This is a genomic window from Leptolyngbya sp. FACHB-261 (genome assembly GCF_014696065.1).
GTDB lineage: Bacteria > Cyanobacteriota > Cyanobacteriia > FACHB-261 > FACHB-261 > FACHB-261.
Genome location: NZ_JACJPL010000022.1, coordinates 57,672 through 115,342, shown reverse-complemented (window position 1 = coordinate 115,342; position 57,671 = coordinate 57,672). Strand labels below are relative to the sequence as shown.

Below are 57,671 nucleotides of genomic sequence, written 5' to 3'. Positions count from 1 at the left end.
GCAATGCTTTGACTGCTGCTTGGACTCGGTCATCCACAGAGAGCTTGTTCATGATGCTGCGCACATGGGTTTTGATCGTGTTTTGGCTTAAGGTCAGAGCATCGGCAATCTCCTGGTTGCTCATACCTTCCACCACTAACCTCAGCACTTCCAGTTCACGAATAGAGAGCGTACCAAAAACTTGAGTATTGCCTTTGCCAGGCGGTTTGAGCCGGTCGAAAACCTGACGAGCCACCAACGGATCCAGGTAGCCGGTTCCAGCCAGGGCAGCCTCAATTGCAAACAGCACAGTGTCTGGGCTAGAGCCTTTGACGCAATAGGCATCGGCGCCACTGGCGAGAGCTGCAATCACTTCAGTGCCATTGGTGTAAGACGTCAGCATGATCACGCGGGTCTGAGGTCGGCTGCGCTTGATCTGGACAGTCGCCTCAATGCCGTCCATGCGAGGCATGGCGATATCCATGAGCACGACATCAGGCTGCAACCGCTTAGCAGCCAACACCCCAGCAACCCCATCTGCCGCTGAGCCAACGATCTCTAGGTCCGGTAGCATTCCCAGGGCTACTTCTAGACCCGCTTGCATCATCGGGTCATCCTCGACAATGAGCACAGTTGTCGCCCCATTGGGTTCAGAGTTGCTCATAGCTGCTTATGATTCACGGTAGATACACGGTTTTATTCTGAACCGCAGTGGGCGTTCGTGGGGGTATCCCCAACAAAATGCACAAACAAAATGCAAGTAGTTCAGTATCAAGCGCTGAGGGCGCTGAATGTTTACGACGGGCCTGATTTGAGCCGCCTAGCGACCCAAATGGCAGCAGGGCGTTACTTCTGTTACGACTCTCCAGATTCATCGAGATTTGAGCCAGAACAACCTGAGTCAGGCCAAGCTCAGGTTGTTCTAGCTAGGGCAGAACAGCCTAAGGAGCGAGTCAGTGACCAGCCAGAGAATGTGCAGGCCAAACTAATTCGACTGGTTGAGGACAACTATCCAGGTTGGCTCGATCCTCAAGACGAAACTCAGGTGCAGCCTGCCGCCAATGCCTATCAGCCAGCCGAGCTTAACCTTGAGCAGATTCAGGCTCGACTGCCCCAAGTGATTCAATTTGCGCTTCAGGCTTCTGCCCAAGCGAACTATTATCTTTGGGGCGGTACAGTGGGGCCGAACTACGATTGCTCCGGTCTGATGCAGGCAGCATTTCAGTCCGCTGGGATTTGGTTACCCCGCGATGCTTATCAGCAGGAAGCCTTTGTCAAACCCGTTGCTCTAGCTGAGCTACAGCCTGGGGATCTAGTATTTTTTGGACCTGCCGACTATCGAGCGACCCATGTGGGCTTGGTGCTGGGCGAGGGTCGCTATCTACACAGTTCCGGCGTTGATCAGGGTCGCAATGGCATTGGCGTTGATCACTTGTCGGCAACTGTTAATGACCCCGTTAGCCTGCGTTACTTTGCTCAGTTCCGAGGTGGTGGACGGGTAATCAGCAGCTATTGTCCCTAGGGTCGTTATCCCGAGCCCCGTCTACAGAGCCATATATGCCATCTATAAAAGTAGCGCCTGTAGTGATCTGTAAACCAAGCTCAAGCTTCGTGAACAACTTTGGTGGCAACCTAGTAGTTTCTGAGTGGAACGCACTACGATCGAGGAGTTCGAGGGGCTCAGTGTGGCGTTGATCTTCGCACCAAAACACCTCAAAATCATCTTGGCAAAATCATTCCTTGGAGTTTCATGGCAGCTGCTCACGAAGTCAAACGCTACCTTGCTCACTGGTTGCAGTTGGGCAAGTCAATCGTCATTCAGGAGAGCGACCAGCGGCTAGCGCCGAGCCGGATTTTGCAAGGCAATGGTTATACTCCTGAGTTTGAAGCTCTGTGGGAGCGAGTGAGCGACCCTCAAACAGGAGACTGTTATCTAGAAGGAACTGAGCAGACAATCCAGACGTTGCTAACTGAGCAGTGGGCGATTGAGGGTTGCGCCCGTTGCTCGGTTCTAGTGCCCGTTTGCACCTCTGGTCAGACGCAGGGGCTGAGCTGCGTTTGTGAGGGCATGGCTAATTGGCCCAATTCCGAGACTTTGCCACCCCGTGACCCAGTCGATAGCAATGCAAGGCTCGAACAGCTACGCGACCGCCTCGGCTCGATTAGTGCCATAACTCGTGCTTTAACCTCTGAGTAAAGCCCTTGAAAGGTCGGGCGAGAGAGCGAGTGAGAAGCCGAGTTTGGGAGGTAAATTAACCTTCCGCTCAGCTCTCGGCTTAGCTCCTATAGCTGTGGAAAACTTTTTGTCTGACCGTACAGATTGAGAAATGTGGTCGGGCTTCCCAGTCAGTTGATCAGGCTGCTAAGCAGGTCTTGCTCTGCGGCTTAACCCCGTTATCCACTATGACTAAGCTGCCTGCTGGGTCACTCTGAGCAATGCCTGAAAACTTGACCGGCAAAAGCTTTTAGTAGTTTTGGACCTACTGTATTGGTAGCAGTTAACTGCCCAATTCTTCAGCTAGCACATGAGGATTTGAAGTCCTTGATCTGCGAGCGAAGCTCCGCCAATCAACTGGCAATTTCGGCTCAACTTTTTCCACAGCAGGGCAAACAGCTTGTGGAAAACTCACTCTCGACTATCACGAAGATTCCAGTTTGCTTACCAAGATTTAACCTTCAAGCAGGAGGATCTAGGGGTGTCGTTTACCGTGGTAGTGAGGCTAGCAATGCATCGGTTACTTACCCTAGTTGGACTCACAGGACTGTTAGCAATTGCTTGGGCGATTTCCGGTCAGCAAGTTCAAGGTCAGGCTCAAGCTAACCTTGGAGAGCCCACAATTTTAGGTCGCTATAGTCTTAATCCTGTTGCGCTGAAAGCGGCTCAAGAGCGGGCTTGGCCTGGTCAAGTTCGCGATGACCGGGGACTACAGCTGGGAGGGCTATTTTCGGGCTTGCATCACATGAGTGGCGATCCGGAAAATACGTTTTATGCCGTCGCCGATCGTGGACCGAATGGTCAGGTTCGCGTAGGCGAGGATCGTCGCCGCACCTTTCCAGTACCAGAATATAGCCCAGTCATCTATAAGCTACGCACCGTGGGCGATCAGTTACAAATCATTGGCCAAACCATAATTCGCACTCGCAGCGGTCAGCCGGTTACCGGTATTTCCAATACTGAAGCGGATGAAACTCCTTACAGCTTTGATGGCCAAACCCGTTTAGCCTTAAATCCCAATGGTTTAGACATTGAAGGACTGGCCCGCGCTCAAGATGGCAGCTTTTGGGTTTGTGATGAGTACAGCCCCAGTCTGGCTCAGATTGCTCCTAATGGTACGGTCTTATATCGCCTGGTACCTGGAGGACTAACCTTAACTGCGGATACTGATGTCCGTGCGGTTCTGCCCGCTATCTACAGTAAGCGTCGGGGCAATCGCGGCTTTGAGGGCTTAACCTTAAGCCGAGATGGTTCGCGTATCTTTGCGGTGTTGCAAAGCCCTCTCGATTTTCCAACTAAAGATATTGGTCGGGCTTCTCGCATGATCCGACTGCTTGTAGTTGATACCCGCTCTCTTAGGCCAGTGGCGGAATATGTTTATGTGGCTGAGCCATCAAGGACGTTTCGGGAAGCCGATCAAGGCGAAATGAAGCTGAGCGATGTGGCCTTTGTGAATCCAACCACACTCCTGGTTGATGAGCGCACCGATAAAGTCGCCCACATCTATCAAATCGATCTCAGCCGAGCCACTAATATTTTGGGCAGCCGTTGGAGTGATCTGCAAAATACTGGCAATTCGCTGGAGGCGCTCACGCCTGCGCAACTTGCGGAAAATAACATCACGCCCGTCGGCAAGACGCTGCTAGTAGACCTCAGCAAGCTGCCAAATATGCCTGACAAAATCGAAGGGTTGACGGTGGTTGATGCCAACACGATTGCGGTGGGCAATGACAACGACTTTGGCTTTGATCGTTTCACCCCTCAAGGCCGTGCGGTTAATAACAGCCTCTCCAACCTATTACTAACGATCCGTCTGCCCCGTGCCTTACCCTTAGCCCGCTAAAGCTCAATCTCAAGCCCCTCCAGGTCCATCACCTGCCCAAGCCTGGTGGTGGAACTCAGGCAGCTAGGCGGGCGTCTGGGGAGCTTGGGTCGGGAAAGCCTGGTTCAGGTTCAAGACTTGGATCCTCAAAACTTGGCTAAAGGCTGACCCTTCCCGCGATCTTTGTCTTCGGCTTATGGGATCGGTCCAGCTCCCTGGCGCTCACTCTCTCTGTGCAACCGTGAAACCCTTAGATCTCTGCCACCAACCGCTTCGTGCGGCTGTTCTGCTCGCTACTTTGTCTCTGGGCATGGGTCTAGTCCTGCCCCAAGCGGTTCTCGCCACTCCTCACTCGTTACCAGTGCTCGAATTGACTCAAGCCCAACCAGACCCAGCACTGCCACCAGCCCTGCTGAGGCGAGTACAGCAAGATCTGTCAAATCGGGTGGGCATCCCAGCTACTCAACTGCGGGTAATTGCAGCCAGTCGGCAAACTTGGACAGATGGCTGTTTGGGGCTTGGCACTCTTGAACAACTGTGTTTGCAGGCGTTAGTTGAGGGTTGGCGCATCACTCTGTCTGATGGGCGTCAGGCTTGGACCTACCGCACCAATGCCGATGGACAGGTGTTGCAACTAGAACCTCCCACTACCAGCCAGTTGCCTTCCCCTAGCGCCACCCCTTCTCCCAATCCGGTACAACAGCCACCCGCGCAAAGGCCCCCACAAAGCCCCACAGGACAAAGGCCCCAACCGGAACCTGCGCCTGCACTAGCAGAGGGAGAAGTGTTTCAAGCGATTAGCAGTGGTGGTTTTGCTGGGCAGACCTACAAGACGACCCTAATGCGCGACGGAAGAGTAATCCGGGTGCTGGTGAGCTCCAGTGGTGCAGCAGCTCAACCGCGGACCCATCGTGTCTCTCGTCGTCAGGTCCAGGCGTTTCAGCGTCTGCTCGCCCAACAGCGCTTTGACAGCTACAAGGGCCAGAATTACACTGCACCTCCTGGGGCAGCTGACTTTATCAATGTGACCTTAGTGAGCCGCGCTGGCAGCATGGGCTACGTTGATATGGGGCAGGACCAACTGCCTCAACCCCTGCAAACCGTGATTCGGGCTTGGAATCAAATTAGCAGCCCCTCCCAGAGGAATTGAGGCTAGGTTTGCCTTGGCTTATTGGCTCTGGTTGAGATTAATCCTGCTGACTAGCTAGGCTGATAGCCGGCAGGATCGATCTCAGCCTTGCTGAGTCAGCGTTCTCAGCCTTGCTGAGTCAGCGTTGATTAGTTTGCAGAAGCACCTGGTTGAGCTTGCCGCTGCGGTAGCCTTCCAAATCCAGAGTGACATAGGTAAAACCGTAATCCTGGAAGGCCGCTACCAAGGTTGGCAATTCTGTGGTGAGCACAAACTCTTTGATCTGCTCAGCGGGTAGTTCGATGCGGGCAGTGTCGCCTTCAGAGCGCACCCGCAAATTTTTTAAGCCCAGGTTGCGCAGGTAGCGCTCACCGCGACCAACCCGTTGCAGCTTGGCAACGGTAATCTCCTCGCCATAGGGAAAGCGGGAACTCAGACAAGGTTGGGCAGGTTTATCCCACCAAGGCAAGTTGAGCCTGCGGGCGAGTTCACGCACCTCGACTTTGGTGACTCCCACTTCAGCCAAGGGCGAACGTGCACCTCGCTCTTTGGCAGCCTGAATGCCGGGCCGGTAATCGCTCAGGTCATCGGCGTTGACGCCATCTACAACATAGGCGTAGCCGCGCTCTAAGGCTAAAGGCTTGAGTGTGTCGTGTAACTCGCTTTTGCAGAAATAACAGCGATTGACTGGGTTTTCTCGATAGTTTGGGTTGTCCATCTCATGCGTCTGGACAACTTCATGAGTGATGCCGATTTCAGCCGCCTGAACCCGTGCGTCTTCCAGATCTTCAGGGAGTAGGGAGGGCGATTCGGCAGTGACTGCTAAAGCTCGGTCGCCTAGAACGTCGTAGGCAATTTTGGCCACCAGAGTGCTATCGATGCCCCCAGAGTAGGCAATCAGAGCCCGCTCCATCTCGGCAAACAGGATTCTGAGTTGCTCTAGTTTCTGCAACAACATGGTTCTGTAAACAGCCAATAACGACATCGAACGGCCCAAGGTAAAATACCTTGAACCAACTCTCTTAAAGGATAGCCAATTTTAAGTTTTTTAAGCGCTGCGAATTAACTCACAACCCTTGCGAGAAGAAGCTCTGTAATAAATATAGAGTCTTTAAAGGTAACAACCACCTGTTTAAGCCCTCTAACTTAGGTTAGAGAAAGTTATATCATGGAGCAGATTTTGCTTTATTTTAGCGTTTGAGCTTGGACTTTTGTAGGGCTCTAAGCCTCTCGCAGAGTGATGATTTATGAGTCAGGCTACCTCCGTGACCGGGGCTGGTGCCCATTCTGCCTCTACACCTAACCAAGGTAAGCTGAGCCACGATATCTTCATTTCCTACTCGCGCAGAGACAGCAACTTTGTGCGCAAGCTGTATGGAGCGCTCTGCGAGTTGAATCACTCTGTCTGGGTGGACTGGCAGGAAATTCTCCCGGCTGAGGAGTGGTGGAAGGCGATCGAGTCTGCGATTGAGTCTGCCAATACCTTTGTCTTTGTCATTAGCCTGACTTCGATTCGTTCTGACATCTGTCGTCGAGAGATTGAGCATGCTATCCACCACAACAAACGTCTGATTCCGGTCGTACTGCATGAGCCAGTGGAGCCACAGGATCGCGAGGCGATACACACGGCTGTCTCTGTTCACAATTGGATCTTTTTCCGCCAGGAAGAGGAATTTGCGCGGAATTTGCAACGCCTGGTTCAGGCCGTTAACACAGACCTCAAGTACGTTCGGGCCCACACTCGCTTTCTAATGCGGGCGCTAGAGTGGGATAGGGCCGGACGTGATCGCAGCTTCTTGCTTCGAGGCAAAGACTTAAAAGCGGCAGAAGAGTGGCTGGCTCAAGGGACAGGGCAGCAGCCTCCCGTGGCCCCTTTGCATACGCCGTACATCATCAGCAGTCGTAGGGCGCAAACCCAACAGCAGCGACTTACTTTAGGCGCTGTCTGTATAGCTCTGGTGGGGCTAACGGTGCTAGCTGCTGTAGCCGTTGCCCAGAAACAGACCGCCGATGAGCAGCGCCAGGAGGCCCTTAACCAGCGTCAAGAAGCAATTACCCAACGCCAACGCGCAGAGAGACAACGAGAGCGAGCGGAGCAAGGCGAGCGAACCGCTGAGGAGGCTAAGCGGACCGCCGAAGCTGCGCAAAAAGCCGAAGCAGAACGTCGCAAGGAAGCTGAAGCCGCCCGAACAGCAGAAGCTGCGCAAAGGGCCAGGGCAGAGGCAGCCCAAAAAGCCGAGGCTGAACGCCGAAGGGAAGCCGAAGTTGCCCGCCAGGAAGCTCAGCAACGGCTAATCCAAGCGTTCGTCTCAGAATCTGAGGCTCGATTTTTGGCTGATGAGGGCTTGGAGTCTCTCATTACTGCGGTTAAGGCGGGTCAACTGTTTAGATCTCTGCATTCAGGGAAGGCGACAACGGGGCAGGCTACAACTCAAACTCAAATTGCTGCCAGCTTGCAGCAAAGCCTCTATGCCTCTCAAGAGCGCAATCGTTTAGTGGGGCACAGCGATAAAGTCACCAGCGTCAGCTTCAGTCCAGACGGCCAAATTCTAGTTTCGGGCAGTGCCGACCGAACTCTGAAGCTCTGGCGTCTAGATGGTCGCCTGCTGCGAACGCTTGACGAGCCTCAAACTCGGATCAGTAGCGTTGTCTTTAGCCCCGACGGTCAGGTGTTCGCCTCCAGCACCGACCGAGTGCTCAAGGTCTGGAGCCGAGACGGTAGGCTGCTGCGAACTCTGCCAACCAATCATGGCAACACCATCACCGCGATTCGCTTCAGTCCTGATGGTCGCACTCTGGCCTCTGCTAGCCGGGATGCAACCGTCAAGCTTTGGAGTTTAGATGGTCGCTTGCTCAGAACGTTGAGTGGTCACCAGGGTTTTGTCCAGGCGATTAGTTTCAGCCCGGATGGCAGAACCTTAGCCTCAGCCAGTCAAGACAAAACCGTTAAGCTTTGGAATGTTGTCGATGGGGCAGTACGCCAAACCTTAGCGGGCAAGGACGGCATGAACTGTGTCAGTTTCAGCCCAGATGGACGCAGTGTGGCAACTGGGGGCGAAGATGACGCTATTCAGTTGTGGCAGGTTGCTAATGGCCAATTAATTAAAACCTTGTCTGGCTCACCCAGCCGAGTAGCCGGATCAAATAGCCGTGATCTAGCAGGTATTACGAACCTTCAATTCAGCCGTAATGGTAAGGCTCTAGTTTCCAGCCGTTCGGATGGCCTGCTCCAAACTTGGAACATCGAAACGGGACGCTTCAGATTGCTCAGTGGAACTGGCGCGGCGGTTGCTAGTTTGAGCTTGAGCCCAGATGGCCGAACCTTGGCCTCTGCTGGAGCAGATAAGCTCGTTCACCTGTGGAACTTAGCTCCGGGTTTTAGTGCTTCTGATACCCTATATAGCGCCAGCTTCAGTCCTAATGGGCAGTGGTTTGCGACAGCGGGTGAGGACCAAGGGATTCAGATTTGGCGCACGGAAGGTAATGCTCAATTGCCTGCGAAGGTACTGCCAGGGGATGACCCACTATACGGCTTGAGCTTCAGTCCTGATGGTCGGTTCCTCGCTTCTGGTGGCGATGACAACCTCGTTAAACTCTGGGATATTCAGCGAGGCTGGGCGCCGCGTTCTCTGAAGGGAGAGGGGCATGGCGACGGGATCCGCAGTATCAGCTTTAGCCCTGATGGTCGCCTACTTGCTTCTGCCAGTTTGGACGAAACGATCAAGCTTTGGGACATCCGACAGGGTCGCCTGCTGAGAATTCTACAGCACAGTGACTATGTGCGCAGTGTTAGTTTCAGCCCTGATGGCCAGATGTTAGCTTCTAGTGGTGATGACAAGACAATAAAGCTCTGGCGAGTGGCTAATGGCACTTTGCTTAAGACGCTTAATGGACACAGTTCATCAGTTGCCGCAGTTAGTTTCAGCCCCGATGGTCGGCTCCTAGCTTCTGCTAGTGAGGATAACACAGTGAAGCTCTGGCGCGTAGCTGATGGTCAACGGCTGCATACGATCACGGGTCACGATGGCGGTGTTAAAAGCGTCAGTTTTAGCCCTGATGGTCGAGTTTTGGCCTCTAGCAGTGCAGATGGGACCGTTAAACTTTGGAACGTGAGCGATGGCAGTTTGCTGAATACTCTAGTTGGGCATTTTAACGATGTGCGTAGGGTCGTGTTCAGCCCAAATGGCAGGTTCCTTCTGAGTGTTAGCGACAACCCCACAACAAATTCGGCAAACCCAACTGTAATCCTGTGGAACCTTGGTTTGAACGATTTGATCGCACGAGGCTGCGAGCGCTTACATGATTATTTGAAAACAAATCCGAATGTGAACGCACAGGATCGTCGAATCTGCCTTCCTTAAACTGATACATCACTCCTAAAATCGAAAAGTTGTGCGAATTGTGGCGACAAAAATATCGTTGTTGTCAGGAATGTGGCCCGGATCGCTAACGTAGAAGAAGCCTGGGGTAATCGAAATATTATCGTTCACCTGAAGGCGGTAGAACAACTCGTAATGAATACCACTGCCCTCATCCGCCCGTTCAATTGCAAGACCAGCAACCAGCTTGGGCGGTTGACCCACTAACAGGGCTAATAGATCGCCTTCTCTACCAAATGGGTCGAAAAAACCCAGAGAAAACTGATAGGTCGTTGTGGCCATAATTGCATCCGACTCTAGAGAGTTAGTGATGATTAACCCTCCCCAAGCACTTAGGGTGAAGCTAGGCGACAATCGCCACTGCAAAGTACCATTGAATGCATGAATTTTCGCTGGTTCACCAATGCCACCAGAGGTGTCGGCATTAAAGCTACCTGTATAAGTATCCAGCCGACCATCATCGGCGAAAGCATTAACGTATGCCAAACCTATGTTTAAATTGCGACTGGGCCGCAAAAGAAACTGAATGCCCAAAGCACTGTGGTCAGCACTGAATAGACCATCCGCCGCATCACTAGAATTGCGGCTACCGTAGGCAAATTGCAAGCGAATTTTACCATTAATAAACCAGTCAAAGCCCAAGCCAGCATCCAAGCTGCCAATTTTGAAAATTGGGCTAAATTCACCAAATTGGGAAATAGCTCCCCGACCAGAATCAGAATAAGGTGAATTGGGCGAGAGGATACTACTCAGGCTAAATCCAGCAGGAATAATTGAGAAGACAATTCGATCATTAAAGGCTGAAAATCGATACTCTACAGCATCCAGAACAACTCGGCTACCTTTAGCACCAACAGCCTGGTCATCTATATCACGATATGATGTATCGCCCTGGTACGACAGCAGAGCCATGTTGGTATTGAGAGAGCCAGGACTAGCAAAGCCATCATCACTAAAGTTGCCTGCAACTAGGCCAATTCGCAGCAAATCTCGATTGGAAAAAGCAGTTGTAAATTGCAGGCGGGATAAGTAGTTTAGAACTGTATTGGAATCCCCCTGCCCAGGTGGACCGCCACCGCCTGCAACTGACAGACCAAAAATCGCCTCGCCGCCCAAAACGGTTGTTGTCGAAAATTGGTTGGCTGCTAACTCAGTATTACGAGCCTCAAGGCTATCAATCTGACCGCGCAAGGTTGCTAGCTCGCTGGCAAAATTCTCTTGCAACTTCTGCAGAGTTTCTAAATCTGCGCGATTAACCGGATTTGAACTACCTGTTGCCAGGAGTGCGCTCACTTTAGCTAGGGTTGCATTTAATCCAGCCGCAAACTCATAGCGACTGATGACTCGATTGCCCCGAAAATTGCCATCGGGATAACCTGAAATTACACCGTAGCGCTCTGTTAATGATTGCAGGGCTTGAAATGCCCAATCAGTTGGATCTACATCAGATAATTGGGAAACGGAAGTGATTTGTGCTGCTTGCTCAGCATCAATTGGAACAATTTGATCTCCCTCTGCACTATAGACGTTGAATAGCCTTGCATCAGAATTCGGAGTGTCTGAGCCCAACACCTCAGAAGAAATTTGAATAGCGGCTCCTTCAGGTAAGCCTACACCTTCAATTAAACTGGGGGGTTGAACCTCACCAGATAACGTTGAAGTAAATGAAGTTGACTGTGGCCAATCAACTTGTTCAGCCCCAGCTTTAGAAGCTATTGAGAAGCATGCCAAAGCTCCAGACAAGAGCGCAAATATACAGGTATTCACTGAGGTATTCATTGAGGTACTCGTGGGTGTCTTCCCACTGGGTAATTAAAATCCGTGCATCTAAAAGTACAGCCTCCACTGTGAGGCTAGCGATCAGGTGAGCGAGTTCTGCCAGTTCTAATACGCCCAGGAAATGGCCCACTGGGAATATTTGGCTCTTCCCCGTTTAGATCGAAGACTTCAATCCGGGTCGCTGTTCCATCCTCGTTGATGATCGTGCCAGACCCTCGCCTACCGCTGAGGCCAAGGGAACTCTCTCGACCTGTTACCCCATCGATTTGTAGGGTGCCATTATCAAAATTCACGACCAAGTTGTTGGTAATTCCATCATTGCCTACAAATCTACCGGTTCTCTCTGTATCTCTGTAGAACCTGCCAGGCCGATCGTTAAATTCCTCTCTACGTGGGCTCCTTCCCTGCCGATAGGAATTATCGTCATCGGCAAAAGGCTCTCCGCCAGTTAAAGCTTCAGCACGAAAACTTTGAATTTCTGCTGCTCTGACGGTTTCAGTCCGAACGGCATTGAGTGTGGCCTGAATCTGCGGAGCCTCCTGAGCAACTTGTCCTCCCTGTCCTGGCCCCAGCACTGCTGCTAGTTCGTTGGTTTGATAAAAACTCTCCAGGTCAAATTCCCGAACTGGTCCAACGGCGCCACCAGTCACAGCAACCGTCTGACCAGCTTGCAGCGCTACTCTAGCTTCTCCTGCTTGGTTAGAAACGCTAATATCTCCCGGTGTCAAGGCAAAAACGCGAGCTTGCTTAGCTGCTGGATCGTACTGCACAAACACCGCTGCTTTGCGGCGTGCACTAGACAGGACAGTAGCTGCTTCCTGTTTGTTCAATGTCCTAGCAGAGGGTAGAGCTTCTGCTCGAATTTCGATTTGGCTACCGGGGGTTTCGACCCTGGTCACCACACTGCCATCAATGCTGAGAACCACTGACATGCCGCGATTGAGTTTGAAGATCGTCTCGGGGGCTGTTGTTCTATCCTTGAGTTGAAAACTGCGCAATCCCCGCTCAAATCGAAAAACGGAATCAGGGCCAATAATCGCCAAAGATCCTTCATTGAACAGCAAACTGGCTTTAGCATTCCTTCCCGTTTGTAAGGAGTCTAGGGGAGCAAAATCATCGAGTAGCTGAGCTGGACGCGATACCCTTTGCCTCCGAGGGGTCAATTCAACATTTAGGAGAAGCGTGCAAACCTTGGCATAAATTAGGCGGTCTTCTCGCTGGTCGGGGGCCGCTAGTGAGCAAGTTCGTGCCCGAGCGGGCTGTGCTTGTTGTGCCAGAATTGGTGACACTCCAGCAAGTGTCGATAAACCACCAGCAAATAATCCTAAACTAAGGAGCCATCCCTGCTGCACCACTAGAGCCTCACTGGTTAGGAGCTAGGCCCTAGTGTACAACGTGTATCTAATAAACTTGCAGGCTGTTTGGATTTTGCATGCTGGCTTTAAGCTAGATCTAGCTCACTAAATTCTGAGGCTTTAGAGCGTGAGGCTTTACCGATTTGGGCTTTACCAGCTTAGGCTTTGCTATCAAACTAGCAAAGCCTAAAGGTATTGTGACAACTCTTCTATGTCTCTCTAATTACCGTTTGCACAGCAAGAAGCTACTAGTAGCTATTAGTAGTAGTTAAAGCAGCCCCGTTTAGTAAAACTACCCCGTCCGGCTGAGCCTACAAACTGGTCGCCATCGATAACAAGCTGGCCTCGGGAGAGAACTTGCGTTGGCACTCCCTGCACTTCTCGGCCTTCGTAAGGGTTATAGTCAACGCGCATGTGGTGAGTGCTGGCCGAAATCGTTTTGCGGGCCTCGGGGTCGAATACCACCAAATCGGCATCAGAGCCAACAGCAATCGTGCCCTTACGCGGCCATAGACCAAAAATGCGCGCTGGGGTCGTAGAAGTAAGTTCGACAAAGCGATTGAGGCTGAACTTGCCGGTGCGCACGCCACCGTCGTAAATCAAGCTCATTCGAGTTTCCACACCAGGTGCACCATTCGGGATCTTGCTGAAATTATCTAGACCCAATTCTTTCTGACGGGGTAAACCCTGAAAGCCTTCTTTCATACAAAAAGGACAGTGATCGGTGGAGATTACTTGCAAATCGTTGTACTGCAAACCGCGCCACAAATGCGCCTGATGATGGCAAGGACGCAAGGGTGGTGACATCACATATTTAGCCCCATCAAAGCCAGGTTCCTCGTAGTTGTCGTAGGACAAAAATAAATATTGGGGGCAAGTTTCGGCGTGGGCTGGGATGCCTAAATCGCGGGCTTCAGTTACAGCCTGCAACGCTTCTAGAGCAGAAAGATGCACTATGTAGACTGGAGTACGGGCCAACTCTGCCAGTCTAATGGCTCGGTGTGTGGCTTCGCCTTCCATCGAAGAAGGTCGGGTGAGGGCATGATATTTCGGAGCTGTATTACCGGCAGCTAAAGCTTGCTCAACCAGAACATCGATCACAATGCCATTCTCAGCGTGCATACAAATGAGGCCACCGTTTTCGCCTGCCCGTTGCATGACTCGAAAAATCTCACCATCATCTAGATAGAACACACCGGGATAGGCCATAAATAGCTTGAAACTGGTGACCCCTTCCTGCTCAATTAACGCATCCATTTCGCTGAGAATGCCGGGGTTTACCTCGGTCATAATCATGTGGAAGCTGTAATCAACACAGGCTTTGCCCTCAGCTTTCTTGTGCCAGGTCTCTAGCCCTTGTCGTAGCGTCTGTCCTCGATATTGCACAGCGAAATCGATGATGTGAGTGGTGCCGCCAAAGGCTGCTGCACGGGTGCCAGTTGCAAAATCATCAGAGGCAAACGTACCGCCAAAGGGCAATTCCATGTGTGTATGAACATCAATGCCACCAGGAATGACCAATTTGTCTGTGGCATCAACTACCGTGTCAGCTTGAACTTGACTGAGATCCGCTCCAATCAAGGTAATTTGCTCACGTTCAATAAAAATGTCAGCCCGATAATCGTCGCTAGCAGTGATGATGCGACCATTTTTGATGAGAACACTCACACGAACAAACTCCTTTGTTCTGATATCAATTCTGGTTTGATTGAGCAATCGGGCGAACCAGATTTGAGAATCCTACAGCGGCTTGTCAGGAATCAGACCTGAGTAAAGAAAATCTACCGATGGGATAGGCAGTTGTAATAGGCAGCTGAGTTTTGTCAGGTATTGCTTCGCTTCAGAACACCTCAAAACGTTTGCCCAAGCTCAGGTTTTACTCTGAGTTACCGCGTTAAACTGTTGGCTCTGAACATTGCTAGCGCTGAAACTTCCATGAAGATTGATCGGCGAACCTTCGCCGTTGCTTTGGCAGGCTTTTGCACCTTTCTTGATCTCTACGCGCCTCAGTCGCTGCTGCCTCTGTTCACTCAGGTCTTTCAGGCAAGCGAAGGCGAGGTGAGCCTGATGATCAGCGCGACCACGATCGCTGTGGCCATCGCCGCGCCCTTAGTAGGTCTGTTCGCTGATACTTTGGGGCGCAAACGCGTGATTACAGCTGCCATTCTAGTTCTGGCTGTGCCAACGCTGCTGGCTGCCACGGCCTCAGGACTGCCAGAGCTGATTGGCTGGCGCTTCGCTCAGGGGCTGGCAATGCCTGGTATCTTCGCGGTGACAATTGCTTACATCACCGAGGAATGGGCGGGGTTGGGAGTTGGCTCGGTAATGGCTACCTATGTGACCGGCAACGTGATTGGTGGCTTTTCAGGCCGCTTCCTTGCAGGGGTGGTTGCCGCTCATTGGGGTTGGCGCTGGGTGTTTGTGATGCTGGGTTGCTTAAATTTCCTGGGAGGCTTAGCTGTTTGGGCCTGGTTGCCAGCCTCTCGCCGGTTTGTGCGCCAGAAAAATGTATTGGCGTCACTACGAGCAATGTCAGCTCATTTGCGCAATCCGCGTTTGATTGCTGCCTACACGGCTGGATTTAATGTGCTGTTTGCGATTGTTGCTGTCTTTACCTATGTTAATTTCTACCTGGCTGCACCACCGTTGGCTTGGGAACAGTAGCACTCGGCTCAATTTTTTGCGTTTACCTACTCGGTGTGATTGTGACGCCAATTGCAGGTAAGTGGATCGACCGCTTCGGCTATCGGTTAGCCTCTACTGCCGCAACGGCTACCGGCTGTTTAGGCATTTTGCTGACCCTATGGCTGACACTCTGGTTAGTGATTATTGGTCTAGCAATCTTTGCAACGGGTATCTTTATCTGTCAGTCTGCTGCAACTAGCTATGTAGGGGTTGCAGCTGGCTACGCTCGATCTTCTGCGGCTGGGCTTTATTTGACCTTCTACTACATCGGCGGCAGTGTTGGGGCAATAGTACCGGGTCTTTTTTGGTCGGCAGGCGGTTGGCCTGCTTGTGTCGCCTTAGTTGTGTTTGTGCAATTGCTAACGGTTGGTCTGATACTGGCTTTTTGGAGCAAGTAACTCAGAGCCTTTTTACTTTGAACTGTGGCTAGAAAAAACTGTGATTGGAAACGGCCTTAAGGTTAATCTAAAAACGTACAATGTCCTGCGAACATTTTCAGCTTAGGCCAATTGCTGATGGTTTCTGGTATTTGGATTTGCTATAGCGTTAAGAAGACAACTGCTGTCTAAAAGCTGCTAGCTAGATTCGAGCCAGAAGAAGTTGCAACAGACTGGGAGCCTACACCTCGGTACTGTGTGCCTACAGAAAATTTGTAGGTTAAAGGCAGGGTGAAACGTTGTGCTCTCAGGGCTGCACCTCGATACTGACCAACGGTCTGACCTGAGGTCACCTTAACGGCAGAGGTAGCGGAGTTATAAGCAATGCCACGGTAAGAGAGTTGCATAATTTTAGTCTCCAGGTTGAGTAAGGTGGATGATTGGGGCTCGTGGAGCAGTCGTTGCTGGTGTTTAGCTCGTTCGATTGGATCGTTGGCTTTGGGATTAAAGAGCTCTCTTCTCGATTGCCCTCTGTTGATCTATAGGGTTAGGTCCAGCCAGTTATGCAGACGATATAGGTTGACGATATAGATTAAGGATGCTGCGGAGCAGTTGTGGCGGATTTGCACCAAACTTAAGTAATGCTTAAGCTGACGCAGTTAGGCTGATAGGTACTGGCGAAAGGAAGCCCAGTTGAAGCCTTAAAATAAGGTGGCTCTTGGTTTAGGCAGCATCAATTTGCCCTGCTGGCAAGTCGGAGCCTGAAGGTCTATTGGGTCAAGCCGTAAGCTTAAGCTATAAGCCTAATTGACATCGTCAATGTCGTAAGTGGCTTTGACGACTACCCTGACTGCAAATTAAGGAACTGCAACCAGAGGTAACTTAAGCCTGCTGAATCAGACCTGTATCGTAACCGTTGGCTTTAGGGCTAGCAGAGGCAGTTAACAAGTGGTCACGTACCTGAGTCGGAATCGCGGCTTGCAGGTTACGTACGCTGTATTGAGCATCAGAAGGACCAATCACATCAGCCGAAGCGGTCAAGAGATGGTCTCTCAGTTGTTGGGGAATCTCAGCTGTCTCAAACCGCTGGCGCAGCTTGTCAGGAATCGCAGCTTGCAGGTTACGCACGCTGTATTGAGCATCAGAAGGACCAGTGATGTCAGCGGAGGCGGTCAGGAGGTGGTCCCGCAGCTGCTGAGGAATCTCGGCAGTCAACATATGGTCGCGGACTTGAGCGGGAATGGCAGCAGTTTCGAAGTGCTCGCGGACCTTCTGGGGAATGCCATTGGCTTGAGCAGTGGAGGCTAGACCAAGGGTGAAGAGGGCGACTAGAGCAGTGTTGCGAAGGGTAGTTTTCATGTTCTTTCCTCAGACTGTTTGGACTCGAACTCTCGATGTCCTTAATGTAGACCTAAACAGTTTGAGTGTCAACAGTCTGAGCAAAAGAATCTTAGAGGAGTGCTGGTAAGAGGTGGAAAGCCCTCTGGTATGGAGTTACCGAGATGGAACTATGGAGAAGACTAGCGGGCAGACAGCGCTCAACGCCACGGCAGGCACCGGTCTAGGGCGGACTGCACTACCTGACAAGGGGTACTTGCTGAGGCCCTAGTTTTAATCTGCGCACTTTGCATTGATACTCTGTCTTTATATCTGGGAACTTATTGCCGATAGCAGAATCAGAGAAAGGGCTTCATGTAGGTATGAAGCCCTTTCTCACAGTTACGAAATCTTTGTTGTAAAAATGATCTGGGTTGAAGTTACTGGGACTGAGATATCAATTTGATCGGCGACAAGAATGTCCCTTGACAGTTGATCTCGCCTCGATTTCAAGTACCTACTTTGAGCTGGTGAGGGCAGCCAATTGATGATTCTTCTAGCCAAGGTTTTAACTCTGGCATTATACTATTTTAATCTAAAATTAACCTATGAGGTGTGTTCATGGTATTGAGCGAAATTTACAAAGCTATTGCGACTCTTAATATTCTAGTGTTTTCAATTCTCTTTGTAATGGTTCCAAGTTTGGCAGGAGAGTTTATTGGGGAAGATCGGTTCATGGAAAACCTTTCAGCAACTCTATTTTTCACTGGCTTCCTAGCAGGAGCCATCATGATTGCCCGATCTCGAAAAATTCGTCACCGGTTTTATTTTGCAATTCCAGTAATCAGCTTGATCGGCCTTCTTGATGAGCTGAGCTTTGGCGAACGTCTATTCAAGCTTCATATTCCTAAGATTTATGGTTTTAAGATCGACTCATTTCATGGACTGCTTGATTCAGTCGATCACCTACTGCATCATTCAATTAGGCATAGTAATTATCTCCTGTTTTTCTCACTCGTGATTATTCTTTGTGCCCTAGGGGTTGGGCTCGTTAGATTAATCAAGAGGTATTACCCCTCTGTGCGTTCTGGCATGGCCTTACAGGCTTTACAAGACTATCCTCCGCTTAAATTCTTGGCGACTGCTCTAGCTTTCGTGTTTATCGCTACCTTGATTGATTTTGGTCTCTTAGGTCCGCATGATTTCCCTCCCTTGATGTTTGTCGAAGAGTTATTTGAAATGAACGCCGCTCTATCCTTGCAATTTGCCTGTCTAGCCTTAAAGGACTATTGAACTAGTGAACCTCTTCTGAGCTTCCTCAGACTCAATTCAGCAACTTCCCAATCTTCTCGGCTAACCTAGTATCGTTCACTGCCCTGCATCTCAGACACTTAAAATGCTCCTGCCTAAGCATCTCGATGGATCAATCCTGATATTTCGTTTTCCAGCCACTTCTTTACGAGCTATTCTCTGCGCGCATGCCCTAAATTCCCACAGGAGTTTTCGTTCCTGTGGGATGAACCAATCTATGGTTGTTACGAGCTAGTTAGGGCAGCAGGCTAGCTCTAGACAACGGTTTCCTCCAATAGGGCGCTAACGGGTTGCCGGGCTGGAATTAAGGGATCAAAGCCTAATTGCTCGCTGATCCGGTCTCGCACTAAGACTCGATATTCAAAGAAATGCTCGCCAGCCGCACACAGGCCCAAATACAGCCCTAACAACTGTGGCTTCAAGCGTAGGAGCAACCAAAGCTGTTGCCAAAATTGAGCCCGCAATTCAGAACGGCGCAGTCCCTGATGCCAGAAAAGCTGGGCTACCAGACGCAGCCCCTTGTCCAAGGGAAAGTAACCAGACTGCTTGCGGTTGGGAGGAACAGTGATGCTGAGACATTGCTGCAAGCACCGACGCAGATAATTCTGGGGCTCATACATCGACCAAATTGCCTGCACATATTCCCTAGCGATTTGGTCAATCGGACGCGTGGGTGTGAAATTCATTAGAGAATTTTGGTCCCCTTCTAAAGGTTGGGCTTGAGCCAATCGCCCCTCTTGCTGCAAGCGTTGCCACAGAGCAGTGTTAGGCAAAGCTTGCAGGATACCCAGCATCGGCTGAGGAATGTTAGTTTCTTCAACAAAGGCTTGAATCCGCTCGCCTGCTCCTGGACGTTCGCTGTCGAAGCCGATGATAAACCCGGAATAGATCAACAAACCTGCCTGGTTAATCTTCTGGCAAGCTTCAACTAAAGGCTTACGAGTGTTTTGGAATTTCTGCGTAACTTCAAGGCTGTCTTGATCTGGCGTTTCGATGCCCAAGAACACACCAAAAAAGCCAGCTTGAGACATCAGCTCTAGCAGTTCATCATCTTCTGCAAGGTTGACCGAAGCCTCAGTTAAGAAGGTGAACGGATAATTATGGCTCTGCATCCAGGGAATCAGCTCGCGCAGCATCCGTTTGACATTGCGCTGATTGCCAATAAAGTTGTCATCAATAATGGCAACAGGTCCTCGCCAGCCCAAGTCATAAAGCCGTTGGAGTTCTGCCAAGGTTTGGGCCGGTTCTTTGGTACGCGGTTTGCGACCGTAGAGGGTAATAATGTCACAGAACTCGCAATTAAAGGGACAGCCGCGCGAGAACTGAATGGCCATCATAAAATAATCCTGCCGCTGGAGCAGATCAAATCGCGGCAGCGGACTCAGAGTAATATCTGGCTTCTCGGTTGAGCGAAAAGTGCCTTGGCTTTCGCCTTGCGCCAACGCCTCTAGAAACTTCGGAACGGTGAGTTCGCCTTCATCCAGAATCAAGTAGTGAGCGCCTGAATCTAGTGCCTCTTCAGGCGTAGAAGTTGGATAGGGACCACCCACAGCCACTTTCTTGCCTAACTGCACTGCCTTTTGAATCAGCGTGTGGAAGTCTTGCTTTTGGGCCAGCATGGCAGAGAGGATGACAATATCGCACCACTGCCAGTCCTCCTCAGTTTCTAAACTGACATTGCGGTCATAAAAGCGAATTTGCCAATCTTCAGGTAACAAAGGAGCAACGGTAATTAGACCCAGAGGCGGAATAAAGGCCTTGAGTCCTGCCATCTCCATAAAGCGGTCATAGGACCAAAAGGTTTGTGGAAAACGGGGATAGAGGAGAAGTGCTTTCATGGAAATCTGCTATAAACGGCTAGATTGGCATCCCCCCAACTGAGCTTGTCCAGACCTGTGAAGTAATCTGAAACAAACTGAACCCAAAACTCAGACATTTTGCATTAGACAGCATGAGTCAAAGGTTTTGGGTTAGTAGGATTCTAGTCATCCAGCTCTGAGTTTCAATCAGTGCTTACTTAAAGAGTTGTTGACTTAATGAGGAGGCTCAGCAATGCTCAACACAGGTTGTCTTAATAAATCCCTGCATTGAGTTGCTTGATTTGAGTCTCTGGACCTCTGAGTCTCTAGTCTCTAGATAGGCCCTTAGAGCAAAGCCGCTTGCTTTTCAGCCTGGGGAGCTTTGACTTTTACTTTGACCTGGCCCTCAGCATCCACATCAACCACGACTGTGTCTGCTGTTTTGATGACACCAGAAAGGATCGCCTCTGCCAAACTGTCTTCTAATAAACGGGTGATGGCTCGACGCAGCGGTCTCGCTCCATAACTGGGGTTATACCCAGTTTCGACTAAATGGTCTTTGAAGCGTTCAGTGACCTCTAGGCTAATCTCTTGCTCGACCAAGCGCTCAATGACTTCCCGTAGTAAGATATCGGCAATTTGCTTCACTTCGTCTCGGGTTAGGGGACGGAAGACAATACTCTCATCGAGACGGTTGAGGAATTCTGGACGAAAATAGTCCTTTAGTTCCGCGTTCACGCTTTGCAGAATGCGCTTGTACTGCCCCTCAGCTTGGTTTTCATCGACTGCGAAACCGAGGCCACTGCCCCCTTTCTCAATCGCCTTAGAACCAATGTTGGAGGTCATAATCAACATGGTGTTCTTGAAGTCCACCGTGCGTCCCTTAGCATCGGTCAGGCGACCGTCCTCGAGGATTTGCAGCAGCAGGTTAAACACATCGGGGTGGGCTTTCTCAATCTCGTCGAATAGCACTACCGTATAGGGCTTACGGCGAACCGCTTCGGTCAGCTGACCGCCTTCGTTGTAGCCTACATAGCCCGGTGGGGAACCAATCAGTTTGGCAACGGTGTGGCGCTCCATAAATTCCGACATATCTAGGCGGACCATGGCTTCTTCGGAGCCGAAGCAGTAGGCCGCCAAGGATTTAGTCAGCTCAGTCTTGCCAACGCCTGTGGGACCGGAAAACAGAAAACTAGCAATCGGCCGGTTAGGGTTTTTGAGACCAACCCTTGATCGCCGAAGGGCACGGGCAACTGCCTGAACCGCTGCTTGTTGTCCAATTAGCCGTTGATGCAGATTGTCTTCTAGATTCAGCAGTTGCTCAGACTCAGATTCTGTAAGCTTACTGACCGGCACACCCGTCCAAGCTGCCACAATCTGGGCGATGTCCTCTACACCCACAATCGGGGCTACGGCGGCAGTCACCGTCTCTGATTTTGACTGCTGATCTTTAGCCTGTGTCCCCAGTTCAGTTTGGATTGCTAGTTCACGCTCCAGGAGGGTTCTAGCTTGCACAAAATTCTGGGAGCGAGCCGCATCCTCCTTGTCTCGCACCACTTGTCGCAGTTCCTGACTCAGCTTGGAGACAGAGGATGGCGCCGAGTTGAGAATGTGAACCCGAGACCCCGCTTCATCGATCAGGTCAATGGCTTTGTCTGGCAGAAAGCGGTCGGAGATATAGCGGTCTGACAATTCGGCTGCAGCCACTAGGGCGCTATCAGCGATCCGCAGCCGATGGTGCTGCTCATAGCGCTCTCGCAGGCCATGCAAGATCTCAATTGTTTCGGCAACACTGGGTTCACCAATCATCACCGGCTGGAAGCGCCGCTCTAGCGCCGCATCTCGCTCGATGTACTGGCGGTATTCGTCGAGAGTGGTTGCGCCAATGCATTGCAACTCACCCCGAGCCAGCGCAGGCTTGAGCAGGTTGGCCGCGTCCAAAGACCCTTCCACTGCTCCTGCCCCAACTAGCGTATGTAATTCGTCAATCACCAGAATTACATCACCAGCGTCACGAATCTGCGTCACGATCGTCTTGAGTCGCTCTTCAAAATCGCCCCGGTACTTGGTGCCTGCCAACAGTGAACCTATAGACAGCGCGATCACTCGCTTGTCTGCCAGAACCTCAGGCACGTCCCGATTGGCGATCCGTTGGGCCAGTCCTTCAGCCAGGGCTGTTTTACCCACCCCTGGTTCCCCAATGAGCACTGGGTTGTTCTTGGTACGGCGGCCCAGAATCTGGATCATGCGTTCCACTTCTCGGGCACGGCCTACCACAGGGTCAAGTTTGCCCAGGGCAGCCATCTCGGTTAAATTGACCCCAAACTGGTCGAGCATAGAGCTTTTTTTAGGTTTTTGCCGACCGCTAGCTAGGCTCAGCGGGGCCTTTTCAATAGCCTGAAATACCTGAGCCCGGACCTGCCAGGGGTCCGCGCCCAAGCTCTCGATGACTTTCGCGGCAACCCCTTCCCCACCATTCACTAGGCTCAAAAGCAGGTGTTCGGTGCCCACGTAATCGTGGCCCAACTGACGGGACTCTTCTAGAGCCTGCTCCAGAACATGTCGGCTACGGGGCGTGAACGCAATTTCGGACTTAATAACGCCAGTGCCCCGACCCACGATTTTCTCGACCTCCCGTCGAGCTTTGGGCAAATCAATGTCTAAAGACTTCAAAACCTGGGCAGCAACCCCTGTCCCCTCACTAATTAAGCCCACTAGAAGTTGCTCGGTGCCTACAAAGTTGTGTCCTAGGCTTCGAGATTCTTCCTGGGCTAACATAATCGCCCTAACAGCTTTTTCTGTGAAATGTTCAAACATATAGTGCTTGCTCTAAATTGATTAAACCTAAACCGCGTCAGAACTCACGGAAATGGGTTTCTGAGTTGAATAATCGAGTGAACTGCCAGATTACTCGATCAATTTACTCGGTCAACCGATTTAAATTCGGCAGTCCTGGTTAGTAAAGCTGGTGGTTAAAGTAATTGCCGTCACCACCACCAAAGCTGCCAGTCGCACCCCGAAAATCTTGATGATGATCTTTTTTGACCCTGAGATAGCGTCCCACCACCTTAAAGCCATCAAGCGCATCAATCGCTGCCTCTGCTTCAGTGTCCACCTTCATGTCGACCAGAGCAAAGCCACAGCTGCGGCCTGTGCTGCGTTCTGTGGGGAGCTGCACCAGCAGAACCTCCCCATATTCAGAAAATAATTTATTCAAATCAAAGATAGTGATTTCACTGGGAAGATTGCCAACATAAATGCTCATAAAACCTACCTCTAATCCAAAGGGTTAGGAGCTAGATCGGAGAAGGGTTGAGCAACTGTTGTAGTTGACCAAGTCTTTGACCGACTTAAGTCTTGCACTCAATATAACTTATTTAAAGGAAACTGCTCTATTTTTAAAGATGTGACACTCTTGCCAAGATTTAGGATTTCTCAGCGTTGCAGCTCTCGATCTTGATTAGAAGTCGCCGTTTGAATCAAGAAAGCTAAGCTACTTTGCCCTTTGTCAACTACCCAAATAAGTATCAGGGCTGAGTAGAGGTTTCTACACTGCTTGAATATTCAGAGCTTGAAGATCCGGACAGGGATTCAAGACCAGCATTCTCGGCGTTGATACGGCCCAAGCCAGCCCAGTCATTTTCGCCATAGCCTTTGGCAACCGCTGAGAGAAAATGGTCCCTTATCAAGCTCGCTACCGGCATAGGCACGGCTACTGCCTCAGCGGCTTCAAGCACCAACCCTACATCCTTGAGTCCTAGCTTGAGTTTGAACCCTGCTGGTTCGTATCGTTCTTCTGCAATGAGAGTGCCGTAGTTCTGGTAGAGCGGCGATTTGAATAAGGCTGTGTTGATGATTTCCAGGAATTGTTGAGGGGGCACGCCGGACTTTTGCACCAGCACAAAGGCTTCACTGAGGCTCTCTAAAACTGAGGCAATCAGAAAATTGCCGCTCAGTTTCACCACGTTGGCTGCCCAGGGTTCCTCTCCTACTGTGAAAACGCCCTGACCAATGGCATCAAACAAGGGGCGACAACGGTCGATTGCTTCAGAGTTGCCTGAAGCCACAACCCAGAGCTTAGCCGCTGTTGCTGCTTCGGGACGGCCAAACACGGGAGCGGCCAGGTAAACTTGCCCGACTGCGGCATGGGCTTCGGCCAAGCGTTGGGAGAGGGCGAGGCTAATCGTACTCATGGAGACATGCACGGCTTGGGGTTTGAGGGTGCTTAGGACGCCTGGCGTTTCTTCTGTCCCCCAAATCACAGCTTCGACGGCTGTGTCATTCGCCAGCATGGTGACGACTACCTCTGCCTCCCGCGCGGCTTCAGCAGGAGAAGCCACCACCCGAGCGCCTGCAGATTGCAAGGGGTCAGCAGCGCTACGGGTGCGGTTATAGGCTGTCAGTTCATGCCCAGCGGTCAAAAGGTTTTGCGCCATCGCCCCACCCATGCTGCCAAGCCCGATGAATCCCACTTTCATCTGCCTGTTCTCCCTGTCTGCACTGATGCAGCCTTGTTATCGGTTAGTTCAAAGCGTTCGGCATCAGTGTACTCTACCTGTCTTAGAACACCTGTCTTAGAAGGCTCATCTTAGAACGCTCCATTTGGAAATGTCGTTAGGATAATTGCTTCAGTCGTTCGTGAAAAACTAGAAATCGTGGCCTAGGCTAGATTTCTGGATTTGTTCTTGGGACTTTCGGGTATACAACCAAGCCCAGCCAATCAAGACGGCTTGCATGGGAAGCCTTGCCCAGTAAAGGAACTGATTTTGGGGAATTCCTTCGATTGGAATGTTGTTAATTGTCATGTTGATGTTAGCTGGGAAAACAGCAATGAACAGCGCAATTAATCCCCAGGCAGCCGCACGACTGACCGGTGGAATTAGTAGTCCAATTGCACCCAAAATTTCGAAGAAACCGCTGATATAGACCAGGGCTAAAGGATGGGGGAGGAAACCTGGAACGATGCGGACGAAAGGCTCCGATTTAGCAAAGTGCAGCGTTCCTATGATGATTAGTGCTACCGAAAGAATGACTCGGAAGATCTCTTGATATCGATTGCCAAGGTTAAGGGGTTGTGCCATTTTTGCCTGAGCAGCTAACTAGAACTAGTTTTATTGTCTGGTCTAGGCAACCTTTCTCCCTCACCCTTCTGGCGAGCTGTGCACCCCTACTCCAAGTTAAAAAGTACTGCTCCAGGATTGCTATAAGTTCAAAGCTGAGCGCCAACGCTGTCGCCGGATTGCTTACACATTCCTCATGCCCAACTGCCTTGCCAATCTCCTCTACCGAAGGGAGGGTGCTTGCAGAGCCAGTTTGCCCGAATCTCTTCGAAGTGTCTTTCAAGAGATTAGAGGCTGGGTATGCGCATCCTCACGCTCAATATTCAGAACTACCAAGATGAGGTTGCTCCTTGGCACGAACGGCGGGAACGCATCTGTCGGCTGATTAAATCACTCAATCCCGATGTCATTGCCTTGCAAGCAGTGCGCCACGACCCAGCAGTCGAACCTGTACACCAGGCTGAGCAACTTCAGCAACAACTAACCGACTACCCCCACAGCTTCTGGCAGGGCACTACACCGCACTCAACGAGTAGTTGGGATGGCTCGCAGTTTTGTCGCGGCTGCCTTTTGCCGATTCACCCAAAGTGTTTTTGCTAGCGGCTGATACTACGGGAACGGATCCTACAGTGCGGCTAGTAATGCATACTGCCCTCGAACAGGCCGGTGGTTTGCTGCATCTGTTCAATGCTCACTTCAGCTACAGCCAACCTGCGTTTGCTGCCAATATTGCTGAGGCGTTGCCTTTTTTGGCGTCTTTTTCGGGGCCAAAGCTGCTAGTGGGAGACTTCAACGCCACACCGGACGCTGAACCCTTGCAGAACTTGCGAGATGCTGGTTGGCAGGACCAGTGGCAGCGCTTTTACGCCGATGAACCTGGCTATACGTTTCAGTCCTTCCAGCCTCAGATTCGGATTGATTACGTGTGGGCAGATGCAACAGTCGAGCCTTGGGTGAAGGCCCTAGAACGGGTCGCGGATGGTGGGGTAAATGACCAGGTTTCCGATCACTTCGGTCTGTTGGTGACGCTGGATTTAAGTTGAAAGAATTTGAATATTTATCTTCAAGCGGAAACAGGAATTTCAGCTTGAGTTCGTGAAGTAGAAGTGCTAGCAGTAGTGTTTCAAGCGGCTCAATAGTGGATCTTCTTGATGCAAATGATGTGTTGGCAACAAAACAAGAGAAAGCTTCCAAATCCCCTTAAAATTTTATGTTTTCTTCAATACTTTCTATTCCTTTTGGCTGACGAGGCTTCCTGATTTGGCTGGGACTCTAGGGAAGGGTTAAGAGTAAGCGGAACCCAAACCGAATCGAAGAGGGGTGCAGGTCGATGAATTTCCTCAAGCTCATAGCAGACCTGGGCCAGCTCAGAGCCGAAGTCTATAGAGAAATGGAGCTGCAATCAGAAATTGCGGAGTTGAGAGCCCGCTTAAATAAAACTGCCGAGGATGCTAGATTCTTGCGAGCAGACATTTCAAGAACGAAGACTAACTTAGATAAAACGTTGGCAAAAAGTAAGCATCTCAATAGTAAAATTCAAAACATAGTTTAATTTTGAACTGGCTGAAAGCAGCGTGCTCCAATTCTGAAGCGACCGATGTTTCTGAGCCCTAGTTCCAAAGCGTAGATTGAAATGACATGATGCCTTCTCATACAATCTAGCTGAATTCCATCAAATAAGTTTAGGGCCTACCGTGTAGGCCCTAAGCCTAAGACTGTGGTTCATTGAGCTGTTTAAGCTCTTCAAAAATTTTGTTAAATGCTTGCCGAGTGGCTTCGAGTTCTTGTCGAGTCTGTTTGAGATCAGAGCGCATCGTACCAAGTTCGCCTCGGGTTTGTTGAAGCTCCTGCTTCATGTCCTGAAGATCCTGGCTGATGTCACTGTAGTTGCCCACTGATCGAGGCGGAACGGATTGAGGTTCCTCTTTGCTGCCAAGGTTACCAGAGGCGTCGGCACCGGTTAGTGACTGGTCTTCGTGTGGTGCCATCTCAACACTCCTCATCAGGTGCTCCTCGCTTGGGTTCTCAGGAAGCCAAGCAGTTGCAGCAATAGCCTTGTATATGTAGTTTAAAATACATTTTGTTACATAACATACCTCTTTCAGTAGAAGCGCTACTGAGCAGATTATTGTTGCTGCATCTGTTGCCGGGATAGGGCTGAGAGAGGCAATGGGTAGGGCAATTGCTTCTGGAAAAATGGGAGATCTCCAGCACAATGATCCCAGGTCAGTATTTATTGAGAAGTCCTACTGTGAACAAAAATTGCTAATGCCGTTACAGAGCAAGATCAATCTGATCGATTCAAAACCTGGGCAAGGATTTTTTGCGGCACCAGCTGGCTCTGTCTTTACTTATAAAAATTGCCCATGCTGTAGGGTTCTTTGACCAGACGCATTTTTCAACGCGTTTCGACGCGCCTTCGACATGGCTCCAAAAGCATTTGCTCGTTGCCTTTAATCAGTGTCATTGATCGGTGTCACTGGTTAAAGGCACTGATCAATGACACTGATCAATGCTTCTAAATTGAGCAAGAACACTTTTAAATTGAGCAAGAACTTTCAAGACATATCGGAAGGTTTCCTGGGATGATGCATTTGTGGGCCAGCAATAGAGACGACGAAAGCCGCAAGTAACAAGATCCAAACGACCTAGAAGAGTCTATCTATGAACCTTGGTAATCTATTTAGCTGGATCCAGTCAGCCAGTTCAAATAAAAGTGCCTCACGCCGTCGTCTTCTCAAAACGATGGGAATCAGTAGTGCAGCCCTTGGCGCAAGTGCGTTGGGAGCAACCGTGAACTCTTCAGTCGCAAGAGCTACGGATTCAACCCCAGAACCAGTGGCGCAGGCAGCGAGTGCTACAGTTGCTCAAAATCAAGGTCAGCCAACCAGGAACAACAAACCTCTGAGTGGCCAAGTGGCAATCGTAACGGGTGCAGCTAGAGGTATCGGACGGGCGGTTGCTGTGCGACTTGCCAAAGAAGGAGCTGATGTTGCCATCTGCGATATTGCTGGCCAAATCACCTCGGTTCCCTATCCACTGGCAAAGTCTCAAGACATGGCAGAAACTATCCGCTTAGTTGAAGCCCAAGGGGTACGAGCCTTATCAGTACAGGCAGATGTTCGCAGCCGACAACAAATGGAAAATGTTGTTAAACGAACGATTGATGGCTTCGGTAAAGTAGATATTCTCGTTGCCAATGCTGGAGTCCTCACGTTTGGATGGCTGCATGAGATGTCAGATGCAGAATGGGATGATGTGATTGCTGTTAACTTGAGCGGTGTTGCGAAATCCATGCAAGCTGTCATCCCCCACATGCGGGAACGGCGTTATGGTCGAATTGTCGTAATTAACTCCTGCAATAGCCGATTTGGCTCTGCTCAGTCTGCTAGTTACAATGCCTCCAAGTGGGGCGTGCTAGGACTGGTTAAATGTGCAGCCGTTGAGTATGCCAAGGAAGGAATTACGGTGAATGCAATCAATCCAACCGGTGTTCGCACTCCGATGATTATTAATGAGGCAACATTGACCTGGGCTGATCCTAAGAATCCCAGTCCGGCTGCAATTGACAACTACCTACGAAATAGCCTCAACGCTCAGGACGTGGGCTTAATTGAACCAGAAGATGTTGCCGCAGGCGTTCCTTTCTTTTGCTCGCCAGACGCTTACCGAGTTACGGGTGAAGCAATGGATATTGCAGCAGGGGCTAACGTCCGGTGGAACTCCTAAGAACTCACAAACCGCAGCATAACTAACCTGTTGGGGTGAGCTGCCAAAGATCCTGATATGGAAGTAGAGGCTACTGGCAGCTACTCAACAGAATTATTGTAGGGCGAGGTCTTCTCGCCCTATAGAAATACAGAAGATGACAGCTCTAATCTTTGCGGCTTAGGCTAGCTGGTTTGGTTAGCGTCAAGGAAAAAGACGCGAGGGCCGTTGTAGATCTCCCAGCCAGGATGGTCGGATTCTGCTTGCCATTTGAATTTGCCTGGTGTGTTAATACCACCGTTGCTGAGTTTGATGGCGCAATGGCCGAGGTGATAGAAAGTACCCCCTACAGGTACGCAGCCGAAAGTAGTCCACATTGTATGAATGCTCCAAACTGTGGGGAAGAAGGGGGGTCAGTGTAAAGGCACTGCCCCCGGCTGTCCTTCGCCGCAATCCTTTTGGCTGCACAGACCTAAAGGTGAGAAGGGTTAGGGAGTGTTAAACTTCCCTCTAGCCTTCGGGCTGGGTTGCTCAGCTTGAGGGTTAGCTGCCTAGGGATGTCAGTATCATCCCTAGACGGTGCTTGTCGCGTCGGACTGGGTTCAAAGAATAGAAGAACAGGACGACTCTTGCAAGTGCTTTTGACTACTTTTTTAGAAACTTCTTTTGGGGTCTGAAGCACTGCTCAAACTAACCAGTGCCGATTTTTGCCTTACTGCTTAGGCAGATGCAGGGTAAAGCGGCTGCCCTTACCCAACTGCGATTGCAGTATAATCTTGCCGCCCTGTAACTGAGCCAAGTGCTGTGATAAAGCCAGGCCCAAGCCTGTCCCTTCGTACGGTCGGTTTAGCCCCTGGTTCAACTGCTGAAACGGTTGAAATAGAGTTGCTTGATCTGTCTCAGCAATGCCAATTCCAGTATCAAGCACACTAAAGTCAATGGTCGTTGTAGTTTGGTCAACTTGCAGGGTCACTGCGCCAGTTTCAGTAAACTTGATTGCATTTGCCAGCAAATTGACCAGGATTTGTCGCAAGCGGCGTCGGTCAGCCACACAGGTAGTCAGTTCCGGGGCAATGTCAGAGACCAGCGTTAGACCTTTACTTTGAGCACGCTCCTCCATTAAAGACAAGCAGCTTTGACAGACCTCTTGAATTGACAGAGTTTCTAAAACTAGATCTTCTCGGCCGATTTCGATACTTGACAAGTCCAACAGGTCGTTGATCAATTCCAGCAAATGTTCGCCAGAAGCAAGAACCGTTTCGAGGTAGCGTTGTTGTCGCTCGTTGAGCGGACCAAAAACCTGTTGCAACAAGACACGCGAGAATCCCAAAATACTGGTTAAGGGTGTGCGCAACTCATGGCTTGTATTAGTGAGGAACTCACTTTTGGCACGATTAGCCACTTCTGAAACCAGTTTCTCTTGCTCTAATTCCTGCGTCCGTTCTTGCACTAGCTGCTCAAGACACTCGTAGCTTTGGGCGTTGTAGAGGGCAATGGCTGCTTGGTCGGCAATTTCTTCTAATAAATCAACCTCGTCTTGGCTAAAACTGCGTTCCGTTATGGTGGTGTGCAGTGACAGACTACCAAAGAACTCGTCCCGAATAAAAATAGGCACCCGTAGAATCGAACGAATTTTTGCCTGTTCAATCAGTAACGAACGAGCGGGAGAATGCGGAATGGCCGCATAATTACGAGCTTGAAAGGGTCGACGTTGCCTCAAGTCAGAATCTGGATCAGGCTGATCTAGCCACTCAGCGAGGGAGCATTCAAAACCCAAAACCGAGACGACCTCAGCATTAGCTCGCCACTCGTTGACTACGCGAATCTGCTCGTCCCCCAAGCGATAAAGCATCACTCGCTCGACGTCAAAGTTCTCCCCCGTCAGCCGGACAATCTCCTGCAAAATATGGTTTGGATCTAGACTGGAATTTAAAGCTTGACTGATTCTGTTGAGCAGTTGTGCCCTTTGCATTTGCGACTGAATCAGTTTAAGGGCCTGCATTCGGCGGGTTATAGTCGCGCCTAATAGTAGAGCCGTCTGCGAGAGAGCTAGCATGCAGAACTGAAATCCAGCCATCTCCAACCCCAATCTAGGCGGTTCAGTTTGTGATGCCTCAACCAGGGCTGCACCCGAATTGAGAACCAGGATTACTGCGGTAGCAGCCGGTAAGCCGTAGGCTACAGTAATCCAGATCATTGGCAGAAAGCTGATGTATAAGAAGTTTGAGTAGCCACTGAACCGGGTGCCAAAGGCAATCCAGGTGCCGAGTAATACGCCGAGTCCCTGGGCCAACCGTTCCAAAGCCAACGGCACTGAGGGGCGGCGTAAATTCAAAAGCCAACGCCAGAATCCCTGCTGCCTTACAAAGTTGGCCCAAGGCCAAACACAAACCAATAAAAAAGGCGCTAGAGAGGCAACACCAACGCTCTCCCCCACCCAAAAATGCAGCGTCTGTACTCCCCAATTTGACCAGGGAATAACATCAGCCAGAGCAAAGGTCGTGAGGCTCAATATCGCCAGCAGCAGTGGCGCACCCAAAGTTGCCCAAAGGACAAACCAAATCACGTCGCGCAGGCGTCTCAAATGGGGGTCAATACGTAGATGGCGCAATAGGTAAACGCTAACACCGCCGTAGATCAAAGTGACTAGCAACCCATAAACCAGCACAATGAGCGGCGGTAAATCCATCGGTGGCAACAACCAACCATCGATGAGAATAGGGACAATCAAGGCAGGTAGATAGCGTAGACCAAAGACAAAGAGCAACACAAAGTGGAGAGCAGACGCCGGGTAGAAGAGCACAACCTCAGGTGCCGTCTCATACATCAGAGTTGCTTGGTCCAATATCAACCAACTTAAGGTGTAAATTCCTACAATCAGGAGCGGATGCCAGTACAACTCTCCTCTTAAATTCAAGTTGAACATAACTGGAGTCTAGATGGGTAGAATGCACCCCTTTAGGGTAGTTGGCTGAGCCTAAAACATTGAGAGTATTACTATTTTCTTCAAGTTTTTAATCAGTGTAATATTGCGCCACTACCAATTCTGAAGCATTGAGCCTAGGTGGGAGCCTCTCAATTACTTAAAGCCAATATCATTGCTAGAACGAGATGTTCAAAGCCTTGTCCCTAGTTCAATTCAGACACAGTTTATTTTCAGAGTCGAAAAATTCTAAGCAGAATAAAGAGCGACTAGTGTAACTACTAACCGCTCTCAGGGTTCATCTAACCTCAATCATTATCTAGTCTGGCAATACTGGCTTTGACTTATGCACTGGACGCTTACGCTCACTGCGCCGCGTGCCTCCTGCCAGCTTATATTCATAGCTGTCCTTGCCATATTTAGAAGCAACCCCCGTTAGCATATCGGAGGTCATGTGTTTCAAACGCTTTTCTTCTTCTACTAACTCAGCTTGGGCGACGTCAATTTGAGCCAGCAAGCTGTTGTAAGCCTTTAGTCTGGTACGAATTTGCTCAATGCTTGTCGTAAAACTCCCCAACGTCAATGATTTTTCAAGCTCCAGCTCTTCACTGATCATCTTCAAGCCAGCCACACGGTGTTCTGCCAACTGTAATTTTGGTCATATTGTGGGATTTACCAAGGCAGAGACTAGGATTGGCAGAGTTTAATGGGACAAAACCAGAGCAAGCTTTTCTGAAGGTAAATTTTATGACTATGCTATGTTGGCCAACAACGCTGAGAGGACTTAAAAAACTGAACACTCCTGTGCCTGTCCCTAAGGGGCAGCCGCCTTGAACCATAAAGTTAGGAATCACTCAATGGAAGGCTAGCCCGTTATAAAAGCCTTTCTCAGAGAGATCGACAAACTATTGAGCGAAAAATGATAGGACCGCCTCGACCACCGTTACCGCCTGACGGTCCCCCAGCAGGCACGTACTTTTCCCGACGAAAGGCAACTAGCCCATCACCACCATTCCCTGCCTGTACCTGAACTTCTGCCTGATCAATAAATTGCATGGTGCAAAACGAAAGCATTCACTCTTCTTCATAGGCTTTTCACCGTAGGCAATGGCAGCAAATGCCAGAGCAACCTTTTTAGATGTAGACCTTATATGGGTGTGGCGTGCCATGGGACTGCGGCAAACTCAGCTGAACAGGGGCTAAGAGCTAGACCTCACTTCATAAGAAGCATGAGTTTTCTGTAAAGCATCCGAAATCTTGGAAACCACGTTGTATGTTGAAATTCGCCCCAAGACTGATCGGTTCTACTCGATCCCACCGTTGCAGGAGCTTCACTAATGAACTATTTCTCAACTGTTATCTCATTATTGCGCGACCGCAAAGAATTTTTGGCGGAAATTTATGACGGTGTGGGGCTAAAAACCAAAATGGCGGCGCTCCTTATTTCCAGTTCATGCTTCTTCGCCATTTATGGAGCAATTATTGGCTCCTATCATAGCCTGCCTCAAGCTGCTTCTTCTGCTATCAAGTTACCCGCTTTATACCTGATTACCTTAGTCATCTGTTTGCCAACGCTGTACATTTTTAATGTGCTCTTTGGCTCTAAACAGACGATTGGGCAACATTTCACGTATTTACTCACAGCCGTCTCAGTGATTGCAATCTTGCTGTGCGGCTTTGCTCCCGTCACCTTGTTTTTCTTGATTACTGTTAATGACTACTCATTTTTCTTGTTGCTTAATGTGGCAACCTTTGCCCTTACAGGTATTATTGGCGTTGCCTTCCTCTATCAGGTAATGAAGCCTATTTCTGATAATGATGGCGATCAGGGCGTTAAAGTTCGCAAAAGTATTCTCCGCTTTTGGCTAATACTCTATGGCTTCGTTGGCAGCCAACTCGGCTGGACATTGCGTCCTTTCTTCGGTTCACAAGGACAGTTTGAGCTTTTTCGTCCTAGAGAAGGAAGCTTCTTTTCAGGTGTCTGGAATGCGCTCCTTAGCCTTTTTTTCTAACGTGAGTGGCTAACATGAACCCTGAATTAAAGCAACTGACGATCGCAGCGAAAGAGCTAGAGCATCTGACTGGCTTGGAAGTGACAGAGCTATTTATTGGGGGAATAGTCGGTGGTGCTTATCGCCCCGGTCTTTTCAAAACTTGGCAACGCTTCCTTTCCTTTTGCCTAACGCAACTCTTTATCTTCGTTTTAATCTTCATTTTTACGCTGCCGATCGGTCTTCTTCTGGTACGGAATCACGCTAATTCTGTGAATGATTTGTCAACCATCACTTGGTTTTTGCAAGTTAGCTTTAGCATCAGTACAGTGGCGATCGTAGGCTGGAACGTAACGATGGCACTCAAAAGTAAAGCGCTCAAACCGCTTGCCCACTTACTAGACGAAGTTGATAAATATAACGAGGTTGTGCAAGCAGTGGCGATCGTTGAACGACTAGACGCGATCAGCAGCTCGCAGACGCACAAGATGGATCGTCAGCAGGTGATCGAAGCGCTAACGATCGCCAGAAACAGTCTAGTTTGTGGCTTAATGACCGAGAAAATCCTGCGACAAAATCGTGGTTTTTTGGCTCGACGTGCTGATCTTCTAATGAACATTGAGACTAACTTGACTACTTTAAAAACAATGGAAGTAACTAGTCAGGCAAGTGAATATATCGATTTACTGAACGAAGCCTTGCAAATTGGCATCAGCGTTCATCAAGAAGTGCAACAATTCTCTCAACCGTAGATGTTGAAAAAACTGCTGCACATCGTTTGAGTAAAGCTAAAACGGGTAAAACTGCTACTTTTCGAGCTTTACTGAGAGAATTTTGTCGCCTTATCCCCCTTGAGCCCCCGGCCCGCTAGCTGAGAGGCAGCTCAAACCTCCAAATGGGCTCTCAGACCAAATGCTTGCCCGCCAACATTTAGTTACACCGCCCTCAAACTAAATGTTGGCCCGTCAACACCAAATGTCCACCCGCCAACGGCAAACCATAGCCCCCTGAAACCCAATGTTGGCCCGCTAACTTAAAATGCCAGATGGCCAACGGCAAATGTTGCTGCCCCCAACTCAATGCTGAGGCTAGTCAAGCAGATGAGATAACAGTCAAAAACTGGGGATGAGGAGCAGTTGGTTAAGAGCTGCTGTAACGGCTCAGAAGCGCAAAACCCCAGCCTAAAATCTGCCAGAATTTAGATCTGTGTCGGAGTGCGCCAGTGACGATTCTTAACCAGCTGATCGAGGTTGAAACCGAGCAGGGAATCAACATCTATAACATTACCCCTCAGATTGAGGCGCTGATTGCCTCAACCTCGATTCAGAACGGCCAGGTTCTCGTATTCTCTCGTCACACCACTACCGCCTTAGCAATCAATGAAAACGAAGAGAGATTACTGGAAGATGTCAAAGTATTTTTGAGAAAACTAGCACCCGAATCAGAACGCTATTTGCACAACGACCTGCACTTACGAGTTGTACCTGAAGACGAACCGATGAACGCCCATTCTCACCTCATGGCTATGATGCTCAGCACCAGTGAAGTGATTCCAATTGTGGATGGCAAGCTAGCCCTAGGAACTTACCAATCGGTTCTATTCTTCGAGTTGGATGGTCCTCGCAAGAGAACTGTGTTTTGCCAAATCTCAGGCGAGAATATTGTCTTGAGCCGACATTGATCAAGTGTTCGATCTGCTCTTAGACTTGCTTCTCGAAACTAGCTCTCTGGCTCAGTTTGAATGATGATTTCCAAGCTGTCCTCATCGACTTCTACATACAAAATATTGGGACGGCAACAGACCTGGCAATCCTCAACATAAGACTGAGTTCGCCCCGAGGAGAGATCAATAAAAACAACGCTCGGCTCCCCACAGTAGGCGCAGTAAAACTCAGTGGTATCTTGCATTGTTTTCCAAGTTTTTCAAAACTTTCTTGAGCTGCAACTCTCTTAAAGCTGAGCTTAGGGCTGGTTCAAGTTGTCCATCCACTGCCACCAGCGATTGAGTGGGAAGTACATCACCGGTGCCCACAGGCTGCTGAGAATCGCCGATGAGAGCGCGACCTGCTGATGGTAAGTCCAGATTTCGGCCAGGCTCCGTTCCCCGCTGAAACTAAACTGAACCGCCATCACCGTCTCGGCAACGACTGCCATACCAAACACAATCAGCGCAACCGAAATAAAGTCCTCCTGCAAAAACCGCTGCTTTTGCAATCGAGAGGTCAGTAGTCCAACCAGTGCCAAACCTAGAGCATGGGTCGGCTCAGCCATAGTCAGCCCATCTTGAAGAAAGCCCAAGACAACTCCGGCTGCTGCTGACTCAACCATCGGGCGCTTGAGACTCCAGGCAACCACCCAAATTAGCAACCAGTTGGGACCAATGCCAGCCAGCTCCATCCCTGGCAAGCGCAGATGCAACACCAGGAGACACAGCAGCACACTAGCCGCCGACACCAGCGCATTGAGGCAGTAGCGCCCCCCAGGGGAAAGCTGCTCAATGCGCTGGTGTATGGGAAAAGGGGCAGGTCGGGCCATAGTTCTGATTTTCTGGGTTGAGACAGGAGCTAGGAACACGAATGAACTATGTTACTGCCCTTAGCTACCGCCCTTGAGGCCGACCGGGATAAACAATCACCCACTCCAGATAGCTAATAGGTACTGACAACTCGATTTGGGCCTCAGGCGCTGGACTTTTTTCCAAATTCAGCGTTTCCACCCGACCTACCGCAATCCCAGAGGGAAAGAGGCTGCTCAAGGATGAGGTCATGACCACATCGCCGCGCCGCACATCTGGGTCCTTATCGAAGAACTCGATCACAGCCCGATTACCCGCTTTGCCCCGCAGCACCCCCATATGACGGCTGCGAGTGATCACAACACCAACCTGGCTGGAGGGATCGCTAATCAGCAAAACGCGGCTAGTGCTGGGCGACACAGAAGTGACCCGTCCCACCAGACCTCCTGGTCCCACCACTACACTCCCAGGCCGAATGCCTTCCTGTTGACCACGGCCCAGGGTGATCTGTTGCCACCAGTGATCTGCACTGCGACCAATAACTGGCGCTGCAATCCCTGCACCTGAGCGCAAAGGTTTGTAGTCCAGCAGTCCTTGCAGCGACTCATTCTGACGCTCTAACTCGGTCAAACGAAATTGAAGCTCTCGAACTCGGGCATCAGTTAAACGATCGGTTTGCGTGTAAGTCATCCCAAGAGGCTGACTTATCACTTGATAAAGCTCCATTACCAGAGCTCCGTGGGTTTGCCGGATGGCCCACGCCACACTCAAACTAGCAGCTGCTAGCGCAAGAGCTAAACTGTTGCGGCCCCACCAGCGACGCAGAGATTGCATGCACTCCCAGCCCGTTGGGCTGTCTCCTCACTACTCCATGTTTACAGATTTCTGCAGAAGCTCACAGGGTTTCAGTCGCATTTATCAACTTTTTTAAAAGCGCAATCTATCAATAGAGTGATCCCCACGAATCAGGACGATTCTGATGAGGTAATGTTGACATTTGACAGCTCTCAGTCTTGGCTCACGACACCTCAACCGAGGCTGGGGCTTGAGCTGAAGCTTGAACTGGAGTCTGCCAGGTCGTCAGACCAGAATGCCAGGAGTCGGCAAAGATACTTTCGACAGCTCTAGTGACCTGCGCCAAATCATCATCCAAGAGTGGCGGCCAAGTTTGAGCTGGATATCGCTGCTGCAACTGTAGCGATGGTTCGGTTGCCAGAGTATGAAGAGCCATAACCAACAGTCGATCCAGGTGCGTTTGTCCCCGTAACCCCTCAAACACAACCTTCAGCGCTAGCAAAATTGAGGTCATCTGGCCAGGGAGCGGCGGTAAGCCGCGACGAATCCGGCTCAAGAGCATTTGATGATCCTGTAGGCCACTGCCATTCAATGGTGCACAGGCAGCCTGACGGATTAAGAATGCTCTGGCAGTATCAAAATTCATGGCGTCTGCTTTTCACTACTTGTGTATACGCAAGTGTTGTTGCAAGACATTCAGCCGCGAACAAGACCAGTAATCGATATGGGAGCAAATGAGGCCCTGAACGTCGAGCTGCAACTCACTCCAACCCCGGACTGCAATGGCCGGTCGCCAAGGCAGAGGCGCTAACCAACTCAAAGTCCACTCGGTACGGATCTGAGCTCCTGTTTGTTGAATGTCGTGTAGCTCGATGCGCGGTTGCTTGAACCAGAAACCGATGAATTGAATCATCTGGCGGTAGCGCTCTCGTCCTCTGAACTGGGTGAGTGGGTCCTTAAACAGCACATCCTCGGCGTAGCACTCATAGTGCTGATCAGCGGGGAAGCGACGATAGTCCTCACGCAAAATCTCAATTAGGTCCATCAGTTCAATCCCATATCAGTCCCGCAAAACTCGATAGTGAAGCAGCAATTCTTGGCCCATCGGTTGTTCTAAGGTTTGGCTAGAGGCTTGGCTGGAAGGTTGGCTCAGTCCGCCCAGAAGTTCAACGCTGAGCAGTTCTAATCTCGGGGCTTGTGCCGCACCGAAGCCAAAGCCTGCCACGGGAGTGGGAGCCATTGCGCCCCCGAGCAGCAGCGGGCAAACTGTGAGCCAAAGCTCATCGATTAGGTCTTCGACCAACAGAGAAAAGACCAGAATGCCCCCGCCCAAAACAACCAGTCGTCGGAGGCCAAGTTGGTACAACTCCTCTAAGGCCACAGTGAAATTCAAGTGATCGGCTCTCTGCAGCAACAGCCGCTCAAACTGAGCTTGACCTTGCCAATTTTTTGCCCCAGCTTCAGTAGTTAGTAACCAGCGGGGTACAGGCTGCCGAAAGAAACGCCAACTGCGGTCCAGATTGCCGGAGCCGGAGCAGGCAATTTGGACGGGCTGTGGTGAGCGCCCTTGGGCTCGACGCAGTTCCAGAAGCTTTGGGTCACGAACCGAAAGCGTAGTGCCGTAGGCCCGCAGCGTTCCGGCACCAATCAGGACTGCGTCCGCTTGCGCCACTTGCGCCTCTAAGTGAGCTAGATCGGCTGCCGATGAGAAGCGAGCAGCCTCACCAGCAGCAGCCGACAATTTACCATCGGCACTCATGGCTAGAACCAGCGTCGTGTGGGGCCGCACTAGCCGCCAGGCACATCCAACCAGAGTTCGTCAGTTGGATCATCTTCCAGACCCATGCCCTCGTGAACCGTTTTCACCCACTTCAGGCGCTTAGGCCGCACTGACATCCGAGCCGTGGTACTGGCCATCACGGGTAGCCAGTGGAGCATGTAGACTGTACCGCGCAGAGTCTGCATCAGGGCAGTTGGCACAGAGCGGTTAGCAATAGGCTGAGTTGCTTTTTGAATGCGGCGCAGACCGATAAACATACCTACCAGGGACAGGATAAAGCCCAGAGACTCAGCAGGCCCCAGCAGAGGCGGACGGTTGCGCACGACAGCTAGCAGCGTGTCGGGCACCATTGCTGTGGGCAGAAGGTACTGAGTCACCAAAAACATGAGCAGGTCGACGGTCTTCCGAGGCCCTAACTGCCCTGACATGATCAGGCGCCAGTAGTCGAGATATCGTTGATAACCACCTTCAGCCCAACGGCTACGCTGGTGCCAGAGCGCTAGTGCCCGAGTTACCCCTTCTTCCGATACCGCTGGATTGAGCAGAAAATCAACATCCCATTTGGCTAGGTGCAACCGCAGGGTCAGGTCTAGATCATCGGTGATTGTCTCTTCGTTCCAGCCGCCGCAGTCTTCCAGGGCCTGGCGACGCACAAATTGACCATTGCCACGCAACTCCCCTAACCCGCCGGACCAGATCCGTCGCTCCTGGAAGAAGCCGTCCAATGCCATCTCAGCCTGCTGCCCCCGCGTCCAGAAGTTGGTGTCCGCGTTCACGATACTTTTGCGCACTTGTACCGCACCCACTTGAGGCCGGTTGAACAGGGGTAGGGTACGCTGCAGCAGATCCTCAGATACCTGAGCATCGGCGTCAAAGACCGCAACAATATCGCCCCGGCACAGAGGCAAGACTTGATTGAGTGCGCCTGACTTGCCCCCCCGAGCTTCTACTGCCGAACGGTGCAGTACCTTCAGTTGGTCATATTCCTGAGCCAAGCGGTCTAGAACTTGCGGGGTGCGATCCGAACTGTTGTCATTAATCACCCAAAGCTCGTAACGATGGGCTGGGTAGTCCAACTCGCACAAACGCTTAACCAGCGAGCCGATAACCGCTTCTTCATCCTTAGCTGCAACTAAGAGCGAGACGAAAGGCCAGGTATCAGGATCATCCGGTAGAGGCGATGGCCGCAGTAGGGGACGTACCAGCCATAGCCGCACTGAGTAGGCTGTCATCATCGCCGTGAGGCTCAATACGAACCAGTAGCCCCAAGACAGCAGATGGAGCAGACCTACCGCTCCCCAAACAGTTAGAAGCGCAAAGGCAGCCTTAAAGCGGCGGCGCTCTGTCCCACTTTCAAAGTCCAGCTCGGACGATTCACGAACAGACGCGTAGTCAGCAGCCTTATCGGGCCAGGCATTCTCCGGCATAGGTTCCCTGATTCAACCACCAGTAACGGCTTAGGCCTTACTCAAACCATGGGAACTCACAACACCAGATGGTCAACCCCACCGAGGGAGGGCTTGCCTCGAAGCTAACGGTAACGCTCGACCCACATCACCCTTAAGGCTGATGTAGATTCTGGATGTCGTTGCCCCCGGCTTCGTAAAGGCCAGTGCAGCCTCATTGTAGCCAACGTTGCCAAACTCCCCAGTATTCTGGGATCACTTGCGGGATCATTAGCATTGCACTTCACTTACCCTGACCGGGCATTGAGGAGTAGAGTTCGGCCAAACTGCCTCAACAAACACTTCGACCAACACCTCAATCACTGTTTCAAGCTAAGAACTGTTTCAAGCTAAGCCTTTCAAGCTGAGCCTGTGATCTGAGCTACAGACTGGGAGGTCTCAGATCTGTACTGAATGGGATTAGCCCTGGCCTAAGCTGAAGAGCTTTCGAGCTTAGTGTTAGGGCGTAACCTTAAAGATGTGGACCCCGTTCTGTTCCCTCTCGTACTCACTGGGTGGTTTCGTTGGGGCAGCCTCATTGAAGACATCCCACGTGGGACAGAGGAGTTCTGCCAGGAAGAACGGGAATCCTGAGGACACCACTGGAGGACCTGCTCTCGATGAGTACCCCGACGATTGATCTTCAACCTGCTGCGCCGAAAGATGTAAACGTCTACATGCCCTATTACTCTCAGGGCACTAAGCGTAGTTTGCTTCCCTTCGCCATTGGTCTCTACCAGAAGGGTCTTCTGGAAGGTCGACGAGACATTGAGGGGGGTGAGGGCATCCCCTTCCTGGCCACCTGGAACGTTTCCAGCTTGCCCGCTGACTTAACGCGCTGCCGCATTCAGTTTGATGGCAGCTCTGAGTTGAGCTACGAAGTGACGATGTCTAACTTCGAGTACGTAGGCTTTCTCATTGATGTCATCCAAACGCTTAAGCGTGGCAATGCGCCTGACTTTTCCAAAACGTTTTACCGCAAACTCCTACATATGGACGACTAGAAAAGCTAGTTAGAGACATGCTGAGGTGCTGACAACTAGCACTTCAGCATGGCTGCGGCAGAAGCTGGAAACTTTTGATACCCAAAGGGGGTCTGCGTAGTCATTAGAATGTGTAAGCAATCGCTGTGTCAGCGGCATTAGCCCTGCCTGAGGAGAAATCTACCGAAAGTGCCCCAAAAATTGCAACGCCACCTACTGATCGGTTCGACCGAACCCTATAGCGGTAAGTCTGCTGTCATTCTAGGTTTGGCTAGTTTGCTACAAGACCAAAGCATTGACTTTGCCTATGGCAAGCCCTTGGGCACCTGCTTTCAAAGCCAAAAAAGCCCAAGCAGCCAGTTTGGACAACCTCTGATTGAAGAGGATGTCCTCTTTATGACCACCATCCTTAATCTGGGGCCAGAGCGGATTCGGCCTACAGTTCTAAACCTGGATGAGGCAGCGATCACGGCTCAGCTGCAAGGTCAAGACCATGCCGATTACCCTCAAAGGCTAGCGGAGTCATGGGGAGAGCAGTTAAATGGCGATTTAGTTCTGATGGAAGGCCCTGGTGACTTAGACGAAGGGCGTCTGTTTGACTTATCGCTGTCTCAGGTGGCAACTAGGCTCCAGGCTCAAGTGCTACTAGTGTCCCGCTTCCGCACAATTAGTCGGACGGTTGACCCATTACTAGCAGCTAAACAGCAGATGGGAGAGCAACTGTTAGGTGTTGTCATCAATGACATTCCCCCTGACCAGTTGTCCACGGTCGAGAATACCGTCAAGCCCTTCCTGGAGAGCCAGGGGATCGCGGTTTTAGGAGTCTTGCCCGCCAACAATCTTTTGCGCAGTGTCAGTGTGGCAGAACTGGTGCGCCACTTAGATGCAGAGGTGCTCTGCTGTGGTGACCGTTTGGATCTGATGGTCGAGAACCTGACCATTGGTGCCATGAATGTCAGCTCAGCCTTGAAATACTTCCGCCGCGCCAACAATAAAGCTGTGGTGACAGGGGGTGACCGCACTGATATCCAATTTGCGGCGCTAGAAACCTCGACCCACTGCCTGATTCTTACCGGCCACCTGCCCCCACCTGCCGTAATTTTGCAACGGGCAGAGGAGTTAGAGGTTCCAATCCTTTCGGTAGACCACGACACGCTAACCACTGTTGCGATTGCTGAGCACACCTTTGGTCAGGTGCGAGTCAACGAAACCGCTAAAGTCCAGTGCATCCAGCAACTGATGGCACAGCATTTCGATCTGCCTCGGCTGCTGGCGCAACTAGGTTTGGAACTGGCTCTCAAGCCTTAGCCTGTTCTTTATGCCTGCACGTAAACAGAAACTCCCTCACCTAGTAGGTTCTCGCTGGACGGCTCGGGTTGATACCTTGGGCTGGCGGCATTTCCGGGTGGCTAATCGCAAAAATCAGGGCAACTTGATATTTGCCGAATTAGTTGCCGCCTGCGATGAGTCGGTACGCTTTTGGTTGAATGCTCGCACCCTCAAAAACCGTGCGCTCTGGTCGCCAGGCTGGCAGTCGCTGGCGGAACAAGCGGATTTGGAAGAGGGGGCTTAACCTAGGCGACCTCCTAAAAGCTGCGCTGGCGTCTGGCTTCGTAAAGCAGGAGTGCGGCTGTAATGCCGACGTTTAAGGATTCCACACCAGGGCTGAGAGGCACGCTGACTTGGTGATCGGCTAGGTCAATCAACTCGGGTGACAGACCAGCCCCTTCATTGCCTAACAGAATGAGTGTTGGGGGGCGTAAATCTTGCTGCCAGTAAGTCAAAGGCGCAGTGGGCAAAGTGGCAATGGCTTGCATACCCTGAGCTTTGAGCGCTTGGATGGTCTCACTCAAGACCGTCACTCGTTGCATGGGACAGTGAAACCAGGTTCCAGCTGAAGCCCGCAACACCTTAGGGTTTTCCGGATCGGCGCTGTCAGCACTAAGCAGCAAACCATCACTGCCCGCCGCTGCCGCTGTACGAATGATCGTGCCCAAGTTGCCGGGGTCTTGCAGGGTTTCCAGTACTAATGTCAGGGACTTTGCTGCCAGGGTTGGACGTCCACTCCAGTCGCGCTGTGCAGCTGCTACAACGCCATCGGGGCTGACAGTCGTGGTGATCGCAGCAACCACCTCAGGGGAGCATTCCTGGCAATTCATCTCCGCTTGCTGCTCGATCGTGCTCAGCAGCTCAGGGTGAGCCTGTGCCCAGTCTGGGGTGTAACACACAATCTCTAGGGGCCAGCCCACGCGCAGAGCCTCCTCCAACAAGTGGGTGCCCTCTAGAAGTAGTAACCCCTCGCGGGCTCGGTCTTTGGCTCGGCTCAGCTTACGCAGTCGCTTGACAAGCGGGTTCTGTGAACTGGTGATCACGGTCGAGCAATGAGCGTGGAGTGAATAAAATGGGACAAAAAACAATACGGACACGACGATCGTGCCCGTAAAAATTAAGATGCGGAACCCGGGACTTGAACCCGGAAGTCTTTGCAGACACTAGAACCTGAATCTAGCGCGTCTACCAATTCCGCCAGTTCCGCAGAAAGTGCTTTGAGTATTAAAGCTTGCCTTTTAGGCATTCACTCATTGCAGTCTTTAATCCTGCCTGAAAAAAAGAATTCTGTCAATCACTAGATGTGAGGTTGCCTACAGTGGGTCATATTCAGTTCAGTATTCAGATACTGCCTAGCCATAACCTGCTGAAATTAGCCAAATTTTAAGGTTTTGAGCTGGGCTATTCTCCAGATTGCAATCGCGCGAGGGTAGAGCCATTAAGTCGCTGTTTAGCCTATCAGACTCTGCTGCTTCCCCTGAAGCCAATACGGCCGTTCTGCACATTCGAGGCGGAGTTCGGCTATCAGGATGTGTTCCGATCAGTGGAGCCAAAAATTCGGCGCTGGTGATTCTAGCAGGGGCGCTGCTAGCACCAGGGGTCTGCCGACTGCACAATATTCCTTCCCTCGTCGATGTCGCCTGCATGCTGGAGATTCTGGCAACGCTCGGCGTTGCTATCCGGCGGGATGGCAGCAGTCTGGAAATTGACGCTCGGGACATCACGCTAGCCGACGCGCCTTACGAGCTAGTCAGCCAGTTGCGTGCCAGCTTTTTTGCCATTGGTCCTCTGTTGGCCAGGCTGGGAGAAACGCGGGTGCCTCTGCCGGGTGGTTGCGCAATTGGCGCGCGTCCGGTGGACCTGCATGTGCGAGGTCTCCAAGCCATGGGAGCAGAAGTTCAGATCGAGCATGGCCTGGTGCATGCTCGCGTCAAGAAAGGGAAGCGCTTGCAGGGCGCCAGAATTTACCTGGATTATCCCAGCGTTGGCGCAACCGAGACGCTGATGATGGCTGCAACGCTGGCAGAGGGCGAGACGCTGATTGAAAATGCAGCTCGGGAACCCGAAGTGGTCGACCTCGCTAACTTCTGCCGCGCTTTGGGCGCTCAGATCGAGGGAGCGGGAACCAACACGATTGTGATTTCAGGCGTTCCTCAACTGCATGGGGCTGAGTATTCGATTATTCCAGACCGCATTGAGGCCGGAACTTTTTTGGTGGCTGGAGCGATTACACGCTCTGAGCTAGAGCTGTCTTGCGTGGTGCCGGAGCATCTCACTGCCGTGATCGCCAAGCTGCAAGCGATGGGGGCGACCATTCGTAGCACTGCACCCAATCGGCTGCTGATTAGCCCCGGTGAACGCTCTCTGGCAACTGACTTAGAAACCCTGCCTTACCCTGGCTTTCCCACAGATATGCAGGCGCAGTTTATGGCCCTGCTCGCATTGGCGGAGGGCAATAGTGTGGTTACCGAGACAGTATTCGAAAACCGCCTGCGCCACTTCGCTGAGCTGAATCGCATGGGCGCCGATATTCGGGTGAAGAATAACATCGCGATTGTGCGGGGCGTGCCCTTCCTGTCGGGCGCACCTGTGGTTGCGACTGACTTGCGAGCTTCAGCATCTTTGGTGTTGGCTGGCTTAGCCGCTCAGGGCGAAACCACGATGACTGGATTGCATCACTTAGACCGGGGTTACGACCGTCTGGAACAGAAGCTACGTAATCTAGGTGCTGATCTGGAGCGGCGTAACAGCTATGACCCTGATTTGCTGGCAGAATCTAGCGAAACCTTGCCGCCGGTCTTGAGTTGAGTCTTTGGCCCTTACAATTTAGGGGTAATAAGGGTTACAGAACTTGAACTCCTATGTCTGCTCCTGCGCCCTCACCTTTTGTTCAAGGTCGGTGGCTCGGCAGTGGCCTTGTCCTGGTTGGCGGGGTCGCACTGTTGGGCGATTGGTTTGCTTCTGATCTCATCCTCAACATCTGGGGCAGCCTGAGCCTGCTCGCTCTGGTGCTGGGAGGCTACTTCTGGCTCCGTGACAGCAAACCTGAGACAGTACCGCGCGGGGGAGCCCTTGTCCTCAGCACGGCTGCTGTAGAGCAGGAAGTTTGCAGAGCGGAAACTCTGGCACACAAGTTAGAAGCCACGACAGCGGAGCAACTGTGCGCTCAGGCAACCGCGATTCGAGCGGAACTGACGCGGTCTGAGTTGCGAATTGGTGTTGCAGGTCCAGCGAAATCAGGGAAGAGTAGTCTAATCGCCGCCCTGGCTCCAAATAGCCAGGGGGTCGCTTGGCTGGAAGAAACGACAGAGACTACGCCAATTTCCATACCAAGTCCCGACCTGCTGTTATTTGTGACCGCAGGGGACCTGAGCGCAAGTGAATTTCAACGCCTAAATGATTTGAGCGCTGGTAATCGACCAACGGTACTAGTTCTTAACCAGAGCGACCGCTACCAGCCTGCCGACCAGGACGAGGTTTTAGCGCATTTGCGCGAGCTCAGCCAAACTCTGCCATCGGTCCAGACTGTGGTCAGCGTTGCAGCAGCTCCCAATCCAGTTAAGGTTCGCCAGCATCACGCTGATGGCTCGGTGCGAGAGTGGTTTGAAGAAGCCAAGCCTGAAATTGCAACACTGCAAACCTATCTGGCCCCCTTGCTGAGCCAGGAGAGCGAACGTCTGAAGCTAGGCAATGCCTTGCAGCAGGCCCAGAGCTTACGGCTGACGGCCCAAGATCGTCTTAATCAGGTTCGTCGTAGCCAAGCTCAAGTTGTGATTGAGCGCTACCAGTGGTTAACCGCCGCTGCGGTGTTCGCCAATCCATTGCCGGGCCTGGATTTGTTGGCAACTGCCGCGATCAACGCTCAGATGTTGCTGGAGATCGCCGCGATTTACGAGCGGCCCTTGAGTTTGCAGCAAGCACAACCGTTGGCTAAGACTTTAGGTGTGCTGATGCTGAAGCTGGGCTTAGTCGAACTCTCGACTCAGGGCATCAGTGCCTTGCTCAAGAGCAACGTGGCAACCTATGCAGTCGGTGGTGTCATGCAAGGGCTGAGTGCCGCCTATCTCAGCCATCTAGGTGCCTTGTCTTTTATGACCTGTCTGGAGCAAGAGCAGGACTGCACGGAGCGAACTCTGGGCCAGAAATTGCAAGAGTTGTTCGCGCAAAATCAGCGCACCGCCTTTCTGCAAGGCTTTGTGAAGCAAGGGATCAGCCACCTGCTAGGAGAGCAAAAACAGCCTCAACTGGAGTCGGCCTAGACAGGACAGTAAAAACTTGTGGCCTAAGGGTTAGGGCTACCTAAACCAAGTTGGCAGACTTTAAAAATCGGCGAACTTTTACCAGAAGTCTGCGTCTCTCGCGTTTGTATTCCACTCGCAGCCTCATGCAACTGTTCCACCCTTGGACCCGACGCGCCATACTGGTAGCCGTCCTGCTGACTGTGGTTTGCTTAAGCGCGATGACCCAGGCCCAAAATGCTCCCGGCCCCCAACTGCTGAGCGATCCCTTCCTGCAACTACCCAACACCAACTCAGTCCGGGTGGTCTGGTTCACTGAGTTTGCAGGCTCGACGCACAACGTGGCTTATGGCCCCAAGCTCGAACAAACTGCCAAGGCGACAACTCGTCAGCTCAGCCGCAGCCGCGAGGACCAGAACTCGAAGGTAGGTGAGCAGAACCAGTCTGACCAGGTTTACAGCCAACCCGTTGAGCGTCCAGTGTGGCGACACGAGGCGGAGGTGACCGGCTTGAACTCAGGTGTGCGCCTGCCCTATCGAGTAACGAGTGTGCGGGAGGATGGGCAAGCCGTGAGCAGCGAGGTGTTCAGCCTCAGCGCTCAACCCAAACCGAGTACGCCGCTCAAAATTCTGCTGACCTCCGACCACCAACTGATGCCCCTAGTGCCTGCCAACCTACAAAAGGTGGTTGAAACCGTGGGCCAGGTGGATGCTGTGTTTTTGGCAGGCGATCTGGTGAACGTGCCAGACCGAGCCTCCGAGTGGTTTGACGATAACCGCGGTAATGCCTTCTTTGCCAACTTGCAAGGACGCGCCCAATACGAACTGACGCGTGACGGCGTCAAAACTCTGTATCGCGGTGGAGCCCTGATTCAGCACGCGCCTCTGTTCACCGCTATTGGCAATCACGAGGTCATGGGCCGCTTCTCAACTGAGAAAAGTCTCAATCTCCAGTTTTACGATGCCTTTCCTCGCCAAATCGCAGCCAAGATCTATCCAGCCGCACCGCAGGAACCGCAAGCCTACCAGCGCTGGCTTAAGGATCATTCGTTCAACACCGACAGCTACGAGGAACTGTTCAGCCTGCCCCAGAGTGAGACCGGCAACCAGCGCTACTACGCGGTCAGTTTTGGTGATGTGCGTCTGGTGGTGCTGTATGCCACGACAATTTGGCGCACTCCTGACCTGCATGCCAACTACGCCGGTCGCTACCAGGAACGCCCTCAAGATGTGCAGCAACCGCAGCGTTGGGGCTATGGCCATCTGATTTTTGAACCCATTGCTAAGGGCAGCACGCAGTACAACTGGCTGGCACAGGAGCTGAACAGCCCCGAATTTCAGCAGGCTAAGTACCGCTTGGTGATGTTTCACCATCCGCCCCATTCGCTGGGCGATAACGTCGTGCCACCCTACACCGACCCCGTGCAGCAGATCGAGCGGGAGGCCAACGGCAGCATCAAGGCCATCCGTTACGAGTACCCCAGGCAAGCGGACTATTTGATCCGCGATGTCGTGCCGCTACTAGAGTCAGCTGGGGCACAACTGGTCCTCTACGGTCACACCCACATCTGGAACCGCTTTGTCAGTCCTGCTGGCCTGAACTTCCTGGAGTCCTCGAACGTGGGCAATAGTTACGGCGCTTACGTGGGCGCTCGCAAGCGACCTGTGCCACCGGGGGATAGCCCCAACTACGTTGCCACTGGCGATCCCAATGGCTTAGAGCCAGTTGTGCCCACGCTGGCTCCCTTACTAGACGACGAAGGTCAGCCCCTGCCTTATCTCTCTAGCAACGACATCACCGCCTTTAGCATCCTAGACACTAGCACTGGCACGGTGAGCAGCTACCGCTTTGACACACGGAAGCCAGACTCCGAAGTGGTGAAGTTTGATGAGTTTAAGTTGTCCAGTTCTGCTCAGTGACCTACTAGTGCAAATTTACGACTAGCCGGTATTTGACTTTAAGAATTAGACATGAATTTAGGCATGAGTGCTATCGCTGCGGCTCCATTGCCGGTCGGTCAAAATTCGGGCCGTGCTCAAGCCAGCCACAATCGCGCCGGTGATTAGTCCAGCCTTGACTGCGCTCTCTAACCCGCCAGCAATATCATTGCGACTGAAATAAACCAGAACTTGATAAGCCGGGATGCCGGGCACCAGATCGATGATGCCGGTGACGGTGAAAACGATGCGGGGTAAGTTCAGCTTGTGGGCAGGCCAAGCACCGACCAGTCCCACGCAGAGAGACCCGCAAAAGGTTGCAACCTCAGGCACAACCCCTAGACTAATCAACACGAAGCGCAACCCATGTCCCAGGGTGCCAATCAGCGCACAGATCAGCAAAGCTCGACGCGGCACGTTGAACAGAATGGCAAAGCCGGCTGTAGAAACAAAGCCCAGCAATGCCTGAACCAGCACTGTATTCAGATTGAGGGCCATTGGCTTGCACCTGCTACACAATTGTGAAGCCAGTCCAACCCAGGACCAGCAAAATACCAATGCCGATACTGATCAGCAGTAGCAACGCGTAAACGAAGCGAGTTACACCAGAAACCAGATCTAGTCGTGTCAGGTCGAGCATCGCCGTTACTAGTGGCATACCCGGTACCAACAGCAGGACCGAAGAAATGACCGCCAACCGGGGCACAACCGCACCAAGCCCGAGCTTCGTGGCCAACAGACCCAGAGCCAGGACCAGAGGATAACTAATCGCTGTGGCAATGGCCGCGCAAACAACCGTAATCGGAATCGGGTTGAACTTAGCAGCTTGCAGGCGTAGGCGTACCGACTGGGCCGCACCAGCACCTGAGGCAGCGGCTGCAAACTCCAGCCAACTGCCGCCCTGGATAATTGCAAACACACCACAGGCAATAGCCACCGCTGGGATCAGAACCACTGGCGGGTAGACCGGCGGCAGTTGCTCCACGTTGTCGAGCATCGTCTCCAACAGCTCCGGCTCAAAGGCCGGTGGCATGTGCAGCGCCAAGAACTCCAGGATGCTGATGCGGTTCATATCCACACCTAGGCCGCGTACCCGAGCGATCTGGGTTTGATGGGCTTGGGCTTGATAGGCCGAGGCAATAATGCCCGTGGGCGTAACGTAAGCATCGAGCCGCTCAACACCCATTGCTTGCGCTGAACGGGACATGGCTTGCTCGACCCGAAAGCTGGACGAACCACCCCGCAACATCAGCACGCCTAAACGGAGCACAGCACGCAGGGTTTTCGCCAGCTCTAGGGAGGAAGCCTCAGGATCCACAGGGGTTGAGTGCAAACAACAGCGGGACTATACCAGCTTCGGGCCGAGTCCGACTGCACCCGCGTACACGGCCTGCTCACCCAGCTCGTCTTCGATCCGCAGGAGGCGATTATATTTGGCAACTCGTTCGCTGCGGCAGAGCGAGCCAGTCTTGATTTGACCCGCACGAGTGGCGACGGCCAAATCGGCAATCGTGGTGTCTTCGGTTTCGCCAGAGCGGTGGCTGATGATCGAGCGGTAGCGGCTGCGAGTTGCCAGGTCTACAGTCTCTAGGGTTTCGGTGAGCGAACCAATCTGATTGAGCTTGACCAGAATCGAGTTGGCTGCACCCGATTCGATGCCCTGTTGCAGGCGAACCTTATTGGTCACAAACAGGTCATCGCCCACCAGTTGCACGCGATCGCCGATGGCGTTGGTCAGCGATTTCCAGCTCTCCCAGTCATCTTCTGACAGGCCATCTTCAATTGAGACAATGGGGTAGCTGCTCACTAACTCTGAGAGATAGCTGATCGTCTCAGCAGGTGTGTGAGGGGCGCCATCGTAGGTGTAGCTGCCATCTTTGTAGAACTCAGTGGCGGCGACATCCAGAGCTAGAGCGACTTGTTCACCGGGTTTATAGCCAGCCTTCTCAATTGCGGTCAGCAAGAGATCTAGCGCTTCTCGGTTTGATCCCAAGTTGGGTGCAAAGCCGCCTTCATCGCCCACACCGCTCAGGAGACCTTTGGCCTTAAGCACATCGTGCAAGGAAGCAAAAACTTCAGCGCCGTAGCGTAGTGCTTCTTTGAAACTGGGTGCGCCAACCGGCACAATCATGAACTCTTGGATATCAACGTTGTTGTCGGCGTGAGAGCCGCCGTTGATCACGTTCATCAGGGGCACTGGCAGCAGGTTGGCCAATGGACCGCCGAGGTAGCGATATAAGGGAAGATCCAGCGTGAGCGCGCCTGCTTTGGCTGCGGCCAGGGAAACGGCAAGGATGGCATTTGCACCCAGGTTGGATTTGTTGGGGGTGCCGTCGAGGGAGATCATGCGCCGGTCGAGTTGCTCTTGATGGAGCACATCAAAATCTTGAAGGGCAGGAGCAATCACTTCTTCGACGTTCTTAACGGCTTGCAGAACGCCTTTGCCACTGTAACGGCTCTTGTCACCATCCCGTAACTCGTGAGCTTCAAAACTGCCGGTCGAGGCACCACTCGGAACTTGAGCGATCCCCACAATGTCATTGGCGAGATAGACTTCTGCCTCAATCGTGGGTCTTCCCCGCGAGTCCAGGATTTCTCTAGCCTGGATGGCCTCAATTGTGCTGCCTGCACCGTTGAACATGCTGCGCGGACCTCTTTAGGTATTGGACAGGAGTTGACAAGTCAATAAGCAATTTGCCCCCAAGCATCTTAGAGCAGAGCTTCTGTGGCATGGGGTATGAAACCTAAAGATTTTACCTAAATGATCCAACTTGTTTACTACTTTCCGGAGTTAGCTCCAGGGTTGCCTTGGAGTTTATTTAAGTGGAAGCGCTAAATAGACAGGGGATCAAGCTGGTCCTGTCTCTGAGTTCTTGTCCCTCAGACTTTATTCGAACACGGGGGGCCAGAGTTCAAAAATCAGCAGTTCTCAACTGGGGAGCAATTCAGGCAAGGTGAGGACATCATCGTTCTGCACCAGGGTAGGCGTACCTACAGGGCGATAAATGGTCACGCTTAGCTTGTCTGGGTCAATGAGAATGCCGACTTGTGCTCCCATTTGTAGGGAGTCCTGAATTTTCTGGTACAGAGCTGGAATGCGGTCGGTCTTGAATTTGATCTCTACACTAAATCCGGCACTAGTTGTACAAAATTACGATTGCCGCGCTTGATTCGCTCTGCCAAAACAAAGGAGACATCAGGGGCACGTAGGTCTGTATTCGGCAGAATGAAGCCACCGCTAGAGTCATATACTCGCCCGAGTCTGCAAGGCTTAACCCAATTACGGAGTTGTGCGGCAAACTCTATACCAATCTCGCTCGAGGTATCATCACACGGTCCCATAGCAATGATGTTCCCATCGACCAGCTCTAATCGCCAATCCGAATGCTCTTTTTGCACCTGTTCTAGATTGGTAAGGGTGAGGGACATGGGATTGACCCCAGAATATCTCTAGACCCCTAATACCCGCTTTTTAAGGTTTTTTAGGTTCTAGAGTTTATATATAAGACGCTTGGTTATTTACAAGACGGTTAGTAATAGGAAAGGCCGTCTTTTTTAATCAGGTTCTCATTCAAGACTCTACTGATTTTCGTTGTTTCATTGGTTGGATGCACAAGACGCCGCTATGTGTGGGTACTCCTGAACTAGATTTCTACGTACACTAAAGAGGAAGCGCTTAAGAGTGTCAGAGATGCGAATGCTCCACACCATGCTCCGGGTTGGCAACCTGGACAAATCATTAGATTTCTATTGCAATGTTCTGGGGATGCAACTCCTGCGCAAGAAGGACTACCCCAGTGGCGAGTTTACGCTGGCTTTTGTAGGTTATGGCGATGAGTCAGACAATACGGTGATTGAGCTGACCTATAACTGGGACCGCGACTCCTACAACCTGGGTGATGCTTACGGTCACATTGCCTTGGGCGTGGATGATATTTACGCAACTTGCGAAGCGATTCGGGCTAAGGGCGGCAAAGTTACCCGTGAACCGGGGCCAATGAAGCATGGCTCGACGGTGATCGCGTTTGTGGAAGATCCTGATGGCTACAAAGTTGAGCTGATTCAACTGAGCACGCAAGGCTCAAGCCAGGAACGGCCAACGGCTGAAGCAGCAACGGCGTAAGCTAACAATTGCGTTTTGGTTCTAACCCTACTGCTGGAGGGCGTTCTCAGTGACGGTTTCGCCAAGCCACCGCTCAAATCCTGTTGAGTATCCTAGCGACGATGGTAAGCCTATGGCTGAGAGCGACTTCCAGCGCAATTACTTGACCTATGCGGTTGAAGTGCTGCGGATTCACTTCCAAAGTCAGCCGGAGGTGTATGTGTCCGGCAATCTGTTTCTCTACTATGAGCAGGGGAATGCTGCTGCTGTAGTAGCGCCAGATGTGTTCGTAGTGCTTGGGGCAGAGCAGCGAGACCGACCTTCTTACAGAGTTTGGGAGGAAGGCGGTAAGGTACCTGATTTCATTCTGGAAATTACCTCTAAGAGTACTGTCAGTGAGGACCAAGGCACTAAGAAGGGGCTCTATGCGTACTTAGGAGTGCGCGAGTATTGGCAATATGACCCCACGGGCGACTACCTCAGCCCTCGGCTCAAGGGTTTGCGCTTAGCTGGCGAGAACTACTGGCCAATGGCTGGGACGGAGTTGCCGGATGGAATGCTCTCGCTGTTTAGTGAGGTGTTGAATTTAGAGTTACGCCTGCTGCCAACGGGCGAGTTGCGCTTTCACAATCCGGCAACTGGCGTAACTCTACTGACTCATTCTGAGGAGGCCCAGAGAGCCCAGCGTTTAGCGGCGAAACTGCGAGAACTGAATATTGATCCAGATACCCTGTGAGTTTTAAGTTGGGTACAAACTCAGGTGTCTAGTCGGTCGGTTTGGCTTGGGCGGCGCGGAGTAGGCGAGGGGCGAGATGGTAGACGGTAACTGGGGGCCGACCTTCGCTATTAGGCACTAAAGTTTTCTCGATCCAGTGACCGCTTTCGAGGCTGGTGAAGAACTTGCGCAGGTCGGATTCTTGGATGCGGGTGTCGCGCACAATTAGGGAGATGGGCACCGGGGTTTTGCTGCGGTAGGGTTCGGTGTAGTTGGCGATCGTTAGCAGAATCAGTTTGTTGAGCGCAGGCAATTCGACCTCACGGGAAATCAGATCCCAGAGGGCACAACGAATTTGACAAGACATAGTTTTATCGCAATCAGGATGGTTGGATTAGGGTGAAGCACTCGGCACAAAGCTGAGGCTTTGCCTGAAACTTTGACCTTGATGCTTCGCCCTTGGCAGGGACGAATGGTCAATGGAAAGGGGCAATTAGTGACCTCTTGACCCCTTAGTCTGTCTGCTAACGGACCTGCTCTATGGCCCGCGAAAGCGAAACCAAAGAACAGCCTTGGTCGGTGTTAAACTTCCCTCAGCCTTCGCGTTGTGGTTAACAACACGGGGGTCAGTTATCTGGTGTTGCACAAACGGCACCAGGTAACGTCTCGCCAGCGAGACTGAGTGAGAATGTAGCGCTAATTTAGGCAGTTGTAAATAGGGTTGAGCAAAGATTTTTGGCGAGTGATGTCAGAGCTTGCTGAAGGCGATCCCAGAGATTCACTGAGCGCTCTATGCCCTCCCAGGCAAGTTCAGTAGATTCTCTAGAGTCATCGCACCTGCTCTCACTCAAGCGCCAATTGATCCAGATGAACTTTTTTAAAGATCAAGATCAAAAGTTGTTGTCGTAACGACAGGACTTGTGGAAGTAACGACAACAAGCTCGGGAGTAGGGACAGGACTTGTGGAAGTAAGGACAGAACTTGCAGAAGTAAGGACGGAACTTGTGGAAGTAACGACAACAAGTAGAGACCTAACCCCCCGGCCCCCTTCCCTGTGAGGGAAGGGGGAGAAATGCCAACTCAATCCGGCTCCCCTCTCCGCGCCGGGGAGGGGCTGGGGGAGGGGTCTCCCGATGTGTTATCACCTTGTCAATCCCGTGCATCCGGATCAGCTCCATGCCTGAAGACTTCCGCCGCGCTAATCTCCGAGGTCGCTCGTTCAAAGGCCAAGATCTGACGGGTGCAGACTTCAGCTATGCAGACATCCGAGGAGCAGATTTTACCAAAGCAAATTTAACCGTCGCAAATTTTACAGGGGCTAGAGCAGGAGTGCAAAAGCGCTGGCTCATTGGTCAGAGCCTCATCTCATTAGCTTTGTCATTAGTATCGACACTCTCCTCAGCGATAGCAGGCTACTTAGTTGTGTATCTGCTTCTTCCTAGTGCTGAGCAGAACATCATTGCCGGTGTGCTTGTCCTGGCAACGATGGTCGTTCTCTCGATTGTCATAATTCGTCGAGGGCTGGAAGTAGCTTTAGGCGTTATTACAGTCGCAGTCGCAGTCGCAGTCGCAGTCGCAGTCGCAGTCGCAGTCGCAGTCGCAGCTGCAGGCGCAGGCACAGGCACAGTCGGAGTCGCAGTCGGATTCACAGGTGCAGTCGCAGTCGCAATCGCAATCGCATTCACAGGCGTAGTCGCAGACGCAATCATAGGCGCAGGCGCAGGCGCAGACGCAATCATAGGCGTAGTCGCAGGCGCAGGCGCAGTTGTAGGCGTAGTCGCAGTCGCAGGCGCAGGCACATTGACAGTCGCAGTCGCAGGCGGATTCACAGGCGTAGTCGCAGGCAAATTATCAACCGCCTACATCGCCTGGCGCGCTTTAGCAGGCGACGAGAAGTTTGCTTTAGTGCGGAGAATTGCTGTCGCTTGTGCTGCAATTGGGGGCACAAGCTTTCGCAATGCCGATTTGACTGATGCCAACTTTGCTCAAGCAATTCTTAGGAGCACAGACTTCAGAAAGGCAACTGTGATTCGTACTTGCTGGTCTCGGAGTATTAGGCTAGATCGAGCCAGAGTGGGCGGCACTATCTTACTTGAGCCTGCTGTACGAGGCTTACTTGTTACAGGTAATGGTAAAAATAAAGCTTTTATTGGCGACAACCTTAAAGGTGCAAATTTAACGGGTGCAGACCTCAGCAATGCCGACCTAACCGAAGCCGATATTAGTGGTGCAATCCTACAAAACGCAAACTTAGAACGAGCAAATCTCACCAAAACACAAGCCTTGAATGCAAACTTTGATCAAGCCAAACTTACTGGTACTTGCCTCGAAGCCTGGAACATCGACAGCACCACACAACTCGACGGTGCAATTTGCGAATACGTTTACCTGCTCAACAACCAACGCGAACGCCGCCCCAGCAGCGGCAACTTTGCCCCTGGCGAATTCACCAAACTCTTTCAAGAAGTCCTGAGCACTGTTGACCTGATCTTCAGAAACGGCATCGACTGGAAAGCCTTCACTTACTCTTTCAACAATCTCGTTCTGGATAACGAAGGCACCGAACTCTCGATCCAAAGTATCGAAAACAAAGGCGATGGCGTCGTAGTCGTCAAAGTCAACGCTCCACCCAATGCCGACAAAGCCAGACTTCACAGCGAATTCAATCAGAATTACGAGATTTCTCTTAAAGCCTTAGAAGCCAAATATCAAGCTGAACTAAAAGGCAAGGATGACCTGATCACTGTCTACCGAGAACAAAGCGCCAATCTCAAAGACATTGCCAGCCTATTAGCAAACCGCCCCGTCACTATCGATGTCAACGCCACCGCAGAGAGTAAATCTATGAACGAAAGCACAGACTCCAGCCGCAAAATCGAGTTCAGCAACAATCAAGGCGACATCTTTGGCAACGCCCTAGGCGACTACAGCACGATCAGCGGCACCGTCAGCAAAACTATCCAGCAATTACCCACCTCTACTGACCCCAATCAACCCGGCATCAAAGAACTACTCACCCAACTGCAAACCGCAATTGAAACAGACAGCAATCTAAACCCCGAAGAAAAAGCCGAAGCCCTAGAACCCATCAAAGACTTAGCAGAAGCAGGCAAAGAACCGCAAGCCGGAACCGCACAGAAAACAGCCCAAAAAGCCATTCGCGTTCTGCAAGGCATGGCGGCTCAATTGCCCACTGCCACTCAATTTGTCGAAGCCTGCACCAAACTGCTGCCGCTCATCAAGCCATTCCTGGGTCTTTAGCAAAAATCTCAGAACCAAGAGAAACAAATTCCCTTCTAATCCCAACTCACTTCTTAATCGCTACAGATTCACCCCTCCCAACCTCCCCTTGCAAAGGGGAGGAGCCGTAGGCGGTGGGATTTTGTAACTCTCACTTAGAGAATTGATATGACCTCCCCTCTCCCAATTTTGGGAGAGGGGCTGGGGGTGAGGGCTTCTTGCTTCTGTACTTTGAAAAGAAGTCAAAAGTATTCAAGCCAGCCGTTCCGCAAACGGCACCAGTGCCAACGCCATCCGCGCCACCCGTTCGCCACTCTCGCAAGCCCCTTCCATAAAGCCTTGCGCCACCACCGAGCAATGCTCCCCAGCAAAGTGCAAATTGCCCACCGATTGCCCTTCGCTGCCCGCAAATGACATCCACTGCCCCACGCGATAGCAAGAGTAGCTACCACGCGTGTGCGGATAGGTCGGCCATTGGAAACGAGCCACCGGCAGTTCACTGCGAGCCGCACCCACACCAGGGAAAATCTGCTCCAACTGCGTCAAAAACTGCTGCTCTTGCCAAGCCGGGGTTTTGAAACTGAGGGCAACGCCATGTCCGCCGCCCGTAAAGTTGGTCAAAATCCCCGCCGGACCCGGCTGACCCCGACTGGTTTCCCAAGTGCTCTGAAAGTCCAAGTCTGAATGGACACTGCCATTGGAGTTGTAACGACTGCGCCAGAGCCGCTCGTTGAACCCGACCATCAACTTGGCATTGGTGCCA

The 57,671-nt window shown here is 51.6% G+C and carries 53 protein-coding genes, 1 tRNA gene and 1 pseudogene (2 of these 55 cut by a window edge); 23 read left to right on the top strand and 32 right to left on the bottom strand.

All coding sequences use genetic code 11. The features are described 5' to 3' along the window. On the bottom strand, nt 1–643 hold the 5' portion of the coding sequence (locus H6F94_RS13440) for a response regulator (protein WP_190802747.1). Its footprint begins 17 nt before the window's first position; the window shows 643 of its 660 coding nt (coding positions 1–643); its start codon is at nt 641–643; its stop codon lies beyond the left edge, outside the window. A gap of 90 nt (nt 644–733) precedes the next feature. Between H6F94_RS13440 and H6F94_RS13435 the strand changes: the two genes are divergently transcribed. From H6F94_RS13435 to H6F94_RS13420, 4 genes are all read left to right on the top strand, one after another. Next, a complete protein-coding gene (locus tag H6F94_RS13435; RefSeq protein ID WP_190802746.1) occupies nt 734–1,501 on the top strand; it encodes a C40 family peptidase in 768 nt (255 codons plus the stop codon). Nucleotides 1,502–1,729: 228 nt separating this feature from the next. Continuing rightward, a complete protein-coding gene (locus tag H6F94_RS13430) occupies nt 1,730–2,176 on the top strand; it encodes a hypothetical protein (RefSeq protein ID WP_190802745.1) in 447 nt (148 codons plus the stop codon). 529 nt (nt 2,177–2,705) lie between these two features. Further along, nucleotides 2,706–4,037: an esterase-like activity of phytase family protein gene (locus tag H6F94_RS13425; RefSeq protein WP_190802744.1), complete on the top strand. Its 1,332-nt coding sequence runs from the start codon at nt 2,706–2,708 to the stop codon at nt 4,035–4,037. Between the two features lie 220 nt (nt 4,038–4,257). Beyond that, nucleotides 4,258–5,166, top strand: a complete 909-nt coding sequence (locus H6F94_RS13420) for a DUF8738 domain-containing protein (protein WP_190802743.1) — start codon at nt 4,258–4,260, stop codon at nt 5,164–5,166. Between the two features lie 118 nt (nt 5,167–5,284). On the opposite strand, the gene larE is transcribed toward H6F94_RS13420, so the two are convergent. After that, a complete protein-coding gene (larE, locus tag H6F94_RS13415) occupies nt 5,285–6,130 on the bottom strand; it encodes an ATP-dependent sacrificial sulfur transferase LarE (protein WP_242041176.1) in 846 nt (281 codons plus the stop codon). Nucleotides 6,131–6,392: 262 nt separating this feature from the next. On the opposite strand from larE, the gene H6F94_RS13410 reads away from it, so the two are divergent. Further along, nucleotides 6,393–9,506 (top strand): WD40 domain-containing protein, encoded by a 3,114-nt coding sequence (locus tag H6F94_RS13410; RefSeq protein WP_190802742.1) that lies wholly within the window; start codon nt 6,393–6,395, stop codon nt 9,504–9,506. 15 nt (nt 9,507–9,521) lie between these two features. Here the strand turns inward: H6F94_RS13410 and H6F94_RS13405 are convergent, their stop codons facing one another. The 3 genes from H6F94_RS13405 to hydA form a co-directional block, all read right to left on the bottom strand. Further along, complete coding sequence (locus H6F94_RS13405; RefSeq protein ID WP_190802741.1) at nt 9,522–11,303, bottom strand: iron uptake porin; 1,782 nt, start codon at nt 11,301–11,303, stop codon at nt 9,522–9,524. 74 nt (nt 11,304–11,377) lie between these two features. Further along, nucleotides 11,378–12,655 (bottom strand): FecR family protein, encoded by a 1,278-nt coding sequence (locus H6F94_RS13400; RefSeq protein WP_190802740.1) that lies wholly within the window; start codon nt 12,653–12,655, stop codon nt 11,378–11,380. 261 nt (nt 12,656–12,916) lie between these two features. Continuing rightward, nucleotides 12,917–14,326, bottom strand: a complete 1,410-nt coding sequence (gene hydA / locus H6F94_RS13395) for a dihydropyrimidinase (protein WP_190802739.1) — start codon at nt 14,324–14,326, stop codon at nt 12,917–12,919. Between the two features lie 267 nt (nt 14,327–14,593). On the opposite strand from hydA, the gene H6F94_RS31705 reads away from it, so the two are divergent. Then, complete coding sequence (locus H6F94_RS31705) at nt 14,594–15,322, top strand: MFS transporter (RefSeq protein WP_199320402.1); 729 nt, start codon at nt 14,594–14,596, stop codon at nt 15,320–15,322. Nucleotides 15,323–15,363: 41 nt separating this feature from the next. Continuing rightward, nucleotides 15,364–15,741, top strand: a complete 378-nt coding sequence (locus H6F94_RS31700) for an MFS transporter (protein ID WP_199320401.1) — start codon at nt 15,364–15,366, stop codon at nt 15,739–15,741. Between the two features lie 167 nt (nt 15,742–15,908). On the opposite strand, the gene H6F94_RS13385 is transcribed toward H6F94_RS31700, so the two are convergent. Then, nucleotides 15,909–16,127, bottom strand: a complete 219-nt coding sequence (locus tag H6F94_RS13385) for a DUF4278 domain-containing protein (protein ID WP_190802738.1) — start codon at nt 16,125–16,127, stop codon at nt 15,909–15,911. A 475-nt stretch (nt 16,128–16,602) separates the two neighbouring features. Then, entirely contained in the window at nt 16,603–17,079 is a 477-nt protein-coding gene (locus H6F94_RS13380) for a hypothetical protein (RefSeq protein ID WP_190802737.1), read from the bottom strand. 579 nt (nt 17,080–17,658) lie between these two features. Between H6F94_RS13380 and H6F94_RS13375 the strand changes: the two genes are divergently transcribed. Continuing rightward, a complete protein-coding gene (locus tag H6F94_RS13375) occupies nt 17,659–18,330 on the top strand; it encodes a hypothetical protein (protein ID WP_190802736.1) in 672 nt (223 codons plus the stop codon). A gap of 272 nt (nt 18,331–18,602) precedes the next feature. On the opposite strand, the gene H6F94_RS13370 is transcribed toward H6F94_RS13375, so the two are convergent. From H6F94_RS13370 to H6F94_RS13350, 5 genes are all read right to left on the bottom strand, one after another. Beyond that, entirely contained in the window at nt 18,603–20,186 is a 1,584-nt protein-coding gene (locus H6F94_RS13370; protein WP_190802735.1) for a B12-binding domain-containing radical SAM protein, read from the bottom strand. A gap of 306 nt (nt 20,187–20,492) precedes the next feature. Further along, the gene (locus H6F94_RS13365; RefSeq protein WP_190802734.1) at nt 20,493–22,964 is read right to left on the bottom strand and encodes an ATP-dependent Clp protease ATP-binding subunit; all 2,472 of its coding nucleotides are present in this window, start codon (nt 22,962–22,964) and stop codon (nt 20,493–20,495) included. A 139-nt stretch (nt 22,965–23,103) separates the two neighbouring features. Then, on the bottom strand, nt 23,104–23,412 hold the full coding sequence (locus H6F94_RS13360) for an RNA recognition motif domain-containing protein (RefSeq protein ID WP_190802733.1): 309 nt from the start codon (nt 23,410–23,412) through the stop codon (nt 23,104–23,106). Between the two features lie 262 nt (nt 23,413–23,674). Continuing rightward, the gene (locus H6F94_RS33250; RefSeq protein ID WP_313949292.1) at nt 23,675–24,652 is read right to left on the bottom strand and encodes an NAD(P)-dependent oxidoreductase; all 978 of its coding nucleotides are present in this window, start codon (nt 24,650–24,652) and stop codon (nt 23,675–23,677) included. Between the two features lie 141 nt (nt 24,653–24,793). After that, complete coding sequence (locus tag H6F94_RS13350; protein WP_190802731.1) at nt 24,794–25,228, bottom strand: DoxX family protein; 435 nt, start codon at nt 25,226–25,228, stop codon at nt 24,794–24,796. 279 nt (nt 25,229–25,507) lie between these two features. Between H6F94_RS13350 and H6F94_RS32965 the strand changes: the two genes are divergently transcribed. Continuing rightward, nucleotides 25,508–25,807 (top strand): endonuclease/exonuclease/phosphatase family protein, encoded by a 300-nt coding sequence (locus H6F94_RS32965; RefSeq protein ID WP_190802730.1) that lies wholly within the window; start codon nt 25,508–25,510, stop codon nt 25,805–25,807. After that, the gene (locus tag H6F94_RS32960) at nt 25,795–26,250 is read left to right on the top strand and encodes an endonuclease/exonuclease/phosphatase family protein (protein ID WP_313949291.1); all 456 of its coding nucleotides are present in this window, start codon (nt 25,795–25,797) and stop codon (nt 26,248–26,250) included. The genes H6F94_RS32965 and H6F94_RS32960 overlap by 13 nt, the downstream gene beginning before the upstream one ends. A gap of 666 nt (nt 26,251–26,916) precedes the next feature. Here H6F94_RS32960 and H6F94_RS13335 read toward each other — a convergent pair. Beyond that, nucleotides 26,917–27,195 carry a hypothetical protein gene (locus H6F94_RS13335; protein WP_190802728.1) on the bottom strand — a complete coding sequence of 93 codons (279 nt, stop codon included), beginning with the start codon at nt 27,193–27,195 and terminating at the stop codon, nt 26,917–26,919. Between the two features lie 676 nt (nt 27,196–27,871). On the opposite strand from H6F94_RS13335, the gene H6F94_RS13330 reads away from it, so the two are divergent. After that, nucleotides 27,872–28,936: a mycofactocin-coupled SDR family oxidoreductase gene (locus H6F94_RS13330; protein ID WP_199320400.1), complete on the top strand. Its 1,065-nt coding sequence runs from the start codon at nt 27,872–27,874 to the stop codon at nt 28,934–28,936. A gap of 164 nt (nt 28,937–29,100) precedes the next feature. On the opposite strand, the gene H6F94_RS13325 is transcribed toward H6F94_RS13330, so the two are convergent. From H6F94_RS13325 to H6F94_RS13310, 4 genes are all read right to left on the bottom strand, one after another. Next, nucleotides 29,101–29,292 (bottom strand): hypothetical protein, encoded by a 192-nt coding sequence (locus tag H6F94_RS13325; RefSeq protein ID WP_190802727.1) that lies wholly within the window; start codon nt 29,290–29,292, stop codon nt 29,101–29,103. 335 nt (nt 29,293–29,627) lie between these two features. After that, a complete protein-coding gene (locus H6F94_RS31695) occupies nt 29,628–31,841 on the bottom strand; it encodes an ATP-binding protein (RefSeq protein WP_199320399.1) in 2,214 nt (737 codons plus the stop codon). Between the two features lie 316 nt (nt 31,842–32,157). After that, entirely contained in the window at nt 32,158–32,469 is a 312-nt protein-coding gene (locus H6F94_RS13315) for a hypothetical protein (protein WP_190802726.1), read from the bottom strand. Nucleotides 32,470–32,726: 257 nt separating this feature from the next. After that, the gene (locus H6F94_RS13310) at nt 32,727–32,894 is read right to left on the bottom strand and encodes a hypothetical protein (RefSeq protein WP_396426432.1); all 168 of its coding nucleotides are present in this window, start codon (nt 32,892–32,894) and stop codon (nt 32,727–32,729) included. A 281-nt stretch (nt 32,895–33,175) separates the two neighbouring features. On the opposite strand from H6F94_RS13310, the gene H6F94_RS13305 reads away from it, so the two are divergent. The 3 genes from H6F94_RS13305 (at nt 33,176) to H6F94_RS13295 (ending at nt 35,510) form a co-directional block, all read left to right on the top strand. Next, the gene (locus H6F94_RS13305) at nt 33,176–33,850 is read left to right on the top strand and encodes a hypothetical protein (RefSeq protein ID WP_190802725.1); all 675 of its coding nucleotides are present in this window, start codon (nt 33,176–33,178) and stop codon (nt 33,848–33,850) included. A gap of 14 nt (nt 33,851–33,864) precedes the next feature. Next, nucleotides 33,865–34,581: a hypothetical protein gene (locus H6F94_RS13300; RefSeq protein ID WP_190802724.1), complete on the top strand. Its 717-nt coding sequence runs from the start codon at nt 33,865–33,867 to the stop codon at nt 34,579–34,581. A 470-nt stretch (nt 34,582–35,051) separates the two neighbouring features. Further along, the gene (locus H6F94_RS13295) at nt 35,052–35,510 is read left to right on the top strand and encodes a secondary thiamine-phosphate synthase enzyme YjbQ (RefSeq protein WP_190802723.1); all 459 of its coding nucleotides are present in this window, start codon (nt 35,052–35,054) and stop codon (nt 35,508–35,510) included. Between the two features lie 38 nt (nt 35,511–35,548). Here the strand turns inward: H6F94_RS13295 and H6F94_RS13290 are convergent, their stop codons facing one another. From H6F94_RS13290 to H6F94_RS13260, 7 genes are all read right to left on the bottom strand, one after another. After that, nucleotides 35,549–35,737 carry a CPXCG motif-containing cysteine-rich protein gene (locus H6F94_RS13290; protein ID WP_190802722.1) on the bottom strand — a complete coding sequence of 63 codons (189 nt, stop codon included), beginning with the start codon at nt 35,735–35,737 and terminating at the stop codon, nt 35,549–35,551. A gap of 54 nt (nt 35,738–35,791) precedes the next feature. Next, on the bottom strand, nt 35,792–36,364 hold the full coding sequence (gene mreD / locus H6F94_RS13285; RefSeq protein ID WP_190802721.1) for a rod shape-determining protein MreD: 573 nt from the start codon (nt 36,362–36,364) through the stop codon (nt 35,792–35,794). 64 nt (nt 36,365–36,428) lie between these two features. Further along, nucleotides 36,429–37,178: a rod shape-determining protein MreC gene (gene mreC / locus H6F94_RS13280; protein WP_190802720.1), complete on the bottom strand. Its 750-nt coding sequence runs from the start codon at nt 37,176–37,178 to the stop codon at nt 36,429–36,431. 184 nt (nt 37,179–37,362) lie between these two features. Beyond that, nucleotides 37,363–37,785 (bottom strand): Dethiobiotin synthetase, encoded by a 423-nt coding sequence (locus tag H6F94_RS13275; RefSeq protein WP_190802719.1) that lies wholly within the window; start codon nt 37,783–37,785, stop codon nt 37,363–37,365. Between the two features lie 15 nt (nt 37,786–37,800). Further along, entirely contained in the window at nt 37,801–38,184 is a 384-nt protein-coding gene (locus H6F94_RS13270) for a C6orf136 family protein (RefSeq protein WP_190802718.1), read from the bottom strand. Between the two features lie 15 nt (nt 38,185–38,199). Next, on the bottom strand, nt 38,200–38,928 hold the full coding sequence (locus H6F94_RS13265; RefSeq protein WP_313949285.1) for a RibD family protein: 729 nt from the start codon (nt 38,926–38,928) through the stop codon (nt 38,200–38,202). Next, nucleotides 38,928–40,346, bottom strand: coding sequence for a glycosyltransferase family 2 protein (locus H6F94_RS13260; RefSeq protein ID WP_190802717.1), 1,419 nt, complete (start codon nt 40,344–40,346; stop codon nt 38,928–38,930). Before H6F94_RS13260 ends, H6F94_RS13265 begins: the two co-directional genes overlap by 1 nt. 638 nt (nt 40,347–40,984) lie before the next feature. Between H6F94_RS13260 and ebsA the strand changes: the two genes are divergently transcribed. The 3 genes from ebsA to H6F94_RS13245 all read left to right on the top strand — a co-directional run bounded on the left by ebsA (nt 40,985) and on the right by H6F94_RS13245 (nt 42,920). After that, a complete protein-coding gene (gene ebsA, locus H6F94_RS13255; RefSeq protein ID WP_190802716.1) occupies nt 40,985–41,368 on the top strand; it encodes a type IV pilus biogenesis protein EbsA in 384 nt (127 codons plus the stop codon). Nucleotides 41,369–41,536: 168 nt separating this feature from the next. Then, complete coding sequence (locus H6F94_RS13250; RefSeq protein ID WP_190802715.1) at nt 41,537–42,655, top strand: phosphotransacetylase family protein; 1,119 nt, start codon at nt 41,537–41,539, stop codon at nt 42,653–42,655. 10 nt (nt 42,656–42,665) lie between these two features. Further along, a complete protein-coding gene (locus tag H6F94_RS13245) occupies nt 42,666–42,920 on the top strand; it encodes a TIGR02450 family Trp-rich protein (protein ID WP_190802714.1) in 255 nt (84 codons plus the stop codon). Nucleotides 42,921–42,933: 13 nt separating this feature from the next. Here H6F94_RS13245 and H6F94_RS13240 read toward each other — a convergent pair whose 3' ends face one another. Both H6F94_RS13240 and H6F94_RS13235 read right to left on the bottom strand, forming a co-directional pair. Further along, nucleotides 42,934–43,773, bottom strand: coding sequence for a TrmH family RNA methyltransferase (locus H6F94_RS13240; protein WP_313949284.1), 840 nt, complete (start codon nt 43,771–43,773; stop codon nt 42,934–42,936). A gap of 26 nt (nt 43,774–43,799) precedes the next feature. Continuing rightward, nucleotides 43,800–43,883, bottom strand: a tRNA-Leu gene (locus H6F94_RS13235). Between the two features lie 206 nt (nt 43,884–44,089). On the opposite strand from H6F94_RS13235, the gene murA reads away from it, so the two are divergent. The 3 genes from murA to H6F94_RS13220 all read left to right on the top strand — a co-directional run bounded on the left by murA (nt 44,090) and on the right by H6F94_RS13220 (nt 48,833). Further along, entirely contained in the window at nt 44,090–45,484 is a 1,395-nt protein-coding gene (gene murA, locus H6F94_RS13230; protein WP_190802713.1) for a UDP-N-acetylglucosamine 1-carboxyvinyltransferase, read from the top strand. A gap of 53 nt (nt 45,485–45,537) precedes the next feature. Continuing rightward, nucleotides 45,538–46,935 (top strand): DUF697 domain-containing protein, encoded by a 1,398-nt coding sequence (locus H6F94_RS13225; RefSeq protein ID WP_190802712.1) that lies wholly within the window; start codon nt 45,538–45,540, stop codon nt 46,933–46,935. Between the two features lie 125 nt (nt 46,936–47,060). Continuing rightward, on the top strand, nt 47,061–48,833 hold the full coding sequence (locus tag H6F94_RS13220; RefSeq protein ID WP_190802711.1) for a purple acid phosphatase family protein: 1,773 nt from the start codon (nt 47,061–47,063) through the stop codon (nt 48,831–48,833). A gap of 57 nt (nt 48,834–48,890) precedes the next feature. On the opposite strand, the gene H6F94_RS13215 is transcribed toward H6F94_RS13220, so the two are convergent. The 4 genes and pseudogenes from H6F94_RS13215 to H6F94_RS32350 form a co-directional block, all read right to left on the bottom strand. Next, on the bottom strand, nt 48,891–49,349 hold the full coding sequence (locus H6F94_RS13215; protein WP_190802710.1) for a threonine/serine exporter family protein: 459 nt from the start codon (nt 49,347–49,349) through the stop codon (nt 48,891–48,893). 13 nt (nt 49,350–49,362) lie between these two features. Next, complete coding sequence (locus tag H6F94_RS13210) at nt 49,363–50,169, bottom strand: threonine/serine exporter family protein (RefSeq protein ID WP_190802709.1); 807 nt, start codon at nt 50,167–50,169, stop codon at nt 49,363–49,365. Between the two features lie 27 nt (nt 50,170–50,196). Then, nucleotides 50,197–51,492 (bottom strand): phosphopyruvate hydratase, encoded by a 1,296-nt coding sequence (gene eno / locus H6F94_RS13205; protein WP_190802708.1) that lies wholly within the window; start codon nt 51,490–51,492, stop codon nt 50,197–50,199. Nucleotides 51,493–51,780: 288 nt separating this feature from the next. Next, nucleotides 51,781–52,280 (bottom strand): annotated as a pseudogene (locus H6F94_RS32350) (Uma2 family endonuclease). 262 nt (nt 52,281–52,542) lie between these two features. Here H6F94_RS32350 and gloA point away from each other — a divergent pair. Together gloA and H6F94_RS13190 are read left to right on the top strand one after the other, a co-directional pair. Then, nucleotides 52,543–52,974 carry a lactoylglutathione lyase gene (gene gloA / locus H6F94_RS13195; RefSeq protein ID WP_190802707.1) on the top strand — a complete coding sequence of 144 codons (432 nt, stop codon included), beginning with the start codon at nt 52,543–52,545 and terminating at the stop codon, nt 52,972–52,974. A gap of 49 nt (nt 52,975–53,023) precedes the next feature. Beyond that, on the top strand, nt 53,024–53,689 hold the full coding sequence (locus H6F94_RS13190; protein ID WP_313949283.1) for a Uma2 family endonuclease: 666 nt from the start codon (nt 53,024–53,026) through the stop codon (nt 53,687–53,689). 28 nt (nt 53,690–53,717) lie between these two features. On the opposite strand, the gene H6F94_RS13185 is transcribed toward H6F94_RS13190, so the two are convergent. Then, a complete protein-coding gene (locus H6F94_RS13185; RefSeq protein WP_190802706.1) occupies nt 53,718–54,035 on the bottom strand; it encodes a hypothetical protein in 318 nt (105 codons plus the stop codon). 809 nt (nt 54,036–54,844) lie between these two features. Between H6F94_RS13185 and H6F94_RS13180 the strand changes: the two genes are divergently transcribed. Beyond that, nucleotides 54,845–56,929, top strand: a complete 2,085-nt coding sequence (locus H6F94_RS13180; RefSeq protein WP_190802705.1) for a pentapeptide repeat-containing protein — start codon at nt 54,845–54,847, stop codon at nt 56,927–56,929. A gap of 231 nt (nt 56,930–57,160) precedes the next feature. Here the strand turns inward: H6F94_RS13180 and H6F94_RS13175 are convergent, their stop codons facing one another. After that, a protein-coding gene (locus H6F94_RS13175) for a flavin monoamine oxidase family protein (RefSeq protein WP_190802704.1) crosses the window boundary here: on the bottom strand, nt 57,161–57,671 show its end. It continues 1,010 nt past the right edge of the window; the window shows 511 of its 1,521 coding nt (coding positions 1,011–1,521); the start codon falls outside the window, past its right edge — the gene reads right to left on this strand; the stop codon is at nt 57,161–57,163.

What these genes read in the sequence shown, in the direction of transcription:
- H6F94_RS13300 (WP_190802724.1), top strand. Translation starts at nt 33,865, where the DNA reads ATGAACCCTGAATTAAAGCAACTGACGATCGCAGCGAAAGAGCTAGAG.
- H6F94_RS13405 (WP_190802741.1), bottom strand. Translation starts at nt 11,303, where the DNA reads ATGAATACCTCAGTGAATACCTGTATATTTGCGCTCTTGTCTGGAGCT.
- mreC (WP_190802720.1), bottom strand. Translation starts at nt 37,178, where the DNA reads ATGCAATCTCTGCGTCGCTGGTGGGGCCGCAACAGTTTAGCTCTTGCG.
- ebsA (WP_190802716.1), top strand. Translation starts at nt 40,985, where the DNA reads ATGAGTACCCCGACGATTGATCTTCAACCTGCTGCGCCGAAAGATGTA.
- H6F94_RS13375 (WP_190802736.1), top strand. Translation starts at nt 17,659, where the DNA reads ATGGTATTGAGCGAAATTTACAAAGCTATTGCGACTCTTAATATTCTA.
- H6F94_RS13410 (WP_190802742.1), top strand. Translation starts at nt 6,393, where the DNA reads ATGAGTCAGGCTACCTCCGTGACCGGGGCTGGTGCCCATTCTGCCTCT.
- gloA (WP_190802707.1), top strand. Translation starts at nt 52,543, where the DNA reads ATGCGAATGCTCCACACCATGCTCCGGGTTGGCAACCTGGACAAATCA.
- H6F94_RS13380 (WP_190802737.1), bottom strand. Translation starts at nt 17,079, where the DNA reads ATGAAAACTACCCTTCGCAACACTGCTCTAGTCGCCCTCTTCACCCTT.
- H6F94_RS13270 (WP_190802718.1), bottom strand. Translation starts at nt 38,184, where the DNA reads ATGGACCTAATTGAGATTTTGCGTGAGGACTATCGTCGCTTCCCCGCT.
- H6F94_RS13430 (WP_190802745.1), top strand. Translation starts at nt 1,730, where the DNA reads ATGGCAGCTGCTCACGAAGTCAAACGCTACCTTGCTCACTGGTTGCAG.
- H6F94_RS13310 (WP_396426432.1), bottom strand. Translation starts at nt 32,894, where the DNA reads ATGCAATTTATTGATCAGGCAGAAGTTCAGGTACAGGCAGGGAATGGT.
- H6F94_RS13305 (WP_190802725.1), top strand. Translation starts at nt 33,176, where the DNA reads ATGAACTATTTCTCAACTGTTATCTCATTATTGCGCGACCGCAAAGAA.
- H6F94_RS13425 (WP_190802744.1), top strand. Translation starts at nt 2,706, where the DNA reads ATGCATCGGTTACTTACCCTAGTTGGACTCACAGGACTGTTAGCAATT.
- H6F94_RS13360 (WP_190802733.1), bottom strand. Translation starts at nt 23,412, where the DNA reads ATGAGCATTTATGTTGGCAATCTTCCCAGTGAAATCACTATCTTTGAT.
- H6F94_RS13290 (WP_190802722.1), bottom strand. Translation starts at nt 35,737, where the DNA reads ATGCAAGATACCACTGAGTTTTACTGCGCCTACTGTGGGGAGCCGAGC.
- H6F94_RS13220 (WP_190802711.1), top strand. Translation starts at nt 47,061, where the DNA reads ATGCAACTGTTCCACCCTTGGACCCGACGCGCCATACTGGTAGCCGTC.
- H6F94_RS13330 (WP_199320400.1), top strand. Translation starts at nt 27,872, where the DNA reads ATGAACCTTGGTAATCTATTTAGCTGGATCCAGTCAGCCAGTTCAAAT.
- larE (WP_242041176.1), bottom strand. Translation starts at nt 6,130, where the DNA reads ATGTCGTTATTGGCTGTTTACAGAACCATGTTGTTGCAGAAACTAGAG.
- H6F94_RS31695 (WP_199320399.1), bottom strand. Translation starts at nt 31,841, where the DNA reads ATGTTCAACTTGAATTTAAGAGGAGAGTTGTACTGGCATCCGCTCCTG.
- H6F94_RS13225 (WP_190802712.1), top strand. Translation starts at nt 45,538, where the DNA reads ATGTCTGCTCCTGCGCCCTCACCTTTTGTTCAAGGTCGGTGGCTCGGC.
- H6F94_RS13215 (WP_190802710.1), bottom strand. Translation starts at nt 49,349, where the DNA reads ATGGCCCTCAATCTGAATACAGTGCTGGTTCAGGCATTGCTGGGCTTT.
- H6F94_RS13350 (WP_190802731.1), bottom strand. Translation starts at nt 25,228, where the DNA reads ATGGCACAACCCCTTAACCTTGGCAATCGATATCAAGAGATCTTCCGA.
- H6F94_RS13365 (WP_190802734.1), bottom strand. Translation starts at nt 22,964, where the DNA reads ATGTTTGAACATTTCACAGAAAAAGCTGTTAGGGCGATTATGTTAGCC.
- H6F94_RS13370 (WP_190802735.1), bottom strand. Translation starts at nt 20,186, where the DNA reads ATGAAAGCACTTCTCCTCTATCCCCGTTTTCCACAAACCTTTTGGTCC.
- eno (WP_190802708.1), bottom strand. Translation starts at nt 51,492, where the DNA reads ATGTTCAACGGTGCAGGCAGCACAATTGAGGCCATCCAGGCTAGAGAA.
- H6F94_RS32965 (WP_190802730.1), top strand. Translation starts at nt 25,508, where the DNA reads ATGCGCATCCTCACGCTCAATATTCAGAACTACCAAGATGAGGTTGCT.
- H6F94_RS13325 (WP_190802727.1), bottom strand. Translation starts at nt 29,292, where the DNA reads ATGTGGACTACTTTCGGCTGCGTACCTGTAGGGGGTACTTTCTATCAC.
- H6F94_RS13385 (WP_190802738.1), bottom strand. Translation starts at nt 16,127, where the DNA reads ATGCAACTCTCTTACCGTGGCATTGCTTATAACTCCGCTACCTCTGCC.
- H6F94_RS13180 (WP_190802705.1), top strand. Translation starts at nt 54,845, where the DNA reads ATGCCTGAAGACTTCCGCCGCGCTAATCTCCGAGGTCGCTCGTTCAAA.
- H6F94_RS13245 (WP_190802714.1), top strand. Translation starts at nt 42,666, where the DNA reads ATGCCTGCACGTAAACAGAAACTCCCTCACCTAGTAGGTTCTCGCTGG.
- mreD (WP_190802721.1), bottom strand. Translation starts at nt 36,364, where the DNA reads ATGGCCCGACCTGCCCCTTTTCCCATACACCAGCGCATTGAGCAGCTT.
- H6F94_RS13260 (WP_190802717.1), bottom strand. Translation starts at nt 40,346, where the DNA reads ATGCCGGAGAATGCCTGGCCCGATAAGGCTGCTGACTACGCGTCTGTT.
- H6F94_RS13275 (WP_190802719.1), bottom strand. Translation starts at nt 37,785, where the DNA reads ATGAATTTTGATACTGCCAGAGCATTCTTAATCCGTCAGGCTGCCTGT.
- H6F94_RS13185 (WP_190802706.1), bottom strand. Translation starts at nt 54,035, where the DNA reads ATGTCTTGTCAAATTCGTTGTGCCCTCTGGGATCTGATTTCCCGTGAG.
- H6F94_RS31705 (WP_199320402.1), top strand. Translation starts at nt 14,594, where the DNA reads ATGAAGATTGATCGGCGAACCTTCGCCGTTGCTTTGGCAGGCTTTTGC.
- H6F94_RS13335 (WP_190802728.1), bottom strand. Translation starts at nt 27,195, where the DNA reads ATGGCACCACACGAAGACCAGTCACTAACCGGTGCCGACGCCTCTGGT.
- H6F94_RS13435 (WP_190802746.1), top strand. Translation starts at nt 734, where the DNA reads ATGCAAGTAGTTCAGTATCAAGCGCTGAGGGCGCTGAATGTTTACGAC.